The organism is Corallococcus interemptor (genome assembly GCF_003668875.1).
Classification (GTDB): domain Bacteria; phylum Myxococcota; class Myxococcia; order Myxococcales; family Myxococcaceae; genus Corallococcus; species Corallococcus interemptor.
Genome location: NZ_RAWM01000038.1, coordinates 1 through 54,749, shown reverse-complemented (window position 1 = coordinate 54,749; position 54,749 = coordinate 1). Strand labels below are relative to the sequence as shown.

The following is a 54,749-nucleotide window of genomic DNA, read 5'->3' as shown; positions in this document are numbered from 1 at the left end:
GCAGGGCATCCTGCGGAGGGCGGTTCTTCTGAACGACCATGGCGCGTCACCCTAGCCCAGCCACCCCACGGATACGTCAACGGGGGGAGGGTGGGGACCGGCTCCACGCTTTCCGGCGTACAGTGGAAAGACGGGGAGAAATCGCATGACAGGTGGCATCCAGCGCCGGAGAAGGGTGGCCGGAGGGCTCGGGCTGTTGCTTCTGGGGGGAGTCCTGGCCTTCGAGGCTTCCGGGCGGTGTTGGTCCGCCTGGGCGTTCCAGGGCGTGGAGGTGCCCTGGTGTCCGGACGGCGAGTTCCGCCAGACGGTGGGCCTGTACGCCGATGGCCTCGCGCGTGGGGGCTCCTCCCGGGTGCGGGTCTGGGCGGAGGCGCACGGCGTGGACGCGAAGGTGAACGTGTTCAAGGCTCCTGTGGTCCGGGGCTCGGCGGCGCTGTTCCTGGTGGACGCCTCCGGCAAGGAGACGCCGCTGCCGCTGGACGCCAACGGCCGCTGGGAGCGCGAGGACGCGGGCCCCCTGTCCGCGCCGGTGACGCTGCCGCAGGTGCCGGACGGCGACTACCAGCTGCGCGCGCGCCTCACCACGCCGCTGGGCGCCGGCACGGTGGACGCGCCGCTGCCCCTGTACGCACCCGCGCGGGTGCGCGTGCTGACGGACCGGCCCCTGTATGAACCCGGGCACCGGGTGCGCTTCCGCGCGGTGGCGCTGCGCGCGAAGGACCTGTCTCCGCTGGAGGGACGGCCGGGGACGTGGAAGGTGACGGACCCCTCCGGAGAGGTGGTGCTGGAGGAGCGCGCGCCCGCGGGCAACTGGGGCGTGGTGGCCGGAGAGTTCCCGCTGGACCGGGGCGCGTCCACGGGCACGTGGACGGTGACGTGGACGAGCGGCGGCGCCTCCGGTGATGCGAGCTTCACGGTGGAGCCCTTCACGCTGCCGCGCCTGCGGCTGGAAGCGCGGAGTCCCCGGCCCTTCTGGCGCGCCAATGACACGCCGGAGGTGACGGGACAGGTGTCCTACGCGTCCGGCGCTCCGGTGGCGGACACGGACGTGACGCTGGCGTGGAGCCACGCGGGTGCTTGGCCTCCGCCGACGGAGTGGCTCCAGGGCGGGCTGCCGGCGAAGGCGCGCACGGATGCGTCCGGCCGCTTCCGCGTGACGCTGCCGCGCGTGCCGCAGGACCTGCGCGGCCAGGCCACGCTGAGCGCGAGCGTGGAGGCGAAGGACCCCACCGGTGAGCCGGTGCGCGGTGGCGTGTCGCTGCTCCTGTCCGAGGACGCGCTGGCCGTCACCTCGGTGACGGAGCTGGAGGACGGTCTGGTTGCGGGCTTCAGCAACCGCGTCTACGTGCGCGCCACCACCGCGTCGGGCCAGGTGCTGCCGGGCGCGGAGGTGACGGTGACGCGCGCGTGGGACCCTCGCGACAAGGGCGTGAGCGCGGTGGCGGACGAGGACGGCGTGGCCGCCTTCCAGCTGGACCCGGGCCCCGCGGTGAACGTCGTGGTGCCGCCCCTGCCGGTGCGCGTGCAGCCGCGTCCTCCGTCCGTTTCGCTCGTGTCGTCCCGCGACCTGCTGGGCGCTCAGGGAGGACAGACGTCGCTGGAGGATCAGCTCGCGCTGGAGCGGCTGCTGCCCGCGCTGCATCCCTGCGCGCGCTTCGTGAATCCATCCTCCGGCTCCGCCATGGCGGACTTCGTGATGCGGGTAGGCCCGGCCGGACAGGTGCTGGACGTGGCCGGCGCGGAGGTGGGGCTGGAGGCGTGCGTGGCGTCGGCGCTGCGCGCGAAGGGACTGCCGGCGGGCGCGGAGCGGATGCTCCAGCTGCGCTTCCAGGTCCAGGATCCGGGCCTGCCATCCCTCCGTTTGAACACGCAGGTCGCCTTCGGAGATGAGCGGGGCGTGAGCGACGGCCTGACGGTCGCCGCGCTGGATGCGCGCTCCTGCCTGCCTCCCACGCTGGACCGCGCCGTGACCGTGCCCGGCGCGATGACGTGGCGGCGCTGGCCGGACCGGCCGGAGCTGGCGCTGACCTGGGTGTCGGAGCCCTCGGGCGAGGCCACGCCCCCTGGTGCCGCGGCGGCGCTCTCGTGCGTGAAGGAGCGCCTGTCGCGCGTTCGCATTCCGGCCCAGACGCAGGCGGAGCTCCAGTCGGGACGGCGGCCTTCGGAGGCCATGGGCGTGGTGCGCTTCACCGCGCAGCCCACGTACGGAGGCAATGGCATTCCCCGTCCGCCCCAGGCCACCACGTTCCTGGGCTACGAGCTGAAGGTCCAGGCGAAGTGGGACGGCCGCGACATGGGCGAGACGAAGTTCGTGCTGCGCCCCGCGCAACTGCCGCCGCTGCGCCTGCGCGCGACGCCGGTGCTGGCCAAGGCGGGCGAGTCCGTGAAGGTGGAGCTGCTGCGCGGCCCTGGCTTCACGGGCGAGCTGCCCCAGACGCTGGAGCTGGTGGCGGGCGCGACGCGGCTCAAGGAGAAGCTGGACCCCGCCACGCGCGCCGCGCGCTTCACGCTGCCCCAGGACTTCGAGGGCTGGGCGCAGGTGGAGGGCGTGGATGCGACCGCGCGCGTGTACGTGGCGCCTCGCGCGTCGCTGTCGGTGGAGGTGTCTCCGGACAAGCCCGCGTACGCGCCCGGTGAGCTGGCGCACCTGCAGCTCCGCACGCGCGTGGACGGCAAGGACGGCGAGGCGGCGGTGGGCCTCTTCGGCGTGGACGAGACGCTGTCCCAGCTGGCGCCGCTGCCGGGCGCGGACGCGCTGGACGGCTTGAGGCCCGCACCCTCGGTGGCCACGCCGGCCTTCGGCGTGCTGGACGGACAGGCGCTGGCCATGGGGCGCATCCGGGGCGCGAACGCGGCCGCGGCGGCGCTGCTGCGCGTGACGGACGTGCCCGCGCTGGAGGATGTGGAGACGCCGCTCACGGCGAGCGTGATGAGCCCCTTCTCCCCGGACGCGGAGCTGACGGAGCCCTTCTACGCGGTGCTGACGGAGCTGCACGCGCGCACGCGCAAGTGGGAGGAGACCGCGCCCGAGGGTGAGACGTTGAACCCCGAGGGCCTTGCGCGGCTGTGGTCGGAGTCGCTGGCCGCGTGCGAGCAGCGCGGGCAGAAGGTGACGGATGCGTTCGGCCGCAAGCTGCGGCTGTCGCGGTTGCCGGCGGACCTGCTGGCCCTGACGGATCCGCGCGCGGTGGTGGTGAACGGCACGCGGCTGCCGGAGGACGTCGTGAACTGGAACGCGTGGGTCGCCCGGGAGGCGCCATGAAGCAGCGCTCGTGGATGTCCGGGGTCGTGGGCCTCGGGGTGGGGTTCGTGCTGGGCGGGATACCGCTCTGGCTGGTGGCGGGGGACCTGATGCGCAAGTCCTTTGGAAGCTCCGCCGCCGCGCTCGCGGGGAGCGCTCCGGGGGAGGCCTCCGACGGCTCCGGGTCACGCACCAGGCAGCTCAAGGCGATGGCGAGCTTCGGCTCGGCGAACGCGTACGACGACGAGGGCGGCGGCGGACGGGCCGAGGCTCCCCCGGTGGCCGCGGCCGCGCCCGTGATGGAGATGGCGGCGCCCCCGGAGCCGGAGATGGATGAGGAGGCGAGCGTCGCCAAGGACAAGGGTGGCGGCGCGGACGCGCCCACCCGCGCGTGGTTCCCGGAGACGTTCCTCTTCGAGCCCCTGGTGGTGACGGACGCGAACGGCTCCGCGACGGTGCCGGTGCGCGTGCCGGACCGGCTGACGCAGTGGCGGGTGCTGGCGCTGGCGCACTCGCGCTCCGGTGCTCAGGCCGGGGCGGTGACGTCCTTCGCGGGCACGCTGCCCACGTATGTGGACCCGGTGCTGCCGCCCTTCCTGCGCGCGGGCGACACGGTGCGCCTGCCGGTGCAGGTGGTGAACACCACGGACAAGGCCGTGGAGGCCGCGCTCAAGGTGGACGTGAAGGGCGCGCAGGTGGACGCCGGCGCGCGCACGGTGCGGGTGCCCGCGCGCGGCAGCGTGGTGGAGCTGGTGACGGTGAAGGCCGGCGGCGCGGGGCCGGTGACGCTGCGCGCGTCGCTGGGCGACACGGACGCGGTGGTGCGCGACTTCGACGTGTGGGCCACCGGGCAGCCCGTGGTCCAGACGCACGGCGGTTCGCTGGCGGCGCCGCGCACGCTGTCCCTGACGGGCCCCCAGGACGCGCAGACCGGCAGCGAGCGGGTGCGCCTGCAGGTGTACCCGGGCGCGCTGGGCGTGGTGCGCGCGGAGCTGGCGACGGTGGAGCGCCGGCCGGTGGACGTGGCCGGGGACGCGTACGCGCTGCTGCTCGCGGGCCAGGCGCCGGAGCTGCTGAAGGCGCTGGGTGAGACGGCGGACCCTGCGGCGCTGAAGGCGCTGTCGCTGGTGGCGACACAGCGCGTGCTGCGCGCGGCGCGGGCGCCGTCGGTGGACGTGGCGACGCGGCTGGCGGAGGGCGCGCTGGCCCACCCGGACAACCCGGTGCTCGCGAGGCTGGGCGAGCGGCTGGTGGCGCAGGTGGCCCAGGCGCAGCGGCCGGACGGCACCTGCCAGGGCGGTGACGGCTGGACGCTCCAGCGCCTGCTGGTGGCGACGGCGGACTGCGCCCGCGTGGTGCGCGCGGCGCAGGGCACCCCCGAGGGCAAGCAGCGCGCGGCGGCCTTCACCGTGCGCGCGTCGGGCGTCGTGGAGCGCTACCTGCCGCAGGTGAAGGACGGCTACACGGCGGCGGTGCTGCTGGCGGAGGGCACCGCGGAGGGCAGCGTGGCGGACGCCCTGCGCACCCGCGTGCGTGAGGCGCTGAAGTCCCATCCGGACGGCACCGCGTGGCTGCCGGTGGAGCCGGACACGGTGCGCGCGGACGGGCAGGTGCCCTCGGAGGCGGAGGCCACGGCGATGGCGGTGCTCGCCCTGCGGGGTGATGCGAAGGCGCCGCTTCCGGACCTGGGGGCCTGGCTGCTGGCGCACTACACGCCGGGCCTGGGCTGGGGGGATGGGCAGGCCAACCGCGTGGGGCTGCGCGCGGCGCTGGCCCTCTTCAAGGATCCGCTGCCTGCCCGGGTGCGCGTGACGGTGGCGCGCGACGGGCAGGTCGTCACGGAGGGCACCTACGACACGAAGGCGCTGCGCGAGGTGCTGGCCCTGGAGGCCGCCGCGCCGGGCTCGGCGGGCACGCACGCGTGGACGGTGCGCGCGGAGCCCGCGGTGCCGGGGCTGGGCTTCTCCCTGGCGCTGTCCGCGGCGGTGCCCTGGAAGGCCGAGACGAAGGGCGGACTGCAACTGGCCGTGACGGGGCCGAAGGAGGCGCGCGTGGGACAGCTGACGAACGTGCGTGTCCAGGTGGGAGCGCCCGCGTCGCTGCCGCTGCGCTTCCAGCAGGACCTTCCCGCGGGCGTGCAGGTGGACCCCGCGAGCCTGGCCGCGCTCGTGGCGTCCGGACAGGTGACGTCCTGGGACGTGCAGGATGGCGCGTTGTCCCTGGACCTGGCTCCCCGGGAGCAGGGCGCGCCGGTGCTGGTGGAGTTCCGCGTGCTGCCCACGCTCGGCGGGACGTTGCAGGCGGGCGCGGCGCGGCTGGACGTGCCCGGCCGCCCGGACATCACCGCGTCACTGCCTCCCTCCACCTGGGCGGTGCGCTGACGCCCGCTGGCGCCGTGGGGTCATTCCCCACTCACGGCGCCGGTGCTGGTCCCTTCCGTCCGGCCTCGGGGGCGGGTGGAATGCTCGCCGGATGCGCGGCAGGGGCCCGTTCCTCCGGGTGCCCCCCGCCCGGTGCAATCGCTGCCCGCGTGCGTACACTTCAGGGTGCACGGCGGAGATGCATTTGCGCGCGGCAGCGAGGAATCGGATGGAGCTTGAAGGCTCCGAACAGGAGGAACTGACCCACGCCCTCCTGGGCGCGTTCACCTCGGTGGAGGAGCTCCACCGGATGGTCGAGGTGAAATGCGGCCGCAGCCTGGTGCCCCCCGTCGAACGGGAGGGGGCGGCGCGGGCGCGGGCGCTCGTGCGCACCGCGGAGGCGGAGGGCTGGACGGACGTGCTGGTGCGCGGCGCGCACGCGGCGGCGCCGGGCCATCCGCGCATCCGCCGCTTCCTGCAGAGCTACCTGTCCTCCGTGCAGCGCAGCGTGTCCGGCCCCGCCCTGGCGCGCATCGTCCAACAGTCCAGGCTGGCGCTGACGCCGGAGGCCTGGCGCGACCGGCTGACCACGCTGTCCCGGCGCGTGTGCCGCGTGGAGCTGGAAGGCGGCCGCGCGCTGGGCACGGGCTTCCTGGTGGCGCCGGACGTGGTGCTGACGAACTCGCACGTCATCGAGCACCGGCTGCTGGAGGCGCTGCGCGTGCGCTTCGACCTGAAGGTGCTGCCGGACCGCATCGCGGTGCACCCGGGCCGGGTGTTCGCGGTGACGGCGTGCCTGGCGCAGAGTCCGCACAGCCCCGCGGACCTGATGCACCCGCGCCCGCGCGAGGCCACGCGCGACGAACTGGACTACGCCTTCCTGCAGATTCAGGACGCCCCCGGTGACGACCGGCTGGGGGACCACCGGCCGCGCGGCTTCATCCCGCTGGCGCCGTCGTCGCCCACGGCGTTCGCTCCGGGCTCGCTGGCGCTCGTGGTGCAGCACCCCAAGGGCCGGCCCATGCAGGTGGCGCTGGACACGTTCCAGGGGGCCAACCGCTCCCACACGCGCGTCACGTACTGCACCAACACGCACCCGGGTTCCTCCGGGTCGCCGTGCTTCACGCCGGACCTGGAGCTGGTCGCGCTGCACCACAGCGGAGATCCGCGCCCCGGCCACGAATCCGCCGAGGACGACGAGGGCATCCCGCTGGACACCATCCGCTCCAGCCTGTCCGGAAGCGTGCTGCGCCGCCTGGGCTGGGAGTAGGGCCGCCGGGCACGTTTCCTGGGCCCGGGGGAGGGGACTGCTATCGTCCCCGCGCATGAGCCTTCCCGCTCGAAGCTCCATCGCCGCGAAGGTCCCGCGCTCCACCGCCGTGACGTTGCTGTGCCTGCTGCCCGCGCTCGTGGGCGCGGCGCCGCGCTTCAGCGTCGCGGGCCTGTCCCCCAGCAACGAGGTGCGCCTGCGCACGGCCACCGCCCACCTGGAGACGGTGCTGCGCGTGGACCTGCTGCCCTCGGACACCGCTCCGGACGTGGGCGCGGAGACCCCGCGGGTGACGGTGCTGGTGGATCCGCTGCTCGCGGCGGACGGCTCGCAGGTGCCGGTGTCCGTGCGCGTGGGCACGGCGGAGGGCGCGGTGGAGGTGCCCATCTCCGCGCGGCAGCCGGTGACGGTGACGCTGTCCGCGGACCTGCCCTCGGCCGGTGACTTCCACGGCCGCGTGGTGCTGCTGGCGGACGGCGTGCGGGAGACCACGCCGCTCGTCGTGCAGCGCATGGCGGTGGCGCCCACGGTGCAGTTCTATCCGGTGGCCCCCGCGCGCGGCTGGACGCTGGGCCCGTTCTCCGGAAAGGCCACGGTGCGGCTGACCTTCCGGGAGACGTCGGGCGTGGGCGGCGCGGTGGGGCCCGCGGCGGTGGTGCTGCTGGACCGCAAGGCGGGCGGCGCGGGAGACGGCGCGGCGCCCGTGCAGGCGCAGGACGCGAAGTGGTCCTTCCGCGGACCGGACGGCCAGCCTCAGGGCCCCGGCAAGGAGGGCGTCTTCCAGCTGCCCGCCCAAGGCACCGGCCTGTTGAGCCTGGACGTGGACGACCTGCCGGAGTCCGGCGAGTACACCGGCACGGTGCGGCTCTTGGTGCCGGAGGGCGCGGCGGTGGAGCAGGCCTTCACCGTCTGGGTGAAGACGCCCGCGATGTTCGGCGCGTTCCTCATCTTCCTGGGCGTGGCGACGTCCGCGGCGGTGCGCTTCTACGTGCAGCGCGTGCGCCCGCGCGTGAACCTGCGCAGCCGCGCGGAGGCCGCGCGCCAGAAGCTGCAATCGCTGGTGCCCGCCCGTCCGCTGGAGCGCGAGGCCACCGTGGCCGCGTCGCTGCGCCGCCAGGTGGACGCGCTCCTCGCGGACATCCAGCGACCCTTGAGCGGGCTCGTCGTGCAGGACTCCGTGCTCGCCCTCTTCGAGGCGCGCCTCCAGCTGTTCTCCCTCTGGTCCGTCCTCCTGCGGCAGCTGGAGGGACTCAAGGGCGTGGCGCTGCTGGACGCGGAGCGCAAGCTCAAGGCGGTGGAGTCTCTGCTGCAGAATGATCAGGCCACGTCCGCGGACTTCAGCGAACAGGCGCAGATGCTGCGCACGCTCGACCTGGAGGCGGTGGCCCGCGCGGTGCTGGAGTCACGGCTGTCGGAGCTGGAGCAGCAGTCGCGCACGCTGTCCTCCCAGCGCGGGGATGACCCCGTGAGCCGCCGGCTCCAGGGCGAGCTGCCCCTGTACGTGCTGCGCGCGCGTCAGCAGCTGCCGGGGCCGGACCTGGAGGCGTCGCGCCGGCTGGTGGAGACCGCGCGCGAGGCGTTCCTCGAAATCCTCCTGGCGGACCTGGAGGACGCCCTCGCCTCGAAGGAATTGCCCGGCGGCTTCACGCAGGAGGAGTGGGCGGCGCTGCGCCTGCGCGTGGGCGAGCAGCTGGCCCGCGCGCGCTCCCGCATGCACGCCAGCGTGGACGAGGCGTTCCTCTACTACCAGTCCGCGTACACGCTGTACCTGCGCGAGCTGGTGGACAACCTGGAGGAGGCGATGACGCAGCTCCAGGCGCAGGCCGGCGGGGGAATCAACGCCCAGGATGCCTGGCGCACGGAGGTGGACGAGCGGCTCGCGGCGGCGCGCGCGCACCTGGACCAGGGCGAGTCCAACCTGGCCGCGCCGGAGTACCGCGCCGCCCGCGAGGACTTCGCGCGCCACGTGACGCTCCCGCCGCCTCCGGTGGCCATGGGCGGCCGGGCGGCCCTGGAGTCCCTGCCCACCGCCGTGACGGTGGATCCGTTCTCGCTGCCGGCGCCGCAGTCTCCGCCACCGACCCTGCCCGGCGGGCCCGCCAGCGGGAACCTGTCGCCCCTGCCGCCCGCGTCCACGAAGGCGAGCACCGACGTGCTGGTGAACCTGGATTGGATTCCTCTGCCGCGCTCGCGCGACCTGTGGAAGGTGGAGCTGGCGGTGCTGGGGATGATGTCCGTCATCGCGGTGCTGCTGGGGCTCCAGGTGTTGGACGTCTTCGCGCCCACGTGGGGCGGCTCCGGCGCGTGGATGACCGCCTTCCTCTGGGGCTTCGGCCTGCACCAGGTGGGCAACGCCACCTTCGACGGCCTGTGGGGCATGGTGTCGCGGCTGGAGAAGTAGCCCTCACGCCTTCTTGCCGCGGATGGCGCGCGCCGCCAGCCTGTCCACCAGCGCGGGCGCCACCAGCTTGAGCACCTGGCCCACGCGGCCGGTGAGCGTCATCACCAGCTCGCGGTCGCGGCGCTCCATGGCGCGCAGGATGAGGGCGACGCAGGTGTCCACGTCCATGGTGGGGCCCGCCTCGTCGCGGGGGCTCTGTCCCAGGGGCCGGCCCTCCGGGCCCAGCGCGTGCGCACGGATGTCCGTGGCCACGAAGCCCGGGGACACCACGAGCACGTCCGTGCCGGTGCCCAACAGTTCGATGTGCAGCGAATCGAAGAAGCCCTGCATGGCGTGCTTGCTGCCGGCGTAACCGGTGCGCATGGGCACGCCCGTCTTGCCCGTCAGCGACGACACCGCGACGAGCAGTCCCTTGCGCGCCTTGATGTACGGCAGCGCGTGGAAGGTGCAGTGCACCGCGCCCAGGTAGTTGATGCGCATCAGGCGCTCATAGAGGCCCAGGTCCTTCACGTCCTCGAAGCGCGAGTGCATGGTGATGCCCGCGTTGTTGACGAGCACGTCCACGCCGCCGAACGCCTCCACCGTGCGCTCCACCAATTCGCGGCACGCCTCCGGGTCGCCCACGTCGGTGGGCACCGCCAGCGCCTGGCCGCCCGCGGCCTCGCACTTCGCCTTCACGCGCTCCAGCGCCTGCGCATCCCGCGCCGCCAGCGCCACGTTCGCGCCCCGGCCGGCCAGGGCCACCGCCAGCGCCTCGCCGATGCCCGCCGAGGCACCGGTGACAATCACCGTCTTTCCTTGCATGACCTTCATCCGTGGCCTCCCGCGAACCGCTCCGCGAAGTGCAGTCCGCCAATGAGCAGCAACCCACACAGGAAGCCCACCACGCGCTGGCGTGAGTCCGGGCCCCGGCGCAGCTCCGGCAGCAGGTCCACCGCGCCGATGTAGAGGAACGAACCTCCGGCGATGGCCAGCACCGTGCCCTGGAGCGAGGGCAGGTACCGCGTGCCCAGCAGCACGCCCGCCGCGCCCAACGCGGCGGTGAGCTGCACCGCGCCCAGCGCCATCAGCGACCTCGCACGGGTCCAGCCCGCGGCGCGCAGCAGCGCGTAGTCGCCCACCTCTTGCGGCAGCTCGTGGACGATGACGGCGAACGCGGTGGCGAAGCCCGCCTGCGGCGAAACCAGGAACGCCGCCGCGACCGCCGCGCCGTCGCCCACGTTGTGCAGCGCATCCGACGCGAGCAGCGCGCTCGGCAGCGTGGGCGAGCCCGGGTGCGGGTGATGATGGCCGTGCGCGTGTCCGGCGGCGCACTCCGCGTCATGGTGGTGGTGGCCCAGGGCCCACTCCATCAGCGCCAGCGCGACGAAGCTCGCGAAGGCCCACGCGAAGGCGGCCTCACCCCGCGCCTCCACCGCCTCCGGCAGCACCTCCAGGAACACCGCGCTCAACAGCGTGCCGGCGGCGAAGGCCACCAGCGCGGGCAGGCGCCGCTGCAGCCAGCGCTCGGACAGCACCCCGCCCGCGAGCCCCGCCAGGCCGTCCAGCCCCACGGCGATGAAGACGAGCAGGACGGTGTTCGCATCCATCAGGGAGCCATCAGCCACGCGAGCACGGCCTGGGGACCGTCCACGTGCACGAAGTGGCCGGCGTCCGGGATGAGGGCCACGGGGCAGCCGCCCTCCTCCAGGCGCCGGGCGCTCTCCTCCGACACGTACCGGCTGCGCCCGCCCCGGATGCAGCGCAGGGGCGGATGCACCGGGCGCTCCACTGCGGGCCACAGGTCCTCGCCGTTGACGCGCCGGTGGAGGCGCTGGAGCGCGTCCCGGTCGAACCTCCAGCGCACGCCGTCACCGTCCGGCGTGAGGTTCATCAAGAGCCAGTCCGACAGCGACTCCGACAGGCCGTTGCCGGTGAGGTTCGCGCGCAGCTCCTTGCGGCTGTCCGCGCGCGGCGGCGCCTTCAAGAGGATGTCCAGCACGTAGCCGCTCTCCGACAGGTCCAGCGGCACGGGCCCGGGCGCGATGTCGAGCAGCGCCACGCTGGCCACCCGGTCGGAGGCCTCCAGGCTGGCGGCGAGCGACACGCGGCCGCCCAGCGAGTGGCCCACCCAGTCCACGGCGCCGGTGAAGCCCTGCGCATCCAGCGTGTCCACCACGTCGCGCGCGAGCGTGGTCAGGTCCGGCGCCTGGGGCAGGGCAGGGGAGGTGCCATGGCCGGTGAGGTCGGGCAGGAGGATGCGGCGGCGCGGATCCGCCTTGCTCCACGCGACGGCCAGCGAGCGCAGGTTGCGGCCCGTCCCGAGGAAGCCGTGCAGCATCACCGTGGGCACGTCGCCCGTGCCCACCTGGAAACTTTCGAGCACCACGCCACCACCACCTTTGCGTCGCGTGCCTTGACCTGGGGCACGCTGTGCCGCTTCATACCGCGAACCCCCCTTTCGTCGAGGTGAACCCGATGGCATCCGTCTCCTGGTTGTTGCTGGCGCTCGGCGCCAACCCCGTCGCCGCGCCGGCCGCTGCTCCGGCCGACCCGAAGGTGGCGGTGGCCACGGTGTTGGATGACTGGCACCGCGCGGCGGCGGTGGCCAACGAGCCGCGCTACTTCTCCTTCTTCACGCCGGACGCGGTCTTCATGGGCACGGACGGTGAGGAGCGCTGGACGGTGGACCAGTTCCGCGCGTGGGCGAAGCCCTACTTCACGAAGGGCAAGGCCTGGTCGTTCAAGTCGGTGTCCCGCAATGTCTTCTTCTCCAAGGACGGCCAGGTCGCCTGGTTCGACGAGGCGCTGGACACGCCCAACCTGGGCCCCGCGCGCGGCAGTGGCGTGCTGGTGAAGGAGCCGTCCGGCTGGAAGATTGCCCAGTACAACCTCTCCGTCCCCATCCCCAATGACTTGATGGGCGAGGTGACGAACCGCATCGCCACGTACGCGAAGACGAAGCCCGCCACACCGCCCGCGCCGGCAGCCAGGCCCGCGCCGAAGCCCTGACGCATGCCCGCCTGCGTCATGACCGGCGTCATGACAGAACCATGACAAACGCATGGCGGAGCTGAGGCCCTCCGCCATTTCCTACGCTGTAGGTTGGCGTCCTTCGCTGCTCAGCATTGGAGGCCCCACCGCATGCGTGTCATCACCCCCGACCTTCTTGTCGCGGCCGTGACGGAACTCTCCCGGGGAACGAAGCTGGTCCGACTGAAGGACGTGCAGGCCTGGTGTGAGTGGAACGGGGTGGACGCGCAGGGAGACGGCCTGCGCAACCAGGCGCTCTGGGAGGCGGAGCGCGCGGAGGCCCAGGGACAGCGCCGGCTGCTGAAGTTCAAGAGCGGCGAGTGCAAGCAGTCCCGGCTGGGCTGGGCGCTCATCCCCCACGGGACCAAGGCGCGCGAGCTGGCGACGGACCTGCGCTGGTGCGAACAGGTGTGGAACGGCATGGACTGGGAGTGGGTGGGCGGCGTCGCCCCCGTCCCGGAGCGCCGTCCCAACCGCGTCCGGAACGTGGAAGAGGCGACCGCCTCCCCGTGACTTCGGGGCGTGCTTGGGTTCGTGCAGGCACCTTCCCTCTTCATCCCAACGTCGAATGGCGCCTCGTTCCTGGAAAGGGACGGGGCGTCTTCGCGCGCCGGTTCCTGCCGAAGGGGACGCTCGTGGAGTGGGCGCCCATCAGCCGCTTCCCCGCGAGCGACCTGAAGCCGGTGGACCACCGCGACTGTCAGGCGCACCACCACGTCTTCACCTGGGGCGCCGAGCCCGGCCGCGAGAAGGCCTACGCGTGGGGCATGCTGGCGCTCTACAACCACTCGAAGACGCCGAACGTGGAGCTCATCGACGGGCCGCTGCCGGACACCGGCGCCGCCGTGGCGCTGCGGGACATCCAGCCCGGCGAGGAGCTCTGCCTGGACTACGGCATCACCTGGTTCGAGCCGAGCTGAAGGCGCGCGGTCCTCAGGGCAGGACGCGGACGTGGATGCCCGGCGTGCGGCGCTCCGTCGCGCGCTCCACCACGCGGCCCAGGCGCAGGAGCAGGTGCTCCTCGTAGGGGCGCCCCATGAGGTGCACGCCCACGGGCAGGCCCGCGCGGTCGAAGCCCGCGGGGACGGAGAGGGCAGGGCAGCCGGTGAGGTTCGCCAGGCGGATGAAGCGCATGAGCGCGTCCACCACCGGCAGGTTGGACTCGCCGGCCGGCAGCGTCGCTTCGGGGATGAGGGGCGCGGTGCTCGCCGTCGTCGGCGTGACGATGACGTCCACGTCCGCCATGAGCGCCAGCAGTTCGCGCGTCAGCCGGTGCCGGTGCCGCAGCGCGTGGATGAGGTCCGTGGCCCGGAAGTGACGTCCCAGCGCCAGGTTGGTGCGCGAGTCGAGCCCGAACACCGACGCGCGCGCCTTCACCTGCGGCAGCATCGCCTCCGCCATCTCGCTCAGGATGATGCAGCTGTGCGTCCAGAGAAGGGTGTTCAGGTCCGGCGCGGGGAGCTCCACCACCGTGGCGCCCGCGTCGGTGAGGGCGCGCACGGCTTCGCGGCAGCGCGCCACCACGTCCGGATCCGCGTCCTCGAAATAGGGCGTGCAGATGCCCAGGCGGACGCCCTTCAACGCGCCGTCTTCATAGCTGGACAGGTGATGTGGGGGCTGCTGCCGGGAGGCGACGTCGTGTCCGTCCGTGCCCGCGACAATCGCATACACCGCCGCGACGTCGTCCACGGTGAGGCCCAGGGGGCCCACGTGCGCCACGTTCCAGCACAGCGGCGGCACGCCCGTCTCCGGGATGCGGCCCCAGGTGGCCTTGAGGCCCACGACGCCGCACAGCGCGGCGGGGATGCGGATGGAGCCGCCTCCGTCCGCGCCAATGCTCACCGGACACAGGCCCGCCGCCACCACGGCCCCGGAGCCGCTGGAGCTGCCGCCGGTGATGTGGCCCCGGTTCCACGGGTTGCGCGCGGCGCCGTGGTGCGGGTTCAACCCGATGGGGTTGATGCCAATCTCCTGCATGTTGGCCTTGCCCAGGATGACGGCGCCCGCGGCCTTCAACCGCGCGGCTACGGTGGAGTCGGTCCGCGCGGGCTCCATGCGGAACGTGGTGCCCAGCGTGGTGGGGAAGCCCGCCAGGTCCAACTCGTCCTTGATGACCACCGGCACCCCGTCGAGCACGCTCAAGGGTGCGCCCGCGCGCAGCCGCTCCGCGGACGCCTCCGCCGCGCGCAGCACCTCCTCCGGCTTGCGAGCGATGAAGAGGCCCAGCCGGTCCGCGCCGCCGTCCAGCCGTTCAATCGCCTCATGGACCTTGCGCGTCACGGCCACCGGATCCGTGCTCCCCTCCCGGTAGGCCCGAGCGAACGCAGCGATTGTCTCCCGCTCCGGCGTCACGGGCGACGCGGCGATGGCGCGCGCGGCCTGCTCCACCGGTGTCTGTGTTTCAGCGGCGGGTGCTCCCGGCGGAAGGGGATACTGGATGGGAGGGGCATCGCCGGCGGACAGCTCGCGCCACGCTTCGATGCCGCTGTCCCGCATCAGCTTCTCCACCAGCGCCGGCCCCACGCCGCCCCGCTCCAGCGTGTTGACCATGGCCTTGAGGGCCATGCCAGAGAGTCGCGGGGCCTTCACCGGAGCGCGTCGGTAGGTCATGGGCGAGCAGCCTAGCGCGAGGCCTGTGCCAAAGGCTGGATTGGCCAGGCCTTCTCCTGCGCCCGGGGTCCGGGTCCGGAGGCGGCGTGATACACAGGGATGTGTCATGAGCCCGCGCCGCCGAATCGTCTCCGCCGTCCTGTGTCTGCTGGCCGCCGTCACCGGGTGCAAGAAGGAGGCGCCGGCCGCGCCTGCCACGCCCACCATCGGCCTGGTGCTGGGGCTGGGAGGCCGGGGCGACCACTCCTTCAACGACTCCGCGCTGCGGGGACTGGAGCTGTGGGCCGCGGGGAAGAAGTATGAGAAGGCCGGCTACCAGGAGGCCCCCGCGCAGGAGCTGGCCCCGCTGGGCATCACTCCGGTGGTCCTCCAGAGCCGCGTGGCGGAGGACTACGAGCCCAATCTCCAGCTGCTCGCGGACCAGGGCGTGTCGCTGGCCATGGGCGTGGGCTTCATGCTGGAGAACGCCGTGGAGACGGTGGCCCGGCGCAATCCGTCGCTGCCCTTCCTGCTGGTGGACAGCCCGCTGCTGGACGCGCAGGGCCGGGTCCTCACGCTGCCCAACGTGCGCACGGTGGTGTTCCGCGAGGAGGAGGGCTGCTTCCTCGCGGGCGCGCTGGCGGGGCTCGTCACGAAGACGGGCAGGGTGGGCATGGTGGGCGGGATGAAGATTCCCCTGGTGGAGCGCTACGAGGCGGGCTTCCGCGCGGGCGTGGCCGCGACGAACCCGAACGCCACGGTGCTGGTGAACTACACCGGCAGCTTCACGGACTTCGCGCTGGGCAAGCAGGTGGGGCAGGACCTGCTGCTCAAGAACACGGACGTCGTCTTCGCGGCGGCGGGCGTGGACGGCCTGGGCGCCATCCAGGCCGTGAAGGAGGCGCGGGAGGCGGGCAAGGCCGTGTCTGTGATTGGCGTGGATTCGGATCCGTCCCACCTGGCGCCAGAGGCGGTGCTGTCCGCCGTCGTGAAGCACGTGGACCGGGTGGTCTACGAGGCCATCCGCGACCAGCGCCAGGGGCGCTTCCAGGGCGGCAACGTGTCGCTCGGGTTGAAGGAAGGGGGCATGGGGCTGGCCCCCGTGCGGCTGGACTTCCCGGGCAAGGCGGAGGCGCTGAAGACCGTGGACGCGCTTCGTGCCCGCATCGTCTCCGGGGAGCTGAAGGTGCCCACGCGGGTGGAGGCCGCGCAGGCCGCGGGCGCCAATCCCTGAACGCGGGCCCCATCGGTGCCGTGTGGCTGGCTCCTAGAAGGCGAACAGCGGCCCGCGCGTCTCCACCTTCAGCTGCCCCTGGTTGATGGCCACGATGAGCCGGCGCATGAGGTTCTCGCGCTGCTGCAACGTGAGGGCGGAACTGGACGCGGACAGCTCGCGCGCCTGGGCCTCACCCCACCGGCGGGCGGAGAGGGCCCGGTCCACCACCTCGTTGCCGCGGGCCCAGGCGGCGGCGTTCCGCGCGTCCGGGATGGGGGGCTCCTGGGGGGCCGGTTCATCCCGGGGGCCGGTCTTGGACGCCTGCGCCTGGGCCTGCAACGCGCGGCTCACGGCCTGCTCGATGCGGGCGTCCAGGTCCGCTGGCAGCTCGGGGGCCCGGGGTGGCGTGCCGGGCTGCACGGCCACGGGGCCCTGGCGCTGAGCGAGCAACAGGTTGATGCGCCCCTCCATCCGCTCCAGCCGGGCCTCGAGGTCCGGGGCGCTGGCGGAGGCGCGTTGGCCCTGCACGAACAGGGCAAGCCCCGCGCCGAAGAGGATCATGTTGAGCACGACGAGCGTGCGGCTGAGCGGAAACATGGCGCGGGGCTGCCTCTAGCGAACGGCGCTCAGGGCGCCTTGGGCTCGTGGTGGGAGCCGGTGCCGACCATGATGTCCGTGCAGGTCCCCGTGCTGTCGAAGTAGAAGAGCACGGCCGCGTCCGAGCTCATCGAGCGGATCACCGCGAGCATGCTGGCATTGTTGGTCATACAGGAGACGGTGGTTCCCGAGGCATCCGTCGCCGAGCAATACCCGTAGTCATACGAGTTGGTATGGCAGTACAGGTTCATGTTGGTGTCCGGGCTGTTGCGGGCTGCCCCCATGTTCGCGATTGCGACACCGTTCACGGGGTCCACGTAGACCGGTGAGCTGTCCTTGGCGCCGGCGAAGCTGGCGGTGGACAGACCCATGGTGATGCACAGACCCCACATCATTCCCGTCTTCTTCATGTGATTTCCCCCTGCTGGATGAATGGCTGGCTGTTCCTGGGTGGCCCAGGGACGCTGGGTTCTACGCCGCGGAACGGGTGGCCTCTAGTTTTCAGCGGGCGTGAAGGCATCCACATACTCCGGCAGCACGAACCCGGTGGCCGCGTGGGTGACGATTCTTTCGAACACCCGCTCCAGCGGCTTCGTGGTGAGCAGTCTGTAGATGTGATTGCGCAGGAACAGTCCGGCCCGCGTGCGAGGCGCGAAGAATCCGCCCACGTGGCTCGTGCCTTCCTGGCACCTGGTCGCGTAGGGCCGCATCCGGGCCTCGAAGCGCTCGAAGGCCCGGGTGTGCGCGCCCGGATTCGCGAGCAGCTCCCCCGCGAGCACGTACGCGCCCACCATCGCCATGGGCGTGCCCTGTCCTCCCAGCGTGCCGCCCCAGGCCGCGTCTCCCAGCAGGACCACGCGCCCGTGTGAGTAGCGCGGAATCCGCACGGAGCTGATGGCGTCGAAGTAGAGGTCTTCCGCCCCGCGCAGTGCCTCCAGGAGCCGCGCCGTCTCCCAGCCCGCGCCCGCGAAGGCGGCCGACACCGCTTCGCGCGCCAGGTCCTGGGAGCGCTCCTGGAATCCGAGCGGCGCGCCGGTGAACACGAACAGCGCGCGGGCCTCATCCTCGGAGCGGGCGCTGGTGACGCACACGCCACGGCCGGGCTCACTGTAGATGACGCCCTGCCGCCGCAGGCCGAGCACGTTCGGCAGCGTGCACCCCACGACGCGGAAGCCGTGGTGCTTCAGGTGGCCCTCCTCTTCACCGAAGGCGCGCGAGCGCACGTTCGAGCGCAGGCCATCCGCGCCCACCACCAGGTCGAAGCGCTGGGGAGCGTGCTGCTCGAATTCGACCTCCACGCCTTCGGGCGTCTCGTGGAGCGCGGTGGGGCTGTCCCCGAAGCGGTAGTCCACCTGCTCGCGGGTGCGCTCGTGGAGCAGCTGGCAGAGGTCGCCGCGCTGGAGCTCCACGTCCCCGCTCATCATCAACGCGGGCACCTCTGCCAGCGTCCTGCCCGAGGCATCGACGAAGGCCTGCGTGCCCAGGCGCGTGCGCCGTTCGTGGATGGCCTCCCACAGCCCCATGCGCTCCAGCACGGCGCGGTGCACGGGGCCCCGGAAGTCGACGGCCTGCCCGCCGGTGCGCAGCGCGGGGGCGCGTTCGACGAGGGTGATTCGCCAGCCTCGCCGGGAGAGCCACCATGCGAGGGACGGGCCTGCGATTCCTGCTCCAGCGATGAGGACGTGGGGTCGGGTCATGCCGCGTACGGTGTACGCACGCGGACCGGCTCCACAACGCAGCCGCGGGTGAGGCCTTCCCGTGTGCTAGCTCAGACGGAACGCCTGGGGCAGGGCCTGCGCCCATGGGGCCCTCTGTACTAGTACAAGGCCCATGGCCCTGGCTCCGTATCAACGCATCGTGGACGACGTGAAGCGGCAGGTGCGCACCGGTGCGTTGCGGCCCGGTGACCGGTTGCCCTCCACGCGGGAGCTGGCCCGGCGGTGGAAGGTCGCGCTCGCGACGGCGGCGCATGCGCTGCGGACCCTGGCGCAAGAAGAGGTGGTGAAGACCGTGCCGCGCGTCGGGACGGTCGTCGCTGGAGGTCCGCCTCGTGCGGGTTCCACGCGGGGCTCGGCGGACCTGACGCGCGAGCGCATCGTGCGCGCGGCGATCGCCGTGGCGGATGACGAGGGCCTGCCGGCGCTGTCCATCCGTGGGGTCGCGGCGAAGCTCGGCCTGCCCGTGATGTCGCTCTATCGCTACGTGGCGAGCAAGGACGTGCTGCTCTTCATGATGGCGGAGGTCGCCTTCGCGGAGGAGCCGCTGCCGGCGAAGCCACCGCAAGGGTGGCGTGCGCAGCTGGAGCTGGCCGCGAGGCTGGAGTGGCGTGTCTTCAAGCGCCATCCATGGCTCGCGCGGGTGGTGAACCTCACGCGGCCCCAGCCGCAGGAGAACGCGCTCGCGTTCGCGGACTGGGTCCTGCGAGCGCTGGCGGAGGCGCGGCTTTCGCCCCAGGAGGCGATGCGCGTCCACGTGCTGCTCCATGCGTTCGTGCAGGGCATCGCGGTCAACCTCGAGTCCGAGGCCGACGCCGTCGCGCAGTCCGGCATGAACGACGAGGAGTTCATGCGGCGCAACCTGGACACCTTCCTCCGGGTCGCGACGTCGGGGCGCTTTCCGCACTTCGAGAAGGTGCTGAACGGCCTGCGCCCGGGATTCGACCTGGACTTCGATGAGCTGTTCGAGATGGGCCTGCGCGTGTGGCTCGACGGGTTGGAGGCGCGGCTCGCGAAGCGGCCCGGCCCCTCGAAGCCCCGGTGAGCTGTCACGGCTCGCGGCGCTTCAGCTCCGCGAACCACTCGAACAGCGGACGCGTGGGGCCGCCCGGCCGCGCCACCGCGTCCTCCAGCGCGTCCTGGTTGGCCCAGACGATGTCCGCGTCGCCGTGCTTCCCCACCAGGTCCAGGATGAAGTGGCAGAAGAGGCCACCGTCGCGCGTGGCGGCGAAGCCATACGAGCGGCATGACAGCGGCCGGTGCGCATAGACGCCGCACGCGCCTGTCTTCCGGTCCAGCAGCGGGCAGGTGTACGGACGCGCCTCCTGCCGCGACAGCGCGTCGACGCGCTCGCGGATCTCCGCCAACGTTTCCGGGGGAAGTTGCTGGAGCCCTTCCTCCAGGTAGCGCCACTCCAGCTGCGTGATGGGCAGCGGCGCGGCCAGGTGGCGGCAGCAGTGATCACATCCCCTGCGGCAGGGCCACCAGTCATGGGAGCCGGAGATGTCGGCGGCGCGCGCCTCGACCCGGGCGTAGATGGCCTCCAGCGCGCGGCGTGCCTCGTCGGGCGTGGTCATCGGAGCGTCCTTCTATCGCTCCTCCGGCACCAGCGCATCGGCCTGGGCCCACGCTGGCTGCCGCCATGCGAACCCATGCGCGCCATGATGCTCAGTGGACGCGCTTGGAGGCCGCGCGTCCGCGGGTGCTCCGGGCCTTGCCGGCGGGCTTGCCCTTGGCGAGCGCGCCCGCCGTGGCGCTCTTCTTGGGCGCCGCGGCCTTCCGGGCCTGCCGTGCGGGGGAGGCCGACGTCTTCGCGGCCTTCGTGGTCGCCTTGCGCTTCTTCTGCTGCGCGACCTTCTGGGTGTCCTCGTCGTTGCCCAGGCGCGGTCCCGAACCCTGCACGCCCAGCATCGGTTGCTGTTGATGGAATGGATGTTCGCTGTAGCTGCGGCCCATGTGGGGTCTCCCGAGATGCTCTCAGGCCAACATGAAGGCGCTCCCCGCCCCAGAGGAGTAGGGCGTGCGTCCAGGTTGGACGCCCGCCCACTCCGCGCGCGAGGGCTCAGGCCCCGGCGGTCCACCCACCGTCGATGTCGATGACCTGCCCGGTGGCGTACGCGCACGTCGCGAGGAAGTACGCCGCGTCCGCCATGTCGCGCACGGTGCCCGGCTTCTTGAGGGGCACCTTGCTCACGAGCGCGTCCAGGAACGCGCCGACCTGCTCCGGCGGGACGCCCCAGTCGATGGCGGTGTCGCGCGTCAGGCCGGGGGACAGCACGTTGACGCGGATGCCCCGGGGCGCCAGCTCCACGGACAGCGAGCGGCCCATGGCGTTGACCGCGCCGCACAGGCCCGCGCCGCCGGAGTAGTTCACCAGCGCCGTGTGGCCCGCGATGCCGGAGCACAGGATGATGGCGCTGCCCGGGGCCATCTTCGGCACCGCGTAATGGCAGGCGGAGAGCTGGCCGAAGAAGCGGTCGTTGAAGAGGGCCCTCCACGACTGCGAGGGCACGCTCTCCACCGCGCCGAACACGGCGCCGCCCGCGCACGTCACCAGCAGGTCCACGCGCGGCACGGAGTCGATGAGCCGCTTCACCTGCGCGTCATCGCCCACATCGGTGACGACGCCCCGGGCGCCCCGGCCAATCTTCGCCGCCGCGTCCTCCAGGCGCTGCTGTCGGCGTCCGGCGATGACCACCTCCGCGCCCTCGCTGGCGAAGCGCTCCGCGATGGCGAAGCCAATGCCCGTGCTGCCGCCCGTGACGACCGCGATCTTCCCGTCCAATGCGCCCATGTGCGTGCCTCCCTGGAATGACATACGGACAGCCTGGGCCAGGCTGGCAGTTGCCCCCCGCTCCCGCCATGGCCCGGCGGGGCTCCGGGGTGCACGACCCCCTCGGACCGGGGTAGACACACGGCATGTCCGCCCTGCTCGACAGCGGCGTGCGCCGGGGCGCGGAGGTGCGCTGCCCCGCGTGCATCCGCTTCATCCCTGCTGACGCCGCGTGCCCGCACTGCCTCTGTGGTGCCATCCCTCCGGAGCGCCATGGCTCCGCGCGAGCGCTGGTGAAGTCCGGCGTGGACCGCTTCGCCCTGGCGGCCCGCACCGCCGCGCTGGAGCCCGCGCAGGTGGCGGTGCTGGAGGCGCGCTACGCACGGCAGTGGGGCGCGGTGCTGCGCCTCTCCGAGGACGCCCGGCGCATCGAGCCCCACCTCGTGCAGCGCGGCTTCACGCGGGAGCTGGAGGACGCGTGGGCGCTGATATTGCCCATCGAGGATTCCTCCCTGGAGGAGATGCTCGCGCCCTTCAGCCCCATGCCGGACTCGGTGGAGTGGCTGGCGGACAAGTCCCCGGATCCGACCCTGCGCCTGATGGCCTCGCTCGCCTGTGTGCACCAGGGCAGGGGAGCGCGGGAGGCCCGCTTCTCCGTGAGCAATCAACTGCTGCACGGGGAGGGCCGCATGGCGGTGGAGGCCATGCTCGCGATGACGCGCTGGCGCAACGGCCTCTCTCCGCGCCTGGGCGCCGAGGAGCGCGAGCGGATCCGCGGCCTCGCCCTGGGCGTGCTCCATGTGCCGGAGCTGTCCGTGCGCGCCGCGGTCGCGTGGACCCGGGCGTCACATGAGGTGACGCCGGAGAACGTCTCCGAGGCGCTGCACCGGGGCCTGTATGGCTCCGACCCGGAGGTCCGCTTCGAATGCGCCCTGTGCCTTCGCGACGAGATGGAGGTGTCCCAGGCGCTGGACTCACCGGATGCGGACGTCGCCGCCTTCGCGCGCCGCACCTTGAGCCAGTGGGGCTCGCGCCGGCTGCTCGCGCGCCTGCAGCGGGACGGCGACGCGGCCTTCGCGAAGGACGTCCTCCGCCAGCTGCCCACCCCTCCACCCGAGGGCGCCCTGGAGGCGCTGCTCACCGTGTCGCTGCGCACGGTCGGGTCGCTCGCGAACGAACTGCTCTCCTTCGCGAAGCAGCGCCCCTTCCGCGCGTGGGGGGCGGAGGACCAGCGGCGCTGGGCCCGCTGGGCGCGCTCGGCGCTGAGCGACCTGTCCGCGGAGACCGCGCTCGACTTCTTCGCCTGGGCCGCCACGCCTCCCCGAAACGACCCCGAGGCCCCGGAGGAGGAAGAGTCCGAGGCGATGTGGGCCTTCCTGGAGGAGACCGTGCACGCCATCGACCGGGGCACGGCGAAGGACCGCGCCGCGTGCTTCGGTGACTCCGCGTTCGCGCGCTTCCTCCACCACTCCGGCGTGGATGAACAGCGGCGGCTGAACGACTGGGCCCGCGACCCGGACAGCGGCGAAGCCCTGCTGGAAGCGCTGATGCTGTATCCCTCCCGGGTCTGGCAGCTGGACCTCGCGCCGGAGCGCCGGAGCCAGGAGAAGCACCCCGACCCCGGTCATCCCGGCCGGTTGCTCATGGCCGTCTGGGAAGGGCCGGGCCAGCACCTGCTGGTGGCACCGCTGTCCCGCGTGGTGCGCTCCTGGCGCTCCACCCACGGAAGCGAGCTGTTGGTGGAGGCCGTGTGGCGGCGCTTCCAATCCCATCCCGCCGAGCGCGGCGCCCTGCTCACCGCCTTCGCGGCCTGGCGAGACCGCCTGTGGGAGAACCAGTGCGAGGTGGAGCCCGACGCCCTGACGCGCTTCCAGGCGTGGTGGCGCCTGGATCCGGAAGGCCTCTTCCAGCAGACGATGCAGCTGCTGGACGACGTCCCGAAGGATGCGCTGCCCCGGAGGCTGCGCGCCCTCTGGGACGCGGCGGAGGAGCTGGTGGGCACGCGCCCGCGCACCGCGTCCCTCTCCGTGTCGAAGGGCGCCATGGCCCTGCGCAATGGGCTGGAGTCCCGCGACGCGGACGTCCTCACGGCCCTGGACGCGGAGCTGGATCACTTCGAGGCGTGGCTGCCCGCCTTCGAGCAGCGCGTGCTCGCCACGCCGTCTCCGCCGGAGGAGTCGAACGTCCACCGCGACTTCCTGGACGACACGCACAACGCGCTGCGGATGATGCAGGAGCGCCGGGAGCGCAGGCTCGAAGCCGAGGCGTACGCGCGGCAGCGTGAAATCGACCGGCAGGTGGCCGAGTCCCGCCGCCGCGACCAGGAGCGTCAGCGGGAGCTCCAGCGCCGGGAAGCGGAAGCCCTCCAGGCGCGGATGGCCGCGGAGCGCGAGCAGCAGGAGACGCTCTCGCGCGTGGAGGCCCAGCGCCTGCTGGTGACGCTCCAGCCGCGCGTGCCGCTCAAGCCCGTGGACAGCGAAGTGGTCTTCCCGGAGTCGGCCTTCCCCACGCTCGTGGACTACGCGCGGATGATCAAGGCGATGCAGCGGGGCGGGGACGTGATGAAGCTCTTCGACACGCTGGGGCTCACGCCCGTCACCTGGGCCGCGCAGGCGAACGCCTGGGGACAGGCGATGGTGGGCCGCATGGAGCTGGGAATGCGCTTCGGGGAGCTGCTGTCGGCGCCCTGGGAGTGACGTCCCGGGCGCCGGGAGTGAGCGCTACTGCGCGGTCGCGCCGCCGTCGAGGACCATCTCCGCGCCGGTCATCAGCTTGGACTCGTCCGACGCCAGGTACACCACGGCGTTGGCCACGTCGTCCGGCTCACCGAAGCGGCCCGCGGGGATGCCCTTGAGCATGCGCGCGCGCGTCTTCTCCGCCTGGCCACCGGCCTGGGCCAGCGCCTCCACCATGGCGGTCTCCACGTAGCCGGGGTGGATGGAATTGCAGCGGATGCCATAGCCCTTGTAGGCGCAGTGCAGCGCCACGGACTTGGACAGCATGCGCACGGCGGCCTTGCTGGAGCAGTACGCGGGGAACTGCGGCACGCCCACGAGCCCCGCGATGGAGGAGATGTTGATGATGGAGCCGTTCTTCGACCCGGACTCCCGCATCACGCGGATGCCGTGCTTGCAGCCCAGGAACACGCCGTCCAGGTTGACCGAGTGCACGAACTTCCACTCGTCCAGCGACATCTCCTCGATGTCCTTCACGATGCCCATGCCCGCGTTGTTCACGAGCACGTCCAGCCGGCCGAACTTCTCCACGGTGCGCGCCAGCGCGCTCACCCACTGGTCCTCGCGGGTGACGTCCAGCGGGAGGAACAGCCCTGCGTCACCCAGCTCCTCCGCCACAGCGCGGGCCTCGCCCTCGCGCCGGTCGGTGACCACCACCTTCGCGCCCTCGCGCGCGAGCATCCGCGCGGACGCGGCACCCAGGCCCCCCGCGCCGCCGGTCACCAGGGCCACCTTGCCTTCGACTCGCTTCATGGTCGTCGTTCCTTCATGTGAGCGGCGGGTGCGTCACGCCGCGGGGTTGGGGGTGAGCAGAATCTTCCCGTTGCGGCCCGGCTCCAGCGCGCGCTTCACCGCGTCCTGGATGCGCTCCAGCGGGTAGGTGCCGTCCACGGGCGCCTGGAGCGTGCCCACGGCCATCAGCTCCGCCAGCCGCGCGAGCGTGGCGTTCTGCTCCTCGCGAGGCGCGTCGCGCAGCCAGCGCGTCAGCCAGAAGCCGCGCAGGGTGACGTCCTTGAAGATGCTGGCCGCCGCGGACAGCTGGGGGCCCTTGCCGCTCATGGCGCCGTAGTTCACCAGCGTGCCGCCCGTGGAGAGACAGTCGCCCACGCGGCGCGCGGACTCGCCGCCCACCGCGTCGATGCCCAGCCGCACCTTCGCGCCGCCGGTGGCCGCGCGCACCTGCTGGGGCAGTTCGTCCGTGTCCAGCAGCACCACGTCCGCGCCCTGGGCCTTGAGCGGGTCGACCAGCTCCTGGCGGCGCACGACGTTGACGGTCTTCAGGCCCATCACCTGCGCCAGGGTGATGAGGTAGCGGCCCACGGCGGAGTTGGCGGCGTTCTGCACCACCCACTCGCCGGGCTGGAGCGTCACGAACTGGCGCAGCATCAGGTAGGCGGTGGGCGGGTTGATCAGCAGCATGCTCGCCTGCAGCAGGTCCAGGCCCGGCGGCACGGGCAACAGCTGCGCGGCGGGCGCGGTGACGTGGGTGCGCCAGGTGCCCGAGCCCAGCGGCAGGAACACGAGGTCGCCCACGGCCACCGCGTTGGAGCCCGCCACCTCCACCACGCGGCCCACGCCCTCGTTGCCGGGCGTGGCGGGCAGCTTGGGCAGCACGCCGTATTCGCCGGAGAGGGTGAGCAGGTCGGAGGGGTTGATGGGCGTGGCGAGCACGGCCAGCCGCGCCTCACCGGGCTTCAGCGGCGCGGGGGACTCCTCCACCACCTGGACGACGTCGGGGGGCGGCCCGAAGGCCGAAAAGCGCACTGCTTTCATGGCATTGCTCCCGCGCTGTGAAGGCCGCGCCACCCTAATCGCCTTCCGCCCTGCTGCCGAGCGTGCGCTGCGACACCACGCGCCGTGTGCATCCGCTGGTGGATGGATCCGCTGCGCCTGCATTCCCGCCCTCGGGCGCTGGCGCTCTGTCCACCCTCGGACGTGAGTGGAAGGAGGCTACCGGCCGTGGACGATCGGGCCTCGCCATGACGGTGGGGGCTGCACAGGTTCTGAAATGGACCCCTCGGTGGGGCGGGTGGGGACGGGCGAGGAGGGCGAGTGTGAGCAACGTGCACCACGAAGGGGCCCTGGCCGGGCCGGGGGCCGTCGTCGGGGAGGGGCTTTCCGCCACACCGTGCGTCTGGAGACGCAGGCTGCTCACGGTCCTCAAGCCCCTGTTCGCGATGGGCGGCCTGGGGATGCTGGGCACCCTGGTGCACAAGGCCGGCGCGGGGGAGCTGAAGACGACGCTCCTGGATGCGCTGCCGCTGCTCCCCTGGGTGGTGCTCATCGAATTGGGACGGCAGACCTGCGACGCCACGGCCACACGTCTGTCCTATGGCGCGCGCGCGGGCCAGGTGCCCCTGTCGGCCCTGGTGCGAGCGCAGCTGATTGGAACCGCGGTGTCGAGCATGGCGCCCGCGGGCCGCGCCGCCGCGGAGGCGACGAAGGCCACGCTGCTGACGCCCTACGCGGGAGGCGCGTCCGCGACGGCGGCGGCGGCCACGTCCCAGTCCGCGTCGCTGGGGGCCGGAGGGCTCATCTCCTTCCCGTGCGCGCTGGCGGCGTACCTGATGACGGGCTGGAGCGCGTTCACGGTGGCGATGCTGGTGCACGGGGTCGTGTTGCTGCTCGCGTCGCTGGGCGTGCGCGCGGGGCTGCGGGCGAAGCGGGTGGGCGCGTGGATGCGCAGGCGGTGCGGCAAGTGGGGCACGCACGCGGAAGCATTCCAGGCCTCGCTGTGCGCCGGAGGGCTGTGTCCCTGGCGGCCCATGCTGGCGTTCCTGGGCAGCCGGGTGTTGCAGGTGATGCAGTACGCGGTGCTGGCGCACGCGGTGGGTATCGACTCGACGGTGGTGCAGGCGCTCTTCACGCAGGGGCTCTACCTGGTGGCGCTGGCGATGGGTTCGCTGGTGCCAGGACAGGTGGGGGTGACGGACGGGATGTTCTCACTGGCGGCGGGAGCGATGGGGACGACGGCGGCGAAGGCGATGTCCATCGCGCTGCTCGCGCACACGGTGCAGGCGGTGTTCGTGCTGGTGGGGGCGCTGACGCCGCTGGTGTGGCGAGCGAAGGCCAAGGTCGCGGCCGCCGCGCCGGTGGTGCCCCCCGTGCTGCCCGCGCCGGTGTACCGCTAGGTCCTCTTCGCCGCCTCGCGAACGAGCCAGTCACGAAACGCCACCAGCTTCGGCAGCGTGGCGCATTCGGGCCGGTAGACGACGTAGTAGGCGAGCGCGGAAGGGAACTCGACCTCCGGGAACAGGCGCACCAGCCGTCCGGCCGCGAGGTCGTCATGCGCCATGATGCTGCGGGCCAGCGCCACTCCCTGTCCGTCGATGGCCGCCTGCAACACCGAGGCGGAGTTGTTGATGCGCAAGCCCGGCTGCGTCTCGACGCCCTTCGCGCCCGCCTTCTCCAGCCATGCATCCCACGTGGCGAATCCCAGGCGCGCATCCACGGACCTGTCGTGGATGAGCCGCAGGCCGCGCAGGTCCGACGGCCGGCGCGGACGGCGGTTCTGCCGCAGGAGCGCCGGTGAGCAGACGGGATACACCTCCTCGTCGAGCAGCTTCTCCGCTGCCAGTCCGGGCCAGCTCCCAGCTCCGTAGCGCACGCCGATGTCCACTCCGCGAGCGGCGAAGTCGAGCAGGTCGGTGGACGCATCCAACCGCACGTCCAGCTCTGGCCATGCGGCCTGGAACCGCTCCAGGCGTGGCAGGAGCCACTTGGCCGCGAAGGCGGGGCTGACCGTGACGGTCAGCACCCCGGCCGACGAGCCCTCCTTCAGCCGGGCGACGCCGATGCTCAGCCGCTCGAACCCCGCGCGGATGTCCGGCAGCGCCCGCTGGGCCGCTTCGGTGAGGACAAGCCGCTTCCGTCCGCTCGTGCCCCGGTGGAACAGCGGCGTGCCGAGCCCCTCCTCGAGGCTTCGCACGAGCTGCCCGACCGCCGCCGGGGTCACGTGAAGTTCAGAGGCAGCGGCGGAGAAGCTTTCGTGCCGGGCGCTCGCCTCGAAGGCGCGCAAGGCATTGAGGTGTTCGGGTGCGCTCATGGGCGGTCAAGATTTCCTTTGCCGGAAGCCAAGATCATCTCGATTGTGACCTCACTTGGTCAGGCGCATGAATCCTCTCGCTGACGAGATAGCTCATCTTCGAGGAGGGTGGGCGAGCCGTGGTCATCGGGCATCGGGAGGACAAACTCCAGGCCGCCGTCACGGAGCTGGCCGCGTTCGGTCCCGTGGAGGGCCTGCGCGCGGACATCACCTCGAGCGCCGAGAGGCAGGCGCTGATGGCCCGGCTGCAAGGGGAGCACGCCGACGCGACGCTGCTGGTCAACGCCGCGGGCGTCTTCCTGCCGAAGGCGTTCCTGGAGCACGAGGAGCGCGATTACGACCAGTACCTCGACCTCAACAAGGCGGTCTTCTTCATCACGCAGGCCGTCGCGAAATCCATGGTCGCACTGGGCAAGGGGGGCGCCATCGTGAACATCGGCTTGATGTGGGCCCGCCAGGCCATCCAGGCGACTCCCTCCTCGGCCTATTCGATGGCGAAGGCGGGACTGCATTCACTGACGCAGCACCTGGCGATGGAGCTGGCCGGCCATGGCATCCGCGTCAACGCGGTTTCGCCCGCGGTCGTCGAGACCCCCATCTACGTCCATCCGCTGGGCCGCGTGGGCCGTGCGGAGGATGTCGCGCGGACCCTTGCCCATCTGTTGTCGAGCGAGGCCTCCTGGGTCACCGGCGCCATCTGGGATGTCGACGGCGGTGTCATGGCGGGACGCAACCAGTACAACTGACTCCAGGCATCGCGGTGATGCGGAAGGAGAGGCGCGCGGATGAGCGGTCAGGCGAACCATGCACGGTTCATTCAAACCCTGCAGAAGGCACCCCGGGTGCTCACCGAAGGCTCCGTGGTCGAACGTCTGCGCCGCCATCCCGCGGGACTGTTGGATCCGCACGTGGCCAACGCGGGCCTCCTCTTCCACCTGGAGGGACGCGAGGCGCTCGCCGGCATCTACCGCGACTATCGCGACATCGGGTTGCGCCACGGCCTGCCCACGCTCCTGCTCACGCCCACCTGGCGCGCGAACGCGGAACGGCTCGCGCGAGCGGGCCTCACCGGCCGCGACGTTTTCGGCGAGGCGGTGGAACTGCTCGCGGGCCTGCGCGAGGAGGTGGGCAGCCGGGGAGAGGGTGTCTTCATCGGAGGGCTCGTCGGGTGTCGAGGGGATGCCTACCGGCCCGAAGAAGCGCTCTCACGCGAGGAGGCCGCGGCCTTCCACGCGCCCCACGTTGAAGCACTGGCACGCGCCGGGGTGGACTTCCTCGTGGCGCAGGCGTTGCCGGCCCTCTCGGAGGCGGAGGGCCTCGCCCAGGCGATGGCGCGCACGGGCGCGCCATTCCTGCTGAGCTTCATCCTCCGTCCCACGGGGACGCTGCTCGACGGAACTCCGCTGGCCGAAGCCGTGGCGCGCATGGATGCCCTGCCTGGCGCGCGCCCGACCGCGTACATGGTGAATTGCGTCCATCCCTCCGTCTTCCGCGAAGGCCTGTCGCGCCAACTGGCTGCCTCGCCGTCCCTCGGTGAGCGGGTGGTGGGCCTGCAGGCCAATACCTCCCGCCTCTCGCCCGAGGAACTGGATGGGCGCGCGGAGCTCGACAGCGAAACGCCGGACGCATTCGCGAGGGAGATGGCGCGCGTCCACGAGGAATGCGGCACGCGCCTGCTCGGAGGGTGTTGCGGCACCGACGAGCGGCACATCGCCGCACTGGCCAGCGCCCTGACAGAAAGCGTTCCGGAGTGACGGCCAACGCGGTCAGCCAGGTCCGAGGCCTTCGGGCAGGGCCACCCCGGCGGCGGCGAACTTCAAAAACCTGTCCGACAGTCGGACAAGTTTCGGAGAACCGCGTCTGAGGCCCGCCGCCCCATCCAAGTAGCGGAAACCTGTCGGACAGTCGGACAGGTTCCCGGAAGCCCCTGGCCAGGGGCTCGCCTCATCCAGGCAGCGGAAACCTGTCGGACAATCGGACAGGTTTTTGGAGAACCGATGCTGGGGGCTCTGCGCCAGCCTGGCCGCAGAGACCTGTCGGACAGTCGGACAGGTTTTTGAGGACCGTGGCCGGGGAGCCTCCGTCCCATCCGGGCGGCTGAACTTGTCCGACTGTCGGACAGGTTTTTTGGAACCGCGTCAGACCGGCGGGGTACACCCCAGGCTGTTCGGGGGCTCAGGCCGGCCGGACCTGGACCGGCGTGCCGCTGAAGGCTGCGTTGCCGCTGACGACGTCCAGCGCCTGATCATCCGTGAGGTCGTTGATGCTGGCGCCTGCGTGCGCGCTGGCGACCTGCTGGCGGATGCCGGGACGCTGATGGCCGTAGCCGTGCGGCAGACTGACGACGCCGGGCATCACGTCCGCAGTGACGGCGACGGGAACGGTGACCTCTCCGACTCGCGAGCGGATGGTGGCGTTCGCTCCTTCGGTGAGCCCCAGGCGTGAGGCGTCATCCGGGTGCACCATGAGCGTGCACCGGGGACGGCCCTTCACGAGCCCCGGCACGTTGTGCATCCATGAGTTGTTGTCTCGCAGGTGCCGCCGGCCAATCAGCAGCAGTTCGCCTTCGCGAGGTGCCGCGTCGTCCGGGAAGGCGGCGCGAAGCCGGGCCACGTCCGCGACCAGCAGCTCCGGTGCAAGCTGGATGCGCTTGGCGCGGTTGCGGAGCCGGCCGGGCAGGCTGGGCTTCATCGGGCCCAGATCGATGCCGTGTGGCGCTGCGCGAAGCTTCGCGAGTGACAGGCCGTGCTTCTTGAGTGGATGGAAACGTGAGCCATACGGCCCCATGCGCAGGCCCAGGTCGAGGATGCGCTCCGGCCCCAGGCGCTTGAGGGCCTGGTGCTGGAGCTGTGCTCGGATGCTTCGTCCCTTGCGCAGGGTCTCCAGGCGGTGCTGGAGCTCCAGGACGATCTCCCAGTCCTGGCGCGCGTCCGGACCGGCGGCGAACACCGGCGGCGAATACTTCGCGGTGTTGCGCACGGCGAGCACGTGGAAGACGAGGTCGTAGTGTCCTCGCTCCAGCAGGGACGCGGGCGGCAGGATGTAGTGGGCGTGGCGCGTGGTCTCGTTGAGGTACGGATCCACGCTCACCATGAAGTCGAGCTGTCCCAGCGCCGTATCCAGCTGCGTGCCGTTGGGCGTGGACAGCACGGGGTTGCCAGCCAGGGTGATGAGCGCGCGGATGCGGCCTTCGCCCGGGGTGAGGATCTCCTCCGCGAGCGCCGCGACCGGTAGCTCACCGGAGGACTCCGGCAGGCCCCGGACCCGGCTCTTCCAGCGGCCATGGCTGCCAGGGCTGACGCCGAACGCTCGAGGCCCGCCGATGAGGTCGAAGGCCGGAAGGGTGAAGAGCGCGCCGCCCTCGCGGTCCAGGTTGCCGGTGACGATGTTGAGGACGTTGATGAGCCATTGGCAGAGCGAGCCGAACGGCTGCGTGGACACGCCGACGCGGCCGTAGCAAACGGCGCCATCCGCGGCGAGGAAGTCCCGGGCAATGCCGCGAAGCACGTCCGGCGCGATGCCCGTGTGCGGCGCCGTGCGCTCCGGAGGGAAGTCGCGGACGAGCGGCAGCACGGTGTCCAAGCCGTCCACGAACGCCGCGAGCCGTCCCATGCGGTGCGCGTTCCCCTCCAGCACGACATTCAGCAAGGAGAAGAGCGCCAGCGCATCCGTGCCAGGACGGACGAAGACGTGCTGATCCGCGATGGCAGCCGTTTCTGTACGGCGGGGATCGATGACGACGACCTTGCCCCCGCGCTCCTGGATGGCGCGCAGCCGGGCGCGCACATCCGGCGTCGTCATCAGGCTGCCATTGGACGCGAGCGGGTTCGCGCCCAGCATGAGCATGTACCGCGTGCGGTCGATGTCCGGGATGGGCACCAGCAGCTGATGCCCGAACATGAGGTGGGCCGCGAGCTGATGGGGCAGCTGGTCCACGGACGTGGCGGAGAACCGGTTGCGCGTGCGCAGCGCGCGAAGGAGCCGGGGGGCGAACATCATCGCGCCCAGGTTGTGCACGTTGGGGTTGCCCAGGTACGCACCCACACTGTTCGGCCCGTGCTCCTTCTGGAGGTCATGGAGCCGCTGGCTGATGTCGCGAAAGGCGTCCTCCCAGGACACTCGCTCCCAACCGGAAGCGGTGCGCTTCATGGGGTGGCGCAGCCGGTCCGGATCCTCGTGCAGGTCGCGCAGCGCCACGGCCTTGGGACAGATGTGGCCCCGGCTGAACGGATCTTCCGCGTCGCCCTTGATGGACGTGATGCGCCCATCCGCCACTTCAATGCGTACGCCACACATGGCTTCACAGAGGTTGCAGGTGCGGAAGTGGACGGAAGCGCTCATGGGCGGTGAGCCTACGCCGCGGAACCAAAGGTGGGTCTGTCTCCAATGGGAAAGAGATATTCAGGACGCTATGTCCGCTGGCGGCTTGCTGAGGGAGCCATCGAGCCGTACGACCCCTTGGGGGGACTTCTTCATCGATGGCGAGGATGCTCGTGGAGGTGCTCGATGCCGAGGCAGGACGCGCTGGAATGGAGAAACCACTGATGCCCGAGTTGAGGGCGGTCGCGGCTGGGTGACGGACTGTTCCCCGCGATGGCTTTCCTGAACGTGGAGGTCCACGACGCCGAGGTCACGGGCGTGCGGATGGATCGGGCGCCTGGATGAGGCGGGACACGTCTACCGGCTGCTGTCTCGCGCACGCGAAAGCATCGCGTTCCAGGTGGCCTTCCGTACGTTGCCTCCGGAGTAGTCCCACCTCCCAGGTTTCACGACGCCCTGTGCCATCCGTCCCGGCTACCTGACAGCCGGGGAGTCACTTGAGCCCCCAACAGCCTTGCCTTGGGCGTCTCGATGCCGTCCAATGGTGCACAAACCAATGATCGCCGCCGGTGGCGGTTTTCCAGAGCATGCGCACCGTTGCGATCACCGACTGTGGGAAGAGGGTGAAGGGGAAGGCGATGACGGGGACGGCGTGGACAAAGGGGGCGCGAGGGGTCGCGCTGGGGATGCTCCTGCTGGTGGGCGCTGTGGCCCACGCGGGACAGGCGGGCGGGGTCAACATGCCGGATTCCCTCCAGGTGGAGGGCAAGACGCTGGCGCTCACCCACATGGAGCTGAAGAAGAAGCTGTTCTTCAACGTGTACGTGTGGAGCCTCTACATGGAGGAGGAGCCCACCTGCTTCAAGGAGGCCGTCGCCTCCAACAGCCTGAAGCGCCTGCACTTCCGCTTCCTGCGCACCATCACCAAGGACCAGCTGGTGGGCAGCTTCCGCGAGGGCCTGCGCCAGAACCCGGCCATGCGCCAGGACGCCCTCAACCAGTCCCTGGAGAAGCTCCTGTCGTCCCTCCATGACGTGCGCAAGGGCGACGACCTGGTCCTCACCTACCTGCCCGGCTCCGGCCTCCACGTCTCCGGTGGCGCGTCCGGCGGCGTCCACATCCCCGGCAAGTCCTTCGCCGACGCCCTCTTCAGCTCCTGGCTGGACACCCACCCCATCTTCCCCAAGTAGCCGGCTCGCCTGGCAGGGAAGTTGGGCCTCAAATTGGATGCGCGTTTCTCCTCGGCGGCGGGTCTGAGCGCGGTAGTCTCGGACCCACCAACATCCTTGTCAGGAGGAATCGCACCTATGCGGACACGTCTGGTTCTGGCTGCCCTCGTTGCCCTCTCCACGGGCTGCGTCTCGCAGGGGAAGTTCAACGAGAAGGCCCTGGAGGCGGAGGGGCTGACGAAGAACCTCACGGATGAGAAGGCGGCCCGCACGGCGGCCGAGGCGAAGGTGAAGGAGCTGGAGGAGAAGCAGGCCGCGCTGGAGCAGGAGAAGACCGCGCTGCAGACGCGCCTGGACGCCTCCGAGAACCGCCTCACCACCGCCGCGGCCGAGCGCCGCGCCCTGGAGGACAAGAACGCGCAGCTGGCCGCGCTCAACGACGAGCTGGGGCGCAACGCCAAGAAGCTCGCGCAGGCGAAGGAGGAGCTGGAGAAGAAGAGCTCCGAGTACGAGAACCTGGCCCAGTCCCTCAAGCAGGAGATTTCCGACGGCAAGATCGAGCTGTCGGAGATGAAGGGCCGGATGACCGTGCAGCTCAAGGACAAGATCCTCTTCGCGTCCGGCTCCGCGCGCGTGGGCAAGGAGGGGCAGGAGGCGCTCACGAAGATCGCCGACGCGCTCAAGACGGTGCAGGGCCGCATCGTGCGCGTGGAGGGCCACACGGACGACGTGCCCACCGGCGGCGGACAGTTCCCCACCAACTGGGAGCTGAGCCTGGCGCGCGCCATGGCGGTGGTTCGTTCGCTGCAGGACGCTGGCGTGGATCCGACGATGCTGTCCGCGGCGGGCTACGGGCAGTACCAGCCGCTGGTCCCCAACGACACGCCGGAGCACAAGAGCCAGAACCGGCGCATCGAAATCGTGCTCGCTCCCAGCCTCGGAGGGCGCTAGGACGGCGCGCGGGAGACCCGCGCACCCGTCATGAGAACGCTCCTCTGCGTCGTCTGTGTATTGCTTGCGACCGGAGCCGTTGCACAGGCTCCGGACGCAGGAACCCCCGCTGGCGACGCAGGCGCTCCCACGGGCGTGCTGACCAGGCCGCCCGCCCTCTTGCGTCAGGTCGAAGCCGCCTACCCGCCGGACGCCGCCGCCCAGCAGCTCGAGGGCACGGTGGTGATGTTCATCGACATCTCGGAGACGGGCGCCGTCACGAACGTCGAAATCACCCAGCCCGCGGGCCACGGCTTCGACGAGGCCGCCGTGGAGGCGGTGAAGCAGTTCCAGTTCGAGCCCGCGGAGGTGGACAACGTCCCCGCGCCGGTCCGCATCCAGTACGCCTACCAGTTCGTCTTCCGCGCGCCGGAAGCGCCTCCGGAGGTCTCGCCGGACGGTGGGGTCCAGGAGCCGCAGGGCCCGGTGAACTTCAGCGGCCAGGCGCTGGAGCGCGGCACGCGCAAGCCCCTGGTGGGCGCGGAGGTGGTGCTCACGGAGTTGGACCGCTCCGCCGTCACGGACGACGAAGGGCGCTTCTCCTTCCGGGGCGTCCCCGTGGGCACGCACCCGGTGGTCGTGGTGATGGGCAACTACGACCGCTTCAAGACGCAGGAGACCATCGAAGAGGGCAAGGAGACGCGCGCCACGTACTACGTGCAGAAGCGCATCTTCAGCCAGTACGAGACGGTGGTCCGCAGCGACCGCGAGCGCAAGGAGGTGACGCGCACGACCATCACCGTGGCGGAGGTGCAGCGCGTGCCGGGCACGCAGGGTGACACGCTCAAGGTGGTGCAGAACCTGCCGGGCGTGGCGCGGCCCGCGTTCAACGGCGGCGCGCTGGTCATCCGAGGCACCAGCCCGCAGGAGTCCGGCGTCTTCCTGGACGGCCTGCGCATCCCCATCCTGTACCACTTCGGTGGCCTCACCTCCGTGTACAACTCGGACCTGCTGGAGGCGGTGGACTACCTGCCCGGCAACTTCTCCGCGTACTACGGCGACATCACCGGCGGCGTCATCAACGTGCGCAGCCGCGAGCCCCGCACGGACCGGTTCCACGCCACGGTGGGCATCAGCCTCATTGAATCCAACGCCGTGGTGGAGGGTCCCATCACGGACACGCTGAGCTTCGCCATTGGCGGCCGGCGTTCGTACATCGACCTGGTGCTCAAGGCGGTGCCGTTCGACGACGACAGCCTCCAGGTGGCGCCGCGCTACTACGACGCGCAGGCGAAGCTGGTGTGGAAGCCCAGCAGCCGCCACACCTTCACGCTGCAGGGCCTGACGTCGCGCGACCGGCTGGCATTGCTGCTGGACCAGCCGGCGGATGGCGATCCCACCGTGAATGGCGGCCTGGACGTGACGACGGGCTTCAACCAGCTGCGCCTGCGGCACCAGTACCGCGAGGGCAAGCTGACGCTCGACACGCACGCGCTGGTGGGCAACACCATCCTGGACTTCCAGATTGGCGAGCGCGGGCTGCGCATCGCGTCCACGGACCTGTATCTGCGGCCCACGGTGGAGTACGCGTTCAACGACAGCGTGACGGTGGCGGGCGGCCTGGACGTGGTGGCGAACCTGGCGAACGTGAGGGCCAGCATCCAGCAGCCGCCTCGGGAAGGTGAGCCTCCGTCGCCGCTCGTCACGGAGGACCTCATCAACATCGACGGGAAGTTCACCCAGTACTACCCGTCCGCCTGGGCGGAGGTGCGGTGGCGGCCCATCAAGGACCTGCTGGTGGTGCCGGGCGTGCGCACGGAGAGCTACGTCTTCACGGACCAGCAGGAGGTGAAGCGCTCGGTGAACCCCCGGCTCGCGGTGCGCTACGCGCTCACGGAGACGCTGACGCTCAAGGGCGGCGCGGGCGTCTACCACAGCCCGCCGGTGCAGGATGAGCCGTCGCCGGGGTTCGGCAATCCGGACCTGGGCGCGAAGCGGTCGCTCCAGTACAGCGTGGGCGCGGAGTGGCAGGCGCGGCCGGAGTGGTTCGTGGGCAGCGAGGTCTTCTACAACGACCTGGATGACCTCATCGTGCGCTCCAACGCGCGCGTCGTGCGCAACGGCGAGTCCGTGCCGGAGAACCTGAAGAACGGCGGCGTGGGGCGCATCTACGGATTTGAATTGCTGGTGCGCCGGGCGCTGACGGACCGGCTGTTCGGCTGGATTTCGTACACGCTGTCGCGCAGCGAGCGCCGGGACGCGCCGGACGCGCGCTGGCGCAAGTTCGACAACGACCAGACGCACGTGCTGACGGCCATCGCCAGCTACAAGCTGCCGAAGGGCTGGGAGGTGGGCGCGCGGTTCCGCTTCGCGTCCGGCAACCCGACGACGCCGGTGCTGGGCTCCAAGCGCGACGACACGTCGGACGTGTTCATCCCGTACTACGGGCGGGTCAATTCGCAGCGGCTGCCGTCGTTCAACCAGCTGGACATCCGCGTGGACAAGAACCTCATCTTCGACACGTGGAACCTGGACCTCTACCTGGACCTGACGAACGCGTACAACAACCAGTCGGTCGAGGGCGTGGCCTACAACTACAACTACTCTCAGCGCGAGTTCTTCAAGGGCCTGCCCATCCTGCCCGTGCTCGGCCTGAAGGGAGCCTTCTGACGCCATGCGCACTCCCGTCCTGCTGTCTGTGATTGCGTTGCTGGGCTCCACCGCGTGCAGCGGCCCCGACTTCGACGCCCAGAGTGAGATTCGCAGCGTGCGCGTGCTCGGCATCAAGGCGGAGCCGCCGGAACTGGCGTTGGATCCGAACGCCTCCACGCTGCCGCCGCCGGTGACGTTCACCGCGCTGGCGGTGACGCCGGACGCGCGTCCGGTGACGGTGACGTACGCGCTGTGCCGGCCGGACGTGAACCCCTACGGGGATGTGGCGTGTCCGGGGGACAGCGGGGTGCCGCTGAACAACGGCGTGCTGTCGTTGAGCGACCCGGCGGTGCAGGCGCTGCTCATCGAAGCGTTCCAGGCGGCCACGGGGAGCACGGGGGGCGGGGACGGGAGCACGTTCGACTTCAGCGACCCGGCGGTGCAGCAGGTGCTGCGGACGGGGCTGCCGCTGTTCGTGGGGTACGAGGCGACGGACGGCAGCGGGGCTCCGGAAGGCGTGGAGCGGGGCGTGCGGCGCATCACGCTGCGTTCGACGGACACGCCCAACCAGAACCCGGTGATGCAGGACGTGCTGTGGAACGACGCGCCGCTCGCGGGGCCGCTGCCCCTGGACACGGAGGTGACGTTCACGCCGGTGCTGGGGGCGGGCAGCGAGGAGACCTACGCGACGGCGGACGGGACGCGGACGGAGCAGGTCTTCTTCAGCTGGTTCGCGACGGGCGAGGGCGAGGTGGGGTCGTTCCGTTCGCTGGAGCCGGTGGACGGCAAGCCCGGAGACCCGACGACGACGTACACGACGACCAAGACGCCCGAGCGCATCACCGTCTGGGTGGTGGCGCGCGACGGCCGCGGCGGCACGGATTGGACGACGCGCACGGTGGACGTGGGGCCCTGAACCGTCACGGAACGATGGTGGGGGAGCTGTCGAAGAGCGCGTCGAACAGGGTGGTCTGGGGTGGACGCGTCCACTCCACGGCGACGGGGACGGGAAGGGCCGCGACTTCGGGGGGGAGCGCCGTGACGTGGAAGTGGGCCTCCAGTTCCCGTGCGATGATGCGCGCGGTGTCGCTCATGGCCGCGGGCAGGGGAGGCAGGTGCAGGTGGGCCTTGCCGCGCTTGCGGCCCTCGTAGTCGAACGTGAGTCCATACACCGTGTAGACCGGTGCCAGGATGCTCAGGCAGCCCACGAGTGCCCAGGGCACGGGCTGCATGGGGATTCCCTTCGCAGGATAGACGGCACAGCGCAGGGATGCCTGGGAGGTCGTAGTTGCTTCCGCCAGGGTGAAGGCTGGAAGACGCATCCTCAACTGTCGCCGGAACTCCTCCCAGCGCTCGTTTCGCTCTAGCACCTGCGCCCAGCGCTCCTGACGGCGCTTGAGCTCGGGATGGGCATCGTCCAGCGACTCCTCGTACGAAGCAGGCCAGTAATGGCGAGCCAGGGTCAGCAGTTCATCCGTGCTGGGGGGCATGGCGCGAGGGCTCCAGCGTCAGAGGTTCAGGTCACCAAACAGCACCGGAGGCGCCCGCTCATCGCATTGCGCCCTGAATCGGGCTCCAGCAAGGGACGCCTCAAAGGTCCTTCGCAGGTGCGCCTTCATCAGCTCACAGAGCATTCCGAGCGGTGAGTCGATGGTTGCGGAGCTGAAGACCACCTGGGCGGCCTCATTGATACGGTCCGCCGCGATGCGCTGTGCCAGCGGGAGGGAGAGGATGCCCTCGTGGGTTCGCAGGGGCGTTTCAACCCCGAATCTGCACAGCACGGACTCGCTGGTATTGGCGCGAGTCAGCCGGATGTGGATGCAGGCGGAGCGCTGACCGCCTTCTTCCCCTGGCGTTGCTTCCTTGAGCGTTACGAAGCGGATCTGCCGGGGCAGTATTTGCCCCGTGACAATCGTCCGGTCCGTGGGCCCGACACAGGCCATGCACAGGGACAGCACGGCCGCGACTTGAAGCCACCGTCGCCGTGCTGCCTGTGCCGCCATGGTTCACCCCGTCAGCCACGCGGACGCGCGGCCCAGGCCCTCCGCCACGGAGGTGAAGGCGTCCGCCGTGCGGACCCGCTCCTCTCCGAAGCGCTTCACATACAGGTCCCGCACCGCCGGAATCTGTGACGAACCCCCCGTCAGGAAGACCGCGTCAATGTCCCTGGCCTCCGGGTGCTTCGCCAACAGCCCCTCCGTGCACTGCGACAGTTCATCCAACAACGTGCGGCTCGCTGTCTCGAACTCCGCCCGCGTCATCGGCTCGTGCAGGTGGATGCGCGCGTCCTCGAAGTCGATGGTCGCCACGTCCTCGCTCGACAGCTTCACCTTCGCCGCTTCAATGGCCCGGAACAGCCGGTAGCCCAGGTTGTCCATCACCAGGTCGTAGAGCGCTTGGATCTCCGCCGGGTGGTCGCTCGTGTCGAGCATCACCTCCAAGAGCTCCTGCGTGGACTTCTCCCGGATGAAGGACATCTCGTGCCAGTTGAGCAGCTTCGCCAGCACGTGCTGCGGAATGGGCAGCCGCTTGTGGCTGAAGCCCTTCACCTTGTACGTGCTCCCCGCCCCGAAGCGCGGCAGCAGCTTGTGCCGCATGATCTCCGCGTCGAACCGGTCACCACCGATGCGCACGCCCGTGGACCCCACCACGTCCGGCCTGCGGTCCAGGTTCCCCCGCCGCGACGGGCCCAGCCGCATCAGCGTCAGGTCCGTCGTGCCGGCGCCGAAGTCCGCCACCAGCACCAGCTCGTCCTTCTGCAGCCGCGCCTCGTACGCGAGCGCCGCCGCGATGGGCTCAATCAGGAACTGCACGTGCTTGAAGCCCGCCAGCTCCGCCGCCTTGCGCAGACGCTTCTCCGCCAGCGCGTCCGCCTCCGCGTCCGGCGTGAAGACGGCGGGCCGGCCCAGCACCACCGCGTCCGGCGCCTCGCCCAGGTGCGCCCCGGCGGACTCGCGCACGCGGCGCAGCAGGATGGCCACCAGGTCCTCGATGGTGAACGTGCGCCCCTTCACCTGCGTCGCCCGGAAGGACGAGCTGTGCAGGAAGGACTTCACGGACTGGATGAACCGGCCGTTGTTGTCCTCCAGGTAGCGCTGGATGGCCTCCGCCCCCGTGAAGACCTCGCGCTCCTCCTCCGCGAAGAAGAGCACGGAGCGGAACAGCCGGGGCTCCGGGGTGTGGGGCTGCAGCGGCAGCACGGTGCCGTCCGGCAGGGCCAGGGCGGTATTGCTGGTTCCGAAGTCGAGTCCGCAGGCGCGCATGGGGGGGCGCCCCTTATCGCCATTCCCCCGGACGCGGTAGCCCCAAAGTGAGTGCCTGCCGCAGGGCGTGCGGACGGACAGGCGCTCGCGGCGCACCGCCTTGGCGCTCCACGGGCCACCTCCATCTTTGACCTGTCATCCCTTTGACAGGAGAACCGCATGAAATCGCGCGCAGCATGGCTGGGGGCAGGACTCGCCGCACTGGTAGTGGGCGCCAGCGCCTGCCAGGACCAGGACCGCTCCCGCCAGGAGCGGACGGACAACAGCCCCGGACATCAGGTGGAGCAGGCCCAGGCCCAGTCGGAGAAGGCCTTCGACGACGCGCGCGACGCGCAGAAGGAGGCCTCCAGCCAGCAGCGCGAGGCCGCCCGCGCCCAGGAGGACTTGCAGCACAAGCAGCAGGAGCTCCAGGAGGCCCAGGCCAAGGCCCAGAAGGAGGCCCAGGAGGCTCAAGCCAGCCAGCAGCAGGCGCAGGCGCGCACCCAGCAGGCCCAGTCCGTGGCCCAGCAGGCCCAGGCCAGCGCGCTGGCCGCCCAGCGCCAGGCGCAGCAGAACTTCGCCACCCAGCAGCAGCAGGCCTCCAATGACAGCGCCGCCGCCAACCAGCGCATCGCGGACCAGAGCGCCCAGCAGCAGCAGGCCGCGAACCAGAACGCCGCCACGCAGCAGGCCGCAATTGCCCAGAACTCGCAGGCCCCGAGCGCCCAGAACTCCCAGGAGCAGCAGATCTCCGGCGACGTGCTCAGCGCGAGCGCCCAGGAGGTGCTGGTGAGCCAGGCAGGCGAGCCGCGGCTGCGCCTGAAGGTGGGCCCCAGCACGCAGGTGCAGGTGGACGGCCGGGCCGCCAGCGCCGCGGACATCCAGGAGGGCGCGCAGGTCCGCGCCTCCTACCGCACGGACACGAGCAGCGGCGAGCCGCAGGCCCTGCGCATCGACGCGACGTCGCGCGCGCAGCCGGCCGCGCCCGCCCCGGCGGAGAGCGGCGAGTCCTCGCCCGGAGCTCGGTAGGCGCCCCGGTAATCCGTCACGACGCCGGACATGCCACGGCCCCGTGCCTTCGCGCTTCCCAACGCGAGGGGACGGGGCCGTGCCGTGTCGCAGCCTTGAAAGACGCTTCCTCTGCTTACGCGGCCAGCTCGGCCTGGTCCAGGCCGGCCTCGGCCATCAGGTTGGCCAGCTCCGCCTTGAGCTTGTCCTTGGCGCGGATCTCCAGCTGGCGGGCGCGCTCGCGGGAGAAGCCGAAGTGCTCGCCCAGCTCGCTCAGGGTCATCTCCGAGTCGCTCATCACGCGCTGCTCGATGATGAAGCGCTCACGCGGATCCAGGCGCATCAGCGCGCGCTGCACCAGGTTGCGGGTGAGGCCCGCCTGCTGACGGTCCGCGACCTCGTCCGCGTGCGAGGCGGACTCGGACTCCACGAAGTCCAGGTGCGTGGCGTCGCCGTCCTCGCCCACCGGCGCGTCCAGGGACAGGTCCCGGCCGCCCATGCGCTGCTCCATCTCACGCACTTCCGCGGGCTTCACGTTCAGCTTCTTGGCGATTTCGTCCGCGTTGACGATGTGGCCATCGCCGGCGCCCAGCTTCTCCAGCTCGCGGCGCGTGCGGGCCAGGCTGAAGAACAGGCGGCGCTGCGCCTGCGTCGTGCCCAGCTTCACCAGGCTCCAGTTGCGCAGCACGTAGTTCTGGATGTACGCGCGGATCCACCACACCGCGTACGAGATGAGCCGGATGCCCTTTTCCGGATCGAACTTCTGCACCGCCTTCATCAGGCCGATGTTCGCCTCCTGGATGAGGTCGGACATCTTCAGGCCGTAGGAGCGGTACTCGTAGGCGACCTTCACCACGAAGCGCAGGTTGCTCGTCACCAGCCGGTGACCCGCGGACAGGTCGCCCGCGCGGAAGGCGCGCGACAGCGACTGCTCGTCCTGCGGGTTCAGCAGCGGGTACTGGTTGATCTCCGAGAGGTACGTGGAGAGCGAGTCGGCGGAAGAGAAGGAGTTGGAAGCCTGCATGGGGGTCTCTCTCGGGGAAGAGGGCGGGTTGTGTGACCGCCGTTTGCTGCGACGGGGAGACCTTTAGCAACGCACGGGCCAATGCCAGCGCGCAGGCAACCTCAATGATTCCAGGGCGTTGCGCGAAACGGGAGCAATGCTTAGGACGGAACCCGGCAGTTTTTACAGCGCGGGGTTCCGACACTTCTTCCGGGTGCCTCGCGGGGAGGGTTGCCAAACCTGCGACCCGGGCACAGGGCGGATCACATCCCCCAGGGATGTGGGCACGCCCCGGCTCCCCTGCCTGGAGGGCAGGGAGGCGGAGGTGTGGAAGGAGAAGCCGCCCGGGGTCACGATGGGAAGCGTGGAGGTGAAGCTGCCCACCACGTCGGTCTTGATGAGCTCGCCGGTGTTTCCGGGACGGTGGGGGCCAGGCCGTAGAGGTCCTCGTGCAGGTCCATGATGCCGTTGCCATTGGCATCCACCAGCGTGTCGTCCGCCGAGTCCGGCGTGCCCTGGGGGTTCACGTAGCCGCGCGCCACCAGGTCGTCGTAGTAGACGAACCCGAGCGCGTGCGTGGCCGCCGAGTAGTGGTCGACGAAGGTGACGCGCAGCTGCTGGTCCTGCGCGAACACGATGCGCTCCGCGGACGTGGGCACCGAAGGCAGGGCCATCCGCAGCGTCGCCTCGGGCGTGAGGGCCGTGTTCACCAGGGACGTGAAGGCGGCATCCGGCGGCAGGCACTGCGGCGCGGTCCAGGTCTGGCTGCTCGACGTGCCCGTGTTCACGGCCGTCCCCAGGGTGCCCGCGCTGGCGCTCCAGGAGAACGTCAGCGGGCTGCCCTGAGGATCCATGGCCTGGATGGACAGCAGCGCGTTGCCGCCAGAGGGCAGGTCCTCCGCGGACTGCGACGCGCCGGTGAGCTGCGGCGGCAGCCGGATGGCCTTGGTCCCGGCGTGGGCCGCGCGCGGGGATGGAATGACACACAACAGCCCCCCGGCCACGAAGGCCAGGAGGCGGAACGGAGACAGGTGCAAGGACAGACTCCTCGGGATGGGAATGCCCGGGGGCTATCAGAACCACCTGACAGGCTGATGGTACCAGGGTCCGTCAGGTCAACGCCTTGCGCAGCCGTTTGGGAATGGCCTCCGCGTGCCAGCGCTGCACCTCGCGAGCGATTTCAGCGGACCGCTCCGCGCGCTCGTCGCGGGCCTGGGGCAGCAGCTTTCGCGCGGCCTTGCGCTGTCCGGGCGGAGCCTCCGCGGCGGCGCGCTCGAAGAGCTCCAGGCGCACGTCCGCGTCGTGCAGCTCGCCCAGGCCGTCCTGCAGCGGCACCAGGACCTCCAGCAGCGCGCCCACGGTGCGGCGGAAGGCGGGCTGGAAGATCTCCAGCTCGTAGCGCAGCTTCTTCAAATCCTTGCGCAGGGCGTGCGCGGACGCCGCGTCCGGTGCGTCCGCGTAGCGCACCAGGCGCTTCTCCACGCGGCGCAGGCGCTGGCGCAGGTGGCTGCGCACGCGCTTGCCGGAGAAGCGGTGGGCGTCCTCCAGCGTGTCCAGCTTCTTCAGGAGGCGCGGCACGGTGCGGTCCGTCCAGCGCTCCAGCTCCGCGCGCAGCTTCTTCTCCTTGCCCTTGAGGCCGGACAGGTGGGACTGGCGCAGGCCGGCCAGCGCCTTGCTCGCGTCCTTCTTCCCCTTCGCGGCGGTGTCCAGCCACTTGTCCTGGACGTGCAAATCGCGCACGTCGCCCAGCGCGTCCTGGAGGCGCTTCACGTCCGCCTCCAGCCGGGTGAGCTTGCCGGTGGTCTGGAACACCTGGAGCGCGGCGCGCAGGCGGCGGGTGGCCACGCGCATGTCGTGCACGCCGTCCTCGTCCAGCTCGCCGTCCAGCTGGCTCTCCGGGTGGCGCACGTCCGCGAGCCGGCCGGCGAGGATGCGGCGGGCGGCGTCGCCCACGGCGGTGTCGGGGCCCAGGCCCCGGATGGGAGTGGGAGGCGGCATGGCGTGTCAGTCCTCCTTGAGGGCGTATTGCTGGACCATGCGCTCCGCGGCGTCCGGGCCCTCCCAGCCGAGGATGCGCGCGTCCTTGTCCGCGAAGTGCACCACCGCGAGGAAGAAGTGCTCCAGCTCCTCGCGCTCGCGCCGGGACAGGTCCTGATAGGAATTGAGGTGGTCCGAGCGCAGGGTGTTCACCGGCACCAGCAGGAGCCGGTCATTGCGCTCGCGCTCGCCGCTCTTCGCGCCCTTCTGCTTCTGGTCCACCATCAACACGCCCAGCGCCCGGCAGGGCAGCACCACGCCGGGCCAGGTGGGCACGTCCCAGTACACCAGCGCGTCCAGCGGGTCTCCGTCCGGGCCCTGGGTGCTGGGGATGAAGCCCCAGTCGAACGGGTAGCGGAAGCCTCGCGTCAGCGGCCGGGACAGCGTGAAGGCCTGGAGCTTCGGGTCGTATTTCAACTTCACCGTCGAACCGCGGGGCGACTCGACGACGACGTGCAACGCATCCTGTTCGCCGCGCATGGGCAGGCGGGTGAAGTCGGTGGCCATGGACCCTCAGGCTGGGGTCGCCCCAACGCCCGCGGCAAGTGCCCCCGTGGCGGGAGTTTCACTCGCCAACCCTGGCCTCAGTGCAGGGGCCGGCCCAGGGGCAGCGCTGACTCACGGCGCGCCACCAGCTTGCGCGTCGCGCGGGCCGCGGCCAGGCCTCCCAGCGTGTACCAGGCCACGGTGAGCAGGGACGTGGACGGACGGGCCTGGGACGGCTTGCGGCCCAATCCCAGCTTCGGGGGCAGCACCACCGCGCCCACGCCGGCCAGCAGGCCCAGCATCGCGCCGCGCAGGTAGGGCCGCTTGGGGCGTCCCAGCGCCACGAGCGAGAAGAAGAGACCGTTGGACACCAGGTCCCCCACCAGCGTCTGGCGGTGCAACCGGCGGCCCTTCGCGGGCTCGCCGCCGAAGAAGCGGATGCCCTTCTCCAGGGAGCGCATGCCCAGCACGTCCATGCGCGGCGGATGCTTCAGCACGCGCCGGGCGCTCTCGTGCACCAGCGTGAGCGCGGCGGCGCCATAGAGGCCAGGACCCAGGGCACGGAACACGATGCGCGGCGGAGCGGGAGGTTCGATCATGCCTCCCAAGCTAGGCACCGCACGCCCGGGATTCCCGCCCCCGCGCGCCTGCCCGCCTGCCCGGCGTGCCAGCGTCAGGAGCTGCAGCTCACCACCAGGTGCCGGCCCCAGGTGGGCGGCGGCGCCGCGTAGGACTCGTGGGCAGGGTGTTCGTCGAACGGCGCGGACACCAGCGCGAGCACGCGGTCCACCTCCGCGAAATCCCCCTCCTGCGCGCGGGTGATGGCCTGCTGCGCCACCCAGTTGCGCAAGATGTACTTGGGATTGACGCGGTCCATGCGCGCGCGGCGCTCGGCGTCGTCGCTTCCTTCCGACTCCAGCCGCGCCCGGTAGCGCTCGGCCCAGCCGTCGAAGCCCTCCGGCGGCAGGAAGTGGTCGCGCAGGGCGTCGTTGCGAGCGCCAGGACTGGAGTCGAACCGGTTGAGCGCGCGGAAGAAGCGCGCGTAGTCCACGTGCGAGCCGGCCATCAGCGCGAACAGGTCCTCCAGGAGCGAGCGGTCCTCGTCGCGGGCCTCCTTCAGGCCCAGCTTCTCGCGCATGCGCGTGAGGAAGTGCCGCGCGAACGTGGGCTGGAAGAGGGTCAGCGTGGCGCGCGCCTCGTCCTCGGTGATGAGCGTGAGCAGCGCCTCGCCCAGACAGGCCAGGTTCCACAGCGCCACGCGCGGCTGCTGGTCGAACGCGTAGCGGCCCTGGTGGTCGGAGTGGTTGCAGACGAAGCCGGGGTCGAAGTCGTCCAGGAACCCGTAGGGTCCGTAGTCCAGCGTGAGCCCCAGGATGGACATGTTGTCGGTGTTCATCACGCCGTGCGCGAAGCCCACCGCCTGCCACCGCGCGACGAGCTCCGCGGTGCGCTCCACCACCTCCGCGAAGAAGCGCGCGTGGCGGCCCTCCTGGCCCGCGAGGTGCGGGAAGTGCGCGGCGATGACGTGGTCCGCGAGCGTGGCCACGTGGCCGGGCTGCTCCGTGTGGTGGAAGAACTCGAAGGTGCCGAAGCGCACGTGCGACGGGGCCAGGCGCACCAGCATGGCGCCGGTCTCCACCTCCTCGCGGTACACCGGCGTGCGGCTGCCCAGGATGCACAGGGCCCGCGTGGTGGGGATGCCCAGCGCGTGCAGCGCTTCACCGGCCAGGTACTCGCGGATGGTGGAGCGCAGCACGGCGCGCCCGTCACCTCCGCGCGAGAAGGGCGTGGGCCCGCCGCCCTTCAGGTGCAGGTCCCACCTGCCGCCGTCCGGAGCGCGCGCCTCGCCCAGGAGCAGCGCGCGGCCGTCTCCCAGGCGCGGCACGTACACGCCGAACTGGTGCCCCGCGTACACCATGGCCAGGGGCTCCATGCCGGGCAGCAACGTGGCCCCGCCGAACACGCGCGCGAACTCCGGGCGCGCGGCCTCCTCCGCGTCCAATCCCAACAGCCGCAGGGCCGCCGGGTTCACGCTCACCACCTGCGCGTCCGGGAAGGGCGCGGGGGCCACCCGGGCGGCGAACCCGGGGGGCAGGCGGGCGTAGGTGTTGTCGAAGATGAGCTGTTCGAGCGAGGCCATGGGAGGGAAGAACAACCGTCAGGGCACCTGCATGCCCCGCTGCACGGCGGGACGGCTGCCCACGCGGTGCAGGTACTGGATGATGTTGGGCAGATTGGTGAAGAGCTCCGGGAAGAAGTCCCGCGCGCCCTTCAGCCACGGGTACGTGGCGATGTCCGCGATGGAGTACGTGGTGGCCAGGTAGTCCCGCGACGACAGCTGCTGCTCCACCACGTTCAGGATGCGCTTCGCCTCCGTCTGGAAGCGGTCGATGGCGTAGGGAATCTTGGTGCTGGCGAAGCGCCCGAAGTGGTTGAGCTGCCCGAGCATGGGCCCCAAGCCGCCCATCTGGAACATCAGCCACTGCGTCACCTCCGCCTTGCCGCGCGGGTCGGTGGGCATCAGCGCGCCCGTCTTCTCCGCCAGGTACAGCAGGATGGCGCCGGACTCGAAGAGCGCGAGGGGACGGCCCCCCGGCGCGTCGTGGTCCACGATGGCCGGAATCTTGTTGTTGGGGTTGATGGCCAGGAACTCGGGCTTGAACTGCTCACCCTGGGTGATGTCCACCGGGTGCGTCTTGTACGGCAGGCCCAGCTCCTCCAGGGCGATGGAGATCTTGCGGCCGTTGGGGGTCTTGAACGTGTACAGGTCGATCATGCCTTCACTCCCGTGAGCTGTTCGCTCACCTGCCAGAGCCGCTCCGCGAGCGCGTCATCCCGGGCGGCGGACGACGGCTTCGCCTTGCGGCATTTGATGAAGTACTCGCCGCTGACGCCCGCCACCTCCGGCGACGACGCCAGGTAGATGGAGGTCCGCGCGCCCTTTTCGGGGGAGAGCATGAAGGGCCCGGCCAGCTTGATGAGGTGCTTGAAGAAGCCCTGGCTGTTGTGCCCGAAGCCCGTGCGCACCGCGCCGGGGTGCAGCGCGTTCGCGGTGACCTGCGTGCCGGCGAGCCGCTTCGTCAGCCCGCGCGAGAAGAGGATGTTGCTGAGCTTGGCGTTGCCGTAGACGCGGATGCCGTCGTAGCGGCGCTTTTCCGTCTGCGGGTCGTCCAGGAAGTCCGCGCGCGCCAGGCGGTGTCCTTCCGAGGACACGTTGATGATGCGCGCGGGGCCGCTGGCCACCAGCAGGTCGCGCAGCAGGTGCGTGAGGAGGAAGTGGGACAGGTGGTTGGTGGCGAACGTGGCCTCGTAGCCATCCACCGTCACCTGGCGCCGGTCGATGATGAGCCCCGCGTTGTTGAGGAGCACGTCCAGCCGCGAGTGTCGGTCCTTGAACGCCTTCGCCAGGTCGCGCACGGACTGGAGCGAGGACAGGTCCGCGAGCAGCGACTCCACGCGTGAGCCGGGGGCGGCCTCGCGCACCGCGGCGACCGTCGCCTGGGTGCGGGCCTCATCCCTGCCGGAGAGCACCAGCGTGGCCCCCTTGCGCGCCAGCGCCTTCGCCGTCTCCTGTCCGATGCCACCGGTGGCCCCGGTGATGAGGCACACCTTGCCGTCGAGACGGTCTTCGGGAAGCCCTGCCGCCATGGGACGCGCCCTCCTGGAGTTCGGGGACGCGTTCTATACGCTCCCCGCCTTCCCCGCGCAGGAGAACCTGCCAGGGAGGCGGGTGGTGCACATCAGGTGGAGACCTGGCTGATGTCCTCCGCCTGGCGGCCCCGGCGGTTGCCGCCCTTGGGGGGCATGGTGACCCCCGCGCGCACGTCGCCGTTGAGGTGGCTCTCCAGGAACCAGAGGTCCTCCTCGGTCTCGCCCAGGGTCTGGGTGAGGAGGTCCGCGGTGACGGGGTCGTTCACCTCGTCGGACTTGTTGATGCCGTCGCGCAGGCTGGCGGCGTAGCGGCCCACGCGCTCCACCAGCGCGCGGATGTGGGCCTCGCCGTCCACGGCCTGCAGGTCGTACTCCGGCAGCTGGCTGTTGTTGGTGGCCAGGCGGATGGTGCCCTGGGCGTAGCCACCCAGCGCGCCCGCGCGCTCGGCGTAGGAGTCCGCGTGCTTGCGCGCGTGCTTGGCCACTTCGTCGAAGAGCAGGTGGCGGCTGTAGAAGTGCGTGCCGCGGATGTTCCAGTGCGCCTGCTTCACCTGCCAGTGCAGGTCGATGGCGTTGGCGAGCAGCGTGTTGAGCATGTCGATGAGCTCTTCGCGCGCGTCCTGGGGAAGGTTCACGTGGCTGGTCGTGTACATGGTCCTGATCCCTCGTTGGTGGGTTGCGCGCGGCAGACCGTCGGCATGACGTCCCGGCGCTTCCCACAGGGTGGGGATGGAGGCGGCCCTTGGCCACGGCGCGTCCTACACCGCCCGGCTGTACGGCTGGCCCGGAGGGCGGGCGGCCAGCCAGCCTGACACTCAGCCCGCGTTGGGGGCGGTCAGCCGGGCGGCGACCTCCGTGGCGGCGCGCACGCCGGACTCCACCGCGCCGTCCAGGTAGCCGCAGCCCTCGATGGCCGTCTCGGTGCCCGCCCAGTGCACGCGGCCGAATGGCGCCCGCAGCGCGTCCCCGATGGCGGTGAGGGTGCCGGGGCGGGGCAGGCCCACGTAGCAGCCGGTGCTGAAGGGCTCCTGCTTCCAGTCCAGTACGGCGATGGCCACGGGCGTGAGGGCCTGGGGGCCGAAGAAGCGCGCGAAGTCCGCGAGCGCGGCGCGCTGGAGGTCCGCCTCCGGACGGCCGGTCCACGCGCGGGCGGTGTCGCCCAGGAAGAAGCCCACGAGCGCGGGGGGGTGGCCGTGGGGGCCGCAGTCGTCGAAGCACAGGCGCACCGGGCCCACGTCGCTGACGGCCTCGCCGGACAGGCCCGCTTCGCGCCAGAAGGGCGTGGCGTAGGTGGCCACGACCTTGATGACGCTGCCCATGGGGATGTCCGCGTGCGCGCGGCGGCGGCCCGGGGGCAGGTCCGCGCCAAAGTCGATGCGCTCCGCGAGCGCGGGCGGCGTGGCCACCACCGCGTAGCGCGCGCGGAAGGCGCGGCCGTCCTGCGTGGTGGCGGTGACCCCGCGCGCGTCCTGGAGCAGGGCCTTCACGGGCGCGGAGAGGACGACGCGGCCCGTGGGCAGGCCTTCCATCAGCTTGCGTGAGAGGGATTGCGCGCCGCCCACGAAGCGCTCCGCCTGGGCGCCGCCCTCGATTTCGGTCAGCGGCATGAGGCCGCCGTTGGAGTGCACGTAGGAGAGGAAGTGCAGGAAGGACAGCTCGGACGGCTCCGCCGCGAACACCGCGCGGGTGGCGATGTCCAGCGCGGCGCGGGCGCCCCAGGTGGGCACGTGGCGCTGCTTCCAGTCCTCCACGGTGAGGGCGTCCCACTCGGTGGCCTTCGGCGCGGCGGCGGGCTGTTCGCGGGGGACGCGCCTGGCCAGGCCATCCAGCTTCCAGACGATGCGCTGCAAGTCCAGGAGCGACAGCAGGGGCAGGGACGGGACCTTGCCCTGGTACGTGCGGCGCTCGCCGCGCACCTCCAGCACCTTGGTGCCCTGGTGGTGCTGGGCAAAGCGCTGGAGCCCCAGCGCGTCCGCGAGCTTGAGGACGTGGCGCTGCCGGGGGCCCACCCACTGGCCGCCCAGGTCCACGAGCCCGCCGCCCACCTCCCGGGTGAGGGTGCGGCCCCCCACGCGGTCTCGCGCCTCCAGCACGGCGACGGTGGCGCCGGTGCGAGCGATGTCCCGGGCCGCGGTGAGCCCCGCGACGCCCGCGCCAATGACGACCACGTCCACGGTTTCACCCATAGGGCCGCGGACTCTACGCCGGACGCGGCGGGTGGATAGGATGCGCGCGGGACGTCAGAAGGGAAGGGTGGAGGACCGGATGTTCGCGTTGGAACTGGTGGAGAAGGTGCGGCAGGTGTCGCCGGGCGTGGCGAACGCGCTGACGACGCTCGCGGTGAAGAACATCGTCCCGCTGGCGGCGGCCATGGGCTACCGCATCGACGAGGTGACGGATTCGCGCGTGAAGGCCACGGTGCCGCTGGACCGCAAGACGAAGAACCACGTGGGCAGCGTGTACCTGGGCGCGCAGGTGACGGTGATGGAGCTGACGATGGGCGTGATGCTCTTCCGCCGCTTCCCGCCTGGCCAGTACAAGATGCTGGTCAACCGCATGGAGGTCGCCTTCCACGCGAAGGCGAAGACGGCGGTGAGCGCGGTGTGCGAGCCCCCGGAGGAGCTGCTCTCGAAGCTCGCGTCGGAGCTGCGCGCGACGGGGGACAAGGCGGAGGCGTGGATTCCGGTGCGCCTGCTGGGCACCGACGGCCAGTGCGTCGCGGAGTCGCGCTTCCTGGCTGTCTTCAAGCGCGGGTAGCGACCGCGCCTACCCCGTAGCTCGGTTGGATGGAGCGGCGGTTTCCTGAACCGCGGGTTCGCTGGATTTGGTACCCGTTTGGTACCGAGTTTGCCCCTCCTGAAGCGCTGTCTCGGTCGCGCCTCGAACCCCCCGAGCCGTCAGGGGCTCCACTCAAACCCGTGGGAGCCCCTCCGTAGCGTGAGCCCTGGCGAGGTGTGGCTGGGGAGGGGCAGGTGGAGGAGCGCGGGCGGGAGTACCGGCGCAGGCAGCCGGAGGGGACGGTGCTGTACGAGGCGGTGAGGGAGAACCTGGCCACGCTGCTGGAGGCGGCGAGCGAGGTGGGGTGCGGCCTGCCCCGATACGTGGAGCGGGACTTTGCCCGGTACCTGGAGTGCGGAGTGCTGGCACACGGCTTCGCGCGGGTGCGCTGCGAGAGTTGCAAGGACGAACTGCGCGTCGCCTTCTCGTGCAAGGGGCGAGGGGTGTGTCCCTCCTGCAACGCGAAGCGGGCGCACGTCACCGCGGCGCACCTGGTGGAGGGGGTGCTGCCGCGCGTGCCCTACCGGCAGTGGACGCTGTCCTTTCCGCATCGGGTACGGTGGGTGCTGCTCAAGGACGTGGGGCTGCTCTCGGACGTCCTCACCGTCTTCCTGCGCGCGGTGTTCGCCCTGCAGGCGTCTTCGCTCCAGGCGCGCAACTGCGGCCATTTCTGGTCCCTCAAGCAGGTGCGGAGGAGGCGAGCGAGGCGCCCCAGGCAGCGGTCAGGAAGGAGCGGATGAAGGAGAGGACGCGGCGAGTGGACTGGGCAGAGTTGCTCAGGAGGACGTTCGACTTGGACGTGTTCGTCAGCGTGAGGTGTGGAGGCAGGCGGCGGGTGCTGGCGTATGTGCAGGGAGGGGGTGGAGTGCGAGCGATTCTGGAGCACCTGGGCCTGGGCCCGGCAGGTGCGAGGCTGGCCCCGGCGCGAGGGCCCCCCAGAGTGCGTGGTGTTGAGGCTCAAGCCTCCCCAGCCAAGAGAACCAGGCCCTGCCGCGCACCTCATGGGAAGGCGGCCTGGGCCGACGTGTATCCCAAGGGGCTCAAGCGGCTTCTCCACCCGCCTGGCGTACTGCCCGGGCGGCCCCGTCAGCGGCCCTCCTCGGCTCCTGCGCTCCAGCCCTCACCCTCAACATGGCCTTTATCCCGCCTATGCGCCGTGTACGTCGCCGAGTAATCCCTGACGCTCTGGCGGTGACGCCCCAACCCACCGCCGGAGTGCGGCGCCTGGCCAGGATGCGTGGCGGGCCGTTCGCTCCAACTGAATGCCCTCTGGAGGCCTGAACGACGGCGTGAAACTCTCCGACCGAGACTGCGGAGGTCTGACGCCGGGAGGCAGGAGAGATGGGCATGGGAAGTCGGTCCGCGCTGGGTTCGGTGTTCATCGCGCTGCTGGGCGCGGTCATTCCCCAGGCGGTCAGCGCAGCACCTCCGGACGGTCTGGAGCTCAAGCGCTTCAAGGCGAGCGAGACGACTGGGGCGATGTACATCCTGCGCACCACGGGCTGCCGCAAGGCGGGCGACACCTGCCAACTCGAAGTCGAGCTGAGCGATGGGCCGGGCGGGAAGCGCAAGGCGAAGCTGCCCGCCGGCATGGCTCACGGGCTCCTGCAGTCCGCATCCCCCGAGAGCTGGACCTCCGGCAAGGAGGAACAGAACGTCACGACCTCCGTCCAGCCGGTGCGGCTGGAGGCCGGGGCGTGGGGACTGCTCGTCACCCAGGAGGGCGGGTTCGAACACGTCCATCGCCATCACCGCCTCTACGTGGTCAAGGACGGTGGGGTGGCGGAAGCCTGGAACGGGGATGAGAACTTCGCGGGGCCGGAGAGCTCCCACGTCGGCCCGTACCCGCTGACGCCGGGCTCACCGGTGGAAGGCTTCTACAGGGAATATGCGTTTCTTTCCGGCGAGCCCGACCAGTGGAAGCTGGACGCCTACCGCTGGGATTCCGCCGGCCGCAAGGTGGTGAAGGAGTTCCGGAACCGGCCCGCGCGCTACGCGGCCATCATCGGGAGCTTCAAGACGGTCCAGGAGGCCATTGCATCCCGCGACAGCGCGCAGCTGGTGCAGGCCTGCACGGCCGGGTTCCTGGTCCTCGAAAGCACGCCGCACAAGCGCCTGACACCAGGGCTGTTCATCGTGACGAGCATCCACCCGGAGAAGAAGACAGCCGAGGCCGCTCTGAAGAAGGTGGGCGCCTGCAATCCGAAGGTCTCCGGTTACGTCAAGGCGCTCTGAATAGACCCAGCGGCGGTCCTGCCTCACCCAACGCTTCAGGACACCCTGCGACAGGCATGAACCCCTCTCCCCGGGTTCTTCGTCTGCGGTAATAGGCCTTTGTACATTTCAAGCCCACACGCGCCGTGATTTCCAGGTCAGGGGTGGGAGATGGGCCAACCAACAGGAAGCTTTGAAGTCTCCGAGGAATTGCTTCGATTGGGCTCCAAGGGGTCCGCGGTGGCCAACCTCCAGAATCACCTCCGGCTGGCTGGATTTCCTCCGCCCCAGGATTTCTTGAGACACCTTTCTGGGGGAATAACCTCCCCCTTGTGAGGTGGATGTGAAGAAGCAGCAGAAGCAGGACAGGACGTCGGAGCGCGGTCGGTTCTCGGCGAAGCGCAAGAAGGAGGCCGTGCTCCGGTTGCTCAAGGGAGAGGAACTCGACGCCCTGTCGCGGGAGCTGGGCGTCACGGCGGCCGTGCTGAGCGAGTGGCGGGAGAAGTTCCTGGCCGGAGCCGAGGCGAACCTCAAGAGCCGCGAGCCGGAAGCGGCGGACGACGAGGTGCTGCGGCTCAAGGCCATGGTGGGCGAGCTGATGATGAAGAACGAGCTGCTGGCCGAGAAGGCGCGGCTCTTGGAGGGAAACGCCCCGGGTTTTCCCTGGAGGAAGTCGAGAGGATGAGCGCCCGGCTCTCGCCTTCCAGCGGCAAGCAGTACGGCCTGGTGCTCGTGACGGCCACCTGGGGCGTGCCTCGCGCCACGGTGTACCGACACCGCGCCCGCCGTCAGTCCACGGATGCGCCGGCGGCTCGGCGCGGCCCCAAGACGGCGCTGACGGACGAGGCGCTGCGGGAGGCCATCCGTGGCGTGCTGGCGGCTTCGCCCTTCCTGGGCGAAGGGCACCGCAAAGTGTGGGCTCGGCTGCGCGTGCAGCACGTACGCACCTCGAAGGCCCGCTGCCTGCGGCTGATGCGCGAGGCGGGACTGCTGGCTCCGGGCCGTGCCCGCCGGGTGCTGGGCCCTCGCAACCACGACGGCACGATTACCACCGACAAGCCCGACGTCATGTGGGGCACCGACGCCACCTGCACGGTGACAACGCGGGAGGGCCAGGCCACCGTCTTCATCGCCATCGACCACGGCACCGCCGAGTGCGTCGGCATCCACGCGGCCAACCCCCTGTGTCAGGGAAGTTGTCGCCTCGGCTGAGTGGCCGGGATGACCACGCCTGGGGGCGAGAGCAGGCAGGACGCAGTGGCGTACACGGATGCATTCAAGTCGCAGATGGTGAAGCGGATGGTG

51 protein-coding genes (1 of these 51 running past the window's edge) are annotated in these 54,749 nt (G+C 71.1%); 23 read left to right on the top strand and 28 right to left on the bottom strand.

Annotation, left to right across the window (positions count from 1 at the left end; genetic code table 11):
- Positions 1-40 carry the 5' end (the start) of a hypothetical protein gene (locus tag D7X96_RS16590; RefSeq protein ID WP_121770174.1) on the bottom strand. The gene continues 1,148 nt to the left of window position 1, outside the view, so the window shows 40 of its 1,188 coding nt (coding positions 1-40); it begins with the start codon at positions 38-40; its stop codon lies beyond the left edge, outside the window.
- Positions 41-145: 105 nt separating this feature from the next.
- Between D7X96_RS16590 and D7X96_RS16585 the strand changes: the two genes are divergently transcribed.
- The 4 genes from D7X96_RS16585 (at position 146) to D7X96_RS16570 (ending at position 9,272) form a co-directional block, all read left to right on the top strand.
- Entirely contained in the window at positions 146-3,262 is a 3,117-nt protein-coding gene (locus tag D7X96_RS16585) for an MG2 domain-containing protein (RefSeq protein WP_121770173.1), read from the top strand.
- Positions 3,259-5,622, top strand: coding sequence for an alpha-2-macroglobulin family protein (locus D7X96_RS16580; protein ID WP_208647323.1), 2,364 nt, complete (start codon positions 3,259-3,261; stop codon positions 5,620-5,622). The genes D7X96_RS16585 and D7X96_RS16580 overlap by 4 nt, the downstream gene beginning before the upstream one ends.
- Before the next feature lie 208 nt (positions 5,623-5,830).
- A complete protein-coding gene (locus D7X96_RS16575) occupies positions 5,831-6,871 on the top strand; it encodes a trypsin-like peptidase domain-containing protein (protein ID WP_120550215.1) in 1,041 nt (346 codons plus the stop codon).
- A gap of 55 nt (positions 6,872-6,926) precedes the next feature.
- A complete protein-coding gene (locus tag D7X96_RS16570; protein ID WP_121770172.1) occupies positions 6,927-9,272 on the top strand; it encodes a coiled-coil domain-containing protein in 2,346 nt (781 codons plus the stop codon).
- A 3-nt stretch (positions 9,273-9,275) separates the two neighbouring features.
- Here the strand turns inward: D7X96_RS16570 and D7X96_RS16565 are convergent, their stop codons facing one another.
- From D7X96_RS16565 to D7X96_RS16555, 3 genes are read right to left on the bottom strand one after another with little or no spacing between them, the layout of a single operon-like run.
- On the bottom strand, positions 9,276-10,085 hold the full coding sequence (locus tag D7X96_RS16565; RefSeq protein ID WP_121770171.1) for an SDR family oxidoreductase: 810 nt from the start codon (positions 10,083-10,085) through the stop codon (positions 9,276-9,278).
- Entirely contained in the window at positions 10,082-10,879 is a 798-nt protein-coding gene (locus tag D7X96_RS16560) for a ZIP family metal transporter (protein ID WP_147468326.1), read from the bottom strand. The genes D7X96_RS16565 and D7X96_RS16560 overlap by 4 nt, the downstream gene beginning before the upstream one ends.
- Positions 10,861-11,640, bottom strand: a complete 780-nt coding sequence (locus D7X96_RS16555) for an alpha/beta fold hydrolase (RefSeq protein ID WP_121722833.1) — start codon at positions 11,638-11,640, stop codon at positions 10,861-10,863. The genes D7X96_RS16560 and D7X96_RS16555 overlap by 19 nt, the downstream gene beginning before the upstream one ends.
- A gap of 89 nt (positions 11,641-11,729) precedes the next feature.
- On the opposite strand from D7X96_RS16555, the gene D7X96_RS16550 reads away from it, so the two are divergent.
- The 3 genes from D7X96_RS16550 (at position 11,730) to D7X96_RS16540 (ending at position 13,204) form a co-directional block, all read left to right on the top strand.
- Positions 11,730-12,263, top strand: a complete 534-nt coding sequence (locus tag D7X96_RS16550) for a nuclear transport factor 2 family protein (RefSeq protein WP_121722832.1) — start codon at positions 11,730-11,732, stop codon at positions 12,261-12,263.
- A 132-nt stretch (positions 12,264-12,395) separates the two neighbouring features.
- Entirely contained in the window at positions 12,396-12,797 is a 402-nt protein-coding gene (locus D7X96_RS16545) for a hypothetical protein (RefSeq protein ID WP_120550209.1), read from the top strand.
- Positions 12,683-13,204 carry an SET domain-containing protein gene (locus tag D7X96_RS16540; RefSeq protein ID WP_306437717.1) on the top strand — a complete coding sequence of 174 codons (522 nt, stop codon included), beginning with the start codon at positions 12,683-12,685 and terminating at the stop codon, positions 13,202-13,204. The genes D7X96_RS16545 and D7X96_RS16540 overlap by 115 nt, the downstream gene beginning before the upstream one ends.
- Positions 13,205-13,217: 13 nt before the next feature.
- Here D7X96_RS16540 and D7X96_RS16535 read toward each other — a convergent pair whose 3' ends face one another.
- Complete coding sequence (locus D7X96_RS16535; RefSeq protein ID WP_121770169.1) at positions 13,218-14,894, bottom strand: amidase; 1,677 nt, start codon at positions 14,892-14,894, stop codon at positions 13,218-13,220.
- 106 nt (positions 14,895-15,000) lie between these two features.
- Between D7X96_RS16535 and D7X96_RS16530 the strand changes: the two genes are divergently transcribed.
- On the top strand, positions 15,001-16,107 hold the full coding sequence (locus D7X96_RS16530; RefSeq protein ID WP_121770168.1) for a BMP family lipoprotein: 1,107 nt from the start codon (positions 15,001-15,003) through the stop codon (positions 16,105-16,107).
- A gap of 33 nt (positions 16,108-16,140) precedes the next feature.
- Here D7X96_RS16530 and D7X96_RS16525 read toward each other — a convergent pair whose 3' ends face one another.
- The 3 genes from D7X96_RS16525 to D7X96_RS16515 form a co-directional block, all read right to left on the bottom strand.
- Entirely contained in the window at positions 16,141-16,686 is a 546-nt protein-coding gene (locus D7X96_RS16525; protein ID WP_121770167.1) for a hypothetical protein, read from the bottom strand.
- Between the two features lie 29 nt (positions 16,687-16,715).
- Complete coding sequence (locus tag D7X96_RS16520; RefSeq protein WP_147468325.1) at positions 16,716-17,096, bottom strand: hypothetical protein; 381 nt, start codon at positions 17,094-17,096, stop codon at positions 16,716-16,718.
- An 84-nt stretch (positions 17,097-17,180) separates the two neighbouring features.
- A complete protein-coding gene (locus D7X96_RS16515) occupies positions 17,181-18,383 on the bottom strand; it encodes an FAD-dependent oxidoreductase (protein ID WP_121770165.1) in 1,203 nt (400 codons plus the stop codon).
- 133 nt (positions 18,384-18,516) lie between these two features.
- Here D7X96_RS16515 and D7X96_RS16510 point away from each other — a divergent pair, with 133 nt between their 5' ends.
- Complete coding sequence (locus tag D7X96_RS16510) at positions 18,517-19,446, top strand: TetR/AcrR family transcriptional regulator C-terminal domain-containing protein (protein WP_121770164.1); 930 nt, start codon at positions 18,517-18,519, stop codon at positions 19,444-19,446.
- A gap of 4 nt (positions 19,447-19,450) precedes the next feature.
- On the opposite strand, the gene D7X96_RS16505 is transcribed toward D7X96_RS16510, so the two are convergent.
- The 3 genes from D7X96_RS16505 to D7X96_RS16495 all read right to left on the bottom strand — a co-directional run bounded on the left by D7X96_RS16505 (position 19,451) and on the right by D7X96_RS16495 (position 21,195).
- Complete coding sequence (locus D7X96_RS16505; RefSeq protein WP_121770163.1) at positions 19,451-19,978, bottom strand: YkgJ family cysteine cluster protein; 528 nt, start codon at positions 19,976-19,978, stop codon at positions 19,451-19,453.
- Between the two features lie 91 nt (positions 19,979-20,069).
- Positions 20,070-20,357, bottom strand: a complete 288-nt coding sequence (locus D7X96_RS16500) for a hypothetical protein (RefSeq protein ID WP_147442833.1) — start codon at positions 20,355-20,357, stop codon at positions 20,070-20,072.
- Positions 20,358-20,463: 106 nt separating this feature from the next.
- Positions 20,464-21,195 carry an SDR family NAD(P)-dependent oxidoreductase gene (locus D7X96_RS16495; RefSeq protein ID WP_120550199.1) on the bottom strand — a complete coding sequence of 244 codons (732 nt, stop codon included), beginning with the start codon at positions 21,193-21,195 and terminating at the stop codon, positions 20,464-20,466.
- Positions 21,196-21,320: 125 nt separating this feature from the next.
- On the opposite strand from D7X96_RS16495, the gene D7X96_RS16490 reads away from it, so the two are divergent.
- On the top strand, positions 21,321-23,870 hold the full coding sequence (locus D7X96_RS16490; protein WP_121770162.1) for a hypothetical protein: 2,550 nt from the start codon (positions 21,321-21,323) through the stop codon (positions 23,868-23,870).
- 24 nt (positions 23,871-23,894) lie between these two features.
- On the opposite strand, the gene D7X96_RS16485 is transcribed toward D7X96_RS16490, so the two are convergent.
- On the bottom strand, positions 23,895-24,662 hold the full coding sequence (locus D7X96_RS16485) for a glucose 1-dehydrogenase (protein ID WP_120550197.1): 768 nt from the start codon (positions 24,660-24,662) through the stop codon (positions 23,895-23,897).
- 33 nt (positions 24,663-24,695) lie between these two features.
- Positions 24,696-25,682: a zinc-dependent alcohol dehydrogenase family protein gene (locus D7X96_RS16480; RefSeq protein WP_121770161.1), complete on the bottom strand. Its 987-nt coding sequence runs from the start codon at positions 25,680-25,682 to the stop codon at positions 24,696-24,698.
- Between the two features lie 281 nt (positions 25,683-25,963).
- Between D7X96_RS16480 and D7X96_RS16475 the strand changes: the two genes are divergently transcribed.
- Positions 25,964-27,040 (top strand): lysylphosphatidylglycerol synthase domain-containing protein, encoded by a 1,077-nt coding sequence (locus D7X96_RS16475; RefSeq protein WP_208647322.1) that lies wholly within the window; start codon positions 25,964-25,966, stop codon positions 27,038-27,040.
- Here the strand turns inward: D7X96_RS16475 and gcvA are convergent.
- Positions 27,037-27,954, bottom strand: a complete 918-nt coding sequence (gene gcvA / locus D7X96_RS16470) for a transcriptional regulator GcvA (RefSeq protein WP_121770160.1) — start codon at positions 27,952-27,954, stop codon at positions 27,037-27,039. The genes D7X96_RS16475 and gcvA overlap by 4 nt on opposite strands.
- Positions 27,955-28,049: 95 nt before the next feature.
- Here gcvA and D7X96_RS16465 point away from each other — a divergent pair, with 95 nt between their 5' ends.
- Both D7X96_RS16465 and D7X96_RS16460 read left to right on the top strand, forming a co-directional pair.
- Positions 28,050-28,700 carry an SDR family NAD(P)-dependent oxidoreductase gene (locus tag D7X96_RS16465; RefSeq protein WP_121724512.1) on the top strand — a complete coding sequence of 217 codons (651 nt, stop codon included), beginning with the start codon at positions 28,050-28,052 and terminating at the stop codon, positions 28,698-28,700.
- Between the two features lie 39 nt (positions 28,701-28,739).
- Positions 28,740-29,708, top strand: coding sequence for a homocysteine S-methyltransferase family protein (locus D7X96_RS16460; protein WP_121770159.1), 969 nt, complete (start codon positions 28,740-28,742; stop codon positions 29,706-29,708).
- A gap of 421 nt (positions 29,709-30,129) precedes the next feature.
- Here D7X96_RS16460 and D7X96_RS16455 read toward each other — a convergent pair whose 3' ends face one another.
- The gene (locus D7X96_RS16455) at positions 30,130-32,295 is read right to left on the bottom strand and encodes a molybdopterin oxidoreductase family protein (protein ID WP_121770158.1); all 2,166 of its coding nucleotides are present in this window, start codon (positions 32,293-32,295) and stop codon (positions 30,130-30,132) included.
- A gap of 566 nt (positions 32,296-32,861) precedes the next feature.
- On the opposite strand from D7X96_RS16455, the gene D7X96_RS16450 reads away from it, so the two are divergent.
- The 4 genes from D7X96_RS16450 (at position 32,862) to D7X96_RS16435 (ending at position 37,941) form a co-directional block, all read left to right on the top strand.
- A complete protein-coding gene (locus tag D7X96_RS16450; RefSeq protein ID WP_244219608.1) occupies positions 32,862-33,464 on the top strand; it encodes a chalcone isomerase family protein in 603 nt (200 codons plus the stop codon).
- Between the two features lie 117 nt (positions 33,465-33,581).
- Entirely contained in the window at positions 33,582-34,394 is an 813-nt protein-coding gene (locus D7X96_RS16445) for an OmpA/MotB family protein (RefSeq protein ID WP_120546124.1), read from the top strand.
- 30 nt (positions 34,395-34,424) lie between these two features.
- Positions 34,425-37,043 carry a TonB-dependent receptor domain-containing protein gene (locus tag D7X96_RS16440; protein ID WP_121770156.1) on the top strand — a complete coding sequence of 873 codons (2,619 nt, stop codon included), beginning with the start codon at positions 34,425-34,427 and terminating at the stop codon, positions 37,041-37,043.
- Positions 37,044-37,047: 4 nt separating this feature from the next.
- Positions 37,048-37,941 (top strand): hypothetical protein, encoded by an 894-nt coding sequence (locus D7X96_RS16435; RefSeq protein ID WP_121770155.1) that lies wholly within the window; start codon positions 37,048-37,050, stop codon positions 37,939-37,941.
- Positions 37,942-37,945: 4 nt separating this feature from the next.
- Here D7X96_RS16435 and D7X96_RS16430 read toward each other — a convergent pair whose 3' ends face one another.
- The 3 genes from D7X96_RS16430 to D7X96_RS16420 are packed head-to-tail and all read right to left on the bottom strand — an operon-like array spanning position 37,946 to position 40,288.
- Positions 37,946-38,515, bottom strand: coding sequence for a hypothetical protein (locus tag D7X96_RS16430; protein ID WP_120546121.1), 570 nt, complete (start codon positions 38,513-38,515; stop codon positions 37,946-37,948).
- An 18-nt stretch (positions 38,516-38,533) separates the two neighbouring features.
- The gene (locus D7X96_RS16425; protein WP_244219607.1) at positions 38,534-39,028 is read right to left on the bottom strand and encodes a hypothetical protein; all 495 of its coding nucleotides are present in this window, start codon (positions 39,026-39,028) and stop codon (positions 38,534-38,536) included.
- Positions 39,029-39,031: 3 nt separating this feature from the next.
- Positions 39,032-40,288, bottom strand: coding sequence for an Hsp70 family protein (locus D7X96_RS16420; protein ID WP_120546119.1), 1,257 nt, complete (start codon positions 40,286-40,288; stop codon positions 39,032-39,034).
- Positions 40,289-40,447: 159 nt separating this feature from the next.
- Between D7X96_RS16420 and D7X96_RS16415 the strand changes: the two genes are divergently transcribed.
- Positions 40,448-41,296, top strand: coding sequence for a hypothetical protein (locus D7X96_RS16415; protein WP_120546118.1), 849 nt, complete (start codon positions 40,448-40,450; stop codon positions 41,294-41,296).
- Between the two features lie 115 nt (positions 41,297-41,411).
- Here the strand turns inward: D7X96_RS16415 and D7X96_RS16410 are convergent, their stop codons facing one another.
- The 10 genes from D7X96_RS16410 to D7X96_RS16365 form a co-directional block, all read right to left on the bottom strand.
- Positions 41,412-42,299: an RNA polymerase factor sigma-32 gene (locus tag D7X96_RS16410; protein ID WP_120546117.1), complete on the bottom strand. Its 888-nt coding sequence runs from the start codon at positions 42,297-42,299 to the stop codon at positions 41,412-41,414.
- Between the two features lie 329 nt (positions 42,300-42,628).
- Entirely contained in the window at positions 42,629-43,315 is a 687-nt protein-coding gene (locus D7X96_RS16405; protein ID WP_121770153.1) for a hypothetical protein, read from the bottom strand.
- A 73-nt stretch (positions 43,316-43,388) separates the two neighbouring features.
- Positions 43,389-44,276 carry a CHAD domain-containing protein gene (locus D7X96_RS16400; protein WP_120546115.1) on the bottom strand — a complete coding sequence of 296 codons (888 nt, stop codon included), beginning with the start codon at positions 44,274-44,276 and terminating at the stop codon, positions 43,389-43,391.
- Positions 44,277-44,282: 6 nt separating this feature from the next.
- Entirely contained in the window at positions 44,283-44,822 is a 540-nt protein-coding gene (locus tag D7X96_RS16395) for an inorganic diphosphatase (protein ID WP_121770152.1), read from the bottom strand.
- Between the two features lie 77 nt (positions 44,823-44,899).
- A complete protein-coding gene (locus D7X96_RS16390; protein ID WP_121770151.1) occupies positions 44,900-45,400 on the bottom strand; it encodes a hypothetical protein in 501 nt (166 codons plus the stop codon).
- A 74-nt stretch (positions 45,401-45,474) separates the two neighbouring features.
- Entirely contained in the window at positions 45,475-46,941 is a 1,467-nt protein-coding gene (locus D7X96_RS16385; protein ID WP_120546145.1) for a protein adenylyltransferase SelO, read from the bottom strand.
- A gap of 18 nt (positions 46,942-46,959) precedes the next feature.
- Positions 46,960-47,577: a glutathione S-transferase family protein gene (locus tag D7X96_RS16380; RefSeq protein ID WP_121770150.1), complete on the bottom strand. Its 618-nt coding sequence runs from the start codon at positions 47,575-47,577 to the stop codon at positions 46,960-46,962.
- On the bottom strand, positions 47,574-48,449 hold the full coding sequence (locus D7X96_RS16375; protein ID WP_121770149.1) for an SDR family oxidoreductase: 876 nt from the start codon (positions 48,447-48,449) through the stop codon (positions 47,574-47,576). The genes D7X96_RS16380 and D7X96_RS16375 overlap by 4 nt, the downstream gene beginning before the upstream one ends.
- 92 nt (positions 48,450-48,541) lie before the next feature.
- Positions 48,542-49,105: a DNA starvation/stationary phase protection protein Dps gene (gene dps / locus D7X96_RS16370; RefSeq protein WP_120546110.1), complete on the bottom strand. Its 564-nt coding sequence runs from the start codon at positions 49,103-49,105 to the stop codon at positions 48,542-48,544.
- A 162-nt stretch (positions 49,106-49,267) separates the two neighbouring features.
- On the bottom strand, positions 49,268-50,638 hold the full coding sequence (locus D7X96_RS16365) for a flavin monoamine oxidase family protein (RefSeq protein WP_121770148.1): 1,371 nt from the start codon (positions 50,636-50,638) through the stop codon (positions 49,268-49,270).
- 79 nt (positions 50,639-50,717) lie between these two features.
- Here D7X96_RS16365 and D7X96_RS16360 point away from each other — a divergent pair, with 79 nt between their 5' ends.
- The 5 genes from D7X96_RS16360 (at position 50,718) to D7X96_RS16335 (ending at position 54,656) form a co-directional block, all read left to right on the top strand.
- Positions 50,718-51,209 carry a DUF4442 domain-containing protein gene (locus D7X96_RS16360; protein WP_121770177.1) on the top strand — a complete coding sequence of 164 codons (492 nt, stop codon included), beginning with the start codon at positions 50,718-50,720 and terminating at the stop codon, positions 51,207-51,209.
- Between the two features lie 197 nt (positions 51,210-51,406).
- Positions 51,407-51,970 carry a transposase zinc-binding domain-containing protein gene (locus D7X96_RS16355; protein ID WP_121770147.1) on the top strand — a complete coding sequence of 188 codons (564 nt, stop codon included), beginning with the start codon at positions 51,407-51,409 and terminating at the stop codon, positions 51,968-51,970.
- A gap of 607 nt (positions 51,971-52,577) precedes the next feature.
- Positions 52,578-53,465, top strand: coding sequence for a hypothetical protein (locus D7X96_RS16345; protein WP_147468324.1), 888 nt, complete (start codon positions 52,578-52,580; stop codon positions 53,463-53,465).
- A 322-nt stretch (positions 53,466-53,787) separates the two neighbouring features.
- Positions 53,788-54,129 carry a transposase gene (locus D7X96_RS16340; RefSeq protein WP_158626587.1) on the top strand — a complete coding sequence of 114 codons (342 nt, stop codon included), beginning with the start codon at positions 53,788-53,790 and terminating at the stop codon, positions 54,127-54,129.
- Complete coding sequence (locus tag D7X96_RS16335; RefSeq protein ID WP_121770144.1) at positions 54,126-54,656, top strand: IS3 family transposase; 531 nt, start codon at positions 54,126-54,128, stop codon at positions 54,654-54,656. Before D7X96_RS16340 ends, D7X96_RS16335 begins: the two co-directional genes overlap by 4 nt.
- Positions 54,657-54,749 lie beyond the last annotated feature (93 nt).

Excerpts from the sequence above, each read along its gene's own strand:
- D7X96_RS16425 (WP_244219607.1), bottom strand. The coding sequence starts at position 39,028 with ATGGCGGCACAGGCAGCACGGCGACGGTGGCTTCAAGTCGCGGCCGTG.
- D7X96_RS16580 (WP_208647323.1), top strand. The coding sequence starts at position 3,259 with ATGAAGCAGCGCTCGTGGATGTCCGGGGTCGTGGGCCTCGGGGTGGGG.
- D7X96_RS16535 (WP_121770169.1), bottom strand. The coding sequence starts at position 14,894 with ATGACCTACCGACGCGCTCCGGTGAAGGCCCCGCGACTCTCTGGCATG.
- D7X96_RS16445 (WP_120546124.1), top strand. The coding sequence starts at position 33,582 with ATGCGGACACGTCTGGTTCTGGCTGCCCTCGTTGCCCTCTCCACGGGC.
- D7X96_RS16430 (WP_120546121.1), bottom strand. The coding sequence starts at position 38,515 with ATGCCCCCCAGCACGGATGAACTGCTGACCCTGGCTCGCCATTACTGG.
- D7X96_RS16455 (WP_121770158.1), bottom strand. The coding sequence starts at position 32,295 with ATGAGCGCTTCCGTCCACTTCCGCACCTGCAACCTCTGTGAAGCCATG.
- D7X96_RS16530 (WP_121770168.1), top strand. The coding sequence starts at position 15,001 with ATGAGCCCGCGCCGCCGAATCGTCTCCGCCGTCCTGTGTCTGCTGGCC.
- D7X96_RS16420 (WP_120546119.1), bottom strand. The coding sequence starts at position 40,288 with ATGCGCGCCTGCGGACTCGACTTCGGAACCAGCAATACCGCCCTGGCC.
- D7X96_RS16545 (WP_120550209.1), top strand. The coding sequence starts at position 12,396 with ATGCGTGTCATCACCCCCGACCTTCTTGTCGCGGCCGTGACGGAACTC.
- D7X96_RS16390 (WP_121770151.1), bottom strand. The coding sequence starts at position 45,400 with ATGATCGAACCTCCCGCTCCGCCGCGCATCGTGTTCCGTGCCCTGGGT.
- D7X96_RS16365 (WP_121770148.1), bottom strand. The coding sequence starts at position 50,638 with ATGGGTGAAACCGTGGACGTGGTCGTCATTGGCGCGGGCGTCGCGGGG.
- D7X96_RS16440 (WP_121770156.1), top strand. The coding sequence starts at position 34,425 with ATGAGAACGCTCCTCTGCGTCGTCTGTGTATTGCTTGCGACCGGAGCC.
- D7X96_RS16525 (WP_121770167.1), bottom strand. The coding sequence starts at position 16,686 with ATGTTTCCGCTCAGCCGCACGCTCGTCGTGCTCAACATGATCCTCTTC.
- D7X96_RS16335 (WP_121770144.1), top strand. The coding sequence starts at position 54,126 with ATGAGCGCCCGGCTCTCGCCTTCCAGCGGCAAGCAGTACGGCCTGGTG.
- D7X96_RS16410 (WP_120546117.1), bottom strand. The coding sequence starts at position 42,299 with ATGCAGGCTTCCAACTCCTTCTCTTCCGCCGACTCGCTCTCCACGTAC.
- D7X96_RS16570 (WP_121770172.1), top strand. The coding sequence starts at position 6,927 with ATGAGCCTTCCCGCTCGAAGCTCCATCGCCGCGAAGGTCCCGCGCTCC.
- D7X96_RS16450 (WP_244219608.1), top strand. The coding sequence starts at position 32,862 with ATGCGCACCGTTGCGATCACCGACTGTGGGAAGAGGGTGAAGGGGAAG.
- D7X96_RS16345 (WP_147468324.1), top strand. The coding sequence starts at position 52,578 with ATGGGAAGTCGGTCCGCGCTGGGTTCGGTGTTCATCGCGCTGCTGGGC.
- dps (WP_120546110.1), bottom strand. The coding sequence starts at position 49,105 with ATGTACACGACCAGCCACGTGAACCTTCCCCAGGACGCGCGCGAAGAG.
- D7X96_RS16505 (WP_121770163.1), bottom strand. The coding sequence starts at position 19,978 with ATGACCACGCCCGACGAGGCACGCCGCGCGCTGGAGGCCATCTACGCC.
- D7X96_RS16415 (WP_120546118.1), top strand. The coding sequence starts at position 40,448 with ATGAAATCGCGCGCAGCATGGCTGGGGGCAGGACTCGCCGCACTGGTA.
- D7X96_RS16565 (WP_121770171.1), bottom strand. The coding sequence starts at position 10,085 with ATGAAGGTCATGCAAGGAAAGACGGTGATTGTCACCGGTGCCTCGGCG.
- D7X96_RS16395 (WP_121770152.1), bottom strand. The coding sequence starts at position 44,822 with ATGGCCACCGACTTCACCCGCCTGCCCATGCGCGGCGAACAGGATGCG.
- D7X96_RS16435 (WP_121770155.1), top strand. The coding sequence starts at position 37,048 with ATGCGCACTCCCGTCCTGCTGTCTGTGATTGCGTTGCTGGGCTCCACC.
- D7X96_RS16520 (WP_147468325.1), bottom strand. The coding sequence starts at position 17,096 with ATGAAGAAGACGGGAATGATGTGGGGTCTGTGCATCACCATGGGTCTG.
- D7X96_RS16460 (WP_121770159.1), top strand. The coding sequence starts at position 28,740 with ATGAGCGGTCAGGCGAACCATGCACGGTTCATTCAAACCCTGCAGAAG.
- D7X96_RS16375 (WP_121770149.1), bottom strand. The coding sequence starts at position 48,449 with ATGGCGGCAGGGCTTCCCGAAGACCGTCTCGACGGCAAGGTGTGCCTC.
- D7X96_RS16385 (WP_120546145.1), bottom strand. The coding sequence starts at position 46,941 with ATGGCCTCGCTCGAACAGCTCATCTTCGACAACACCTACGCCCGCCTG.
- D7X96_RS16400 (WP_120546115.1), bottom strand. The coding sequence starts at position 44,276 with ATGCCGCCTCCCACTCCCATCCGGGGCCTGGGCCCCGACACCGCCGTG.
- D7X96_RS16485 (WP_120550197.1), bottom strand. The coding sequence starts at position 24,662 with ATGAAGCGAGTCGAAGGCAAGGTGGCCCTGGTGACCGGCGGCGCGGGG.
- D7X96_RS16585 (WP_121770173.1), top strand. The coding sequence starts at position 146 with ATGACAGGTGGCATCCAGCGCCGGAGAAGGGTGGCCGGAGGGCTCGGG.
- D7X96_RS16515 (WP_121770165.1), bottom strand. The coding sequence starts at position 18,383 with ATGACCCGACCCCACGTCCTCATCGCTGGAGCAGGAATCGCAGGCCCG.
- gcvA (WP_121770160.1), bottom strand. The coding sequence starts at position 27,954 with ATGAGCGCACCCGAACACCTCAATGCCTTGCGCGCCTTCGAGGCGAGC.
- D7X96_RS16550 (WP_121722832.1), top strand. The coding sequence starts at position 11,730 with ATGGCATCCGTCTCCTGGTTGTTGCTGGCGCTCGGCGCCAACCCCGTC.
- D7X96_RS16480 (WP_121770161.1), bottom strand. The coding sequence starts at position 25,682 with ATGAAAGCAGTGCGCTTTTCGGCCTTCGGGCCGCCCCCCGACGTCGTC.
- D7X96_RS16360 (WP_121770177.1), top strand. The coding sequence starts at position 50,718 with ATGTTCGCGTTGGAACTGGTGGAGAAGGTGCGGCAGGTGTCGCCGGGC.
- D7X96_RS16575 (WP_120550215.1), top strand. The coding sequence starts at position 5,831 with ATGGAGCTTGAAGGCTCCGAACAGGAGGAACTGACCCACGCCCTCCTG.
- D7X96_RS16495 (WP_120550199.1), bottom strand. The coding sequence starts at position 21,195 with ATGGGCGCATTGGACGGGAAGATCGCGGTCGTCACGGGCGGCAGCACG.
- D7X96_RS16380 (WP_121770150.1), bottom strand. The coding sequence starts at position 47,577 with ATGATCGACCTGTACACGTTCAAGACCCCCAACGGCCGCAAGATCTCC.
- D7X96_RS16500 (WP_147442833.1), bottom strand. The coding sequence starts at position 20,357 with ATGGGCCGCAGCTACAGCGAACATCCATTCCATCAACAGCAACCGATG.
- D7X96_RS16490 (WP_121770162.1), top strand. The coding sequence starts at position 21,321 with ATGTCCGCCCTGCTCGACAGCGGCGTGCGCCGGGGCGCGGAGGTGCGC.
- D7X96_RS16510 (WP_121770164.1), top strand. The coding sequence starts at position 18,517 with ATGGCCCTGGCTCCGTATCAACGCATCGTGGACGACGTGAAGCGGCAG.